Raw genomic sequence first — 54768 nt, forward strand, 5'->3', positions numbered from 1 at the left:
GGCGGCGTGACGGCCGCAATCCGCATGGCCGCGTGCGTCTATCCGAAGGTGGCCGGAGGAGGGGGAGCCGCCGGGCGCTGCGCCGGTGCACGCGGCGCGGGCTCGGGCTGCGGCTGGGGCGGAGCGCTTTCGACCGGCGCCAGCGAGGCGGCTGCAACATCTACGGGCGGCTGCGACGACTGGCGCGGATAGGCCTGGGAGACGGGAACGCCGCGCACGATGTTGCGCTCCACCACGACATCGCTCGGGCCGCCGACCAGCAGGAGATGTTCGACATTGTCGCGACGGATCAGGATCAGGCGCCGTCGGGCATCGAGCGCCGCGGCATCCATCACGGAGACGCGTGGCTGCCGGGAACGTCCTCCCATCACCCGCGTGCCGGCAATGCGGCGCAGCACCCAGACAAACACGGAGATCAGCGCGAGCACCACCACCACGGCGATGAAAAATCCGATGCCCCGGGCCCAGCCCGGTTCCATCTGGAAGGTATCCACCAGCCAACTTGTCATGCCATTGGGCCTTTTCTCCTCGAACCCCGATAAGTCGCGATGTCAGTGCCGGCATGCGCGCGCCCCTTCTTTGCAGGGTCGCAACGGCACCGAATCCCGCGCGTACAAATTTCTGTTTATCCGGTTTGCGCGATTCTCTCAAAGAGTGAAGCCAAAAGTCACCGGGCAAAATTTACCCAAGGCGCGATGCATCCTGCAAAGGTCCGCGATCCTGCCGGTCGAAACGGGCGGAAATGCGAGGGTGGATCTTACCGAAGCGTTAATCGTTAACCAGCCGTTAACCATCTGCCCGGCAGGATCTGCCTAGCAAGCAGAGAGTCGGACACGGAAACGCACCCATGACAATCTCGGACCTGTCGCTGTTCCAGGCGCTGAAATCGAAGATGCACTGGCATCAGACGCGTCAGGGTGTTCTGGCGGAAAATGTGGCCAATGCCGACACGCCGGGATACCGCGGCAAGGATCTGGAGGCCTTCTCCTTCGAAACGGCGCTGAAGGCGCGAACCACGGGGCTGGAGACGAGCCGCACCAGCGCCCGCCATCTGCAGGCCTCCATGGTTCGCGAGAGCGGATCGGCCAAGGCGGATCCGCGCGATGGCTATGAAGTGACACCGGACGCCAACTCGGTCGTGCTGGAGGAGCAGATGATGAAGGTGACCGAGAACCAGATGGACTACCAGACGGTGGCTTCCCTCTACACCAAGGGGCTCGGGCTGATCCGCACCGCCCTGTCGCGCGGCGGCTAGGCCGTGATGCGCGCAGTCGCGCCGAAAGCCCCCGCTGCCATATCCAGTGATCGCACACCTGAAGGAGTGCACCCGTGGACTTCGTGAAATCCATTTTCATCGCCGCATCCGGGCTGAAGGCCCAGAACGGGCGCATGCGCATCATCGCGGAAAACATCGCGAACGCGGACTCCACCGGCCGTACGCCGGAGGAGGAGCCGTATCGGCGCAAGATCCCGACCTTCCGTGCGACGCTTGACCGGGAGTTGAACGCCGAGGTGGTGGAGCTGGGGCGCGTCGAGATCGACAAGACCGCCTACAAGGAGCGCTACGACCCCGGTCATCCCGCGGCCGATGCCAACGGCAACGTGAAGATGCCGAACGTCAGCACCCTGATCGAGATGACGGACATGCGCGAGGCGCAAAGATCCTATGAGGCCAACCTCAATCTCATCCAGTCGACCCGGCGAATGCTGCAGAAGACCATCGACATCCTGCGCGCCTGACCCTGATGCGCTTCCCCGCGCGTATCCATTTGCCCAATCGGAGTAGCCACCATGTCCACCCCGTCGATCGCCGCAGGCGCCTATCGCATGACCTCCGCCCTTGCCGGGGCGAATCAGGATATGAAGGCACAGACGCCGACGACGGGCGGCGCCGACTTTGCCAACATGGTGAAATCGGCGGTCGAGACCGTGGTCGACCAGGGCGCCAAGTCCGATGCGCAGGCGCTCGCCATGACTCAGGGCAAGGCGAATGTCGTCGACGTTGTGACGGCGGTGGCCGAGACGGAAGTGGCGATGGAAACGCTGGTTTCGGTGCGCGACCGGGTGATCTCCGCCTATCAGGAGATCATGCGCATGCCGATCTGATCGTCGGCGGCGGTCTTGCCCTGACCGATCGGGCCGGTGGACTGGATTTGCGCCGGAGGGCGCACGGGAGCAAGATGCGCTTATGACCGGACCGGAGGTTCTCGACATCGCCCGCCAGGGGATCTGGACCCTGATAATCGTCTCGGCACCGCCAATGGTGGTCGGCCTTGGCGTCGGTGTGGTGATCGCGCTGTTTCAGGCGCTGACCCAGATCCAGGAAATGACCCTCGTCTTCGTGCCGAAGATCCTGGCGATCTTCCTGACGCTGCTGGTCACGCTTCCCTTCATGGGACAGGTGCTTGGCTCCTATACCGCCCGGATTGCCGATCTGATCATCAATGGCAGCGGATAGCCTGCCATGACCCTCGACGTCTCGCTGCTGCCGCAGGTCGCGTTGCTCTTCATGCTGCTGTTCGCGCGCATCGGCACGATGATGATGCTGATGCCGGCGCTGGGCGAGGGCTCGATCTCGCCGCGTGTCCGTCTCGCCATCGCCCTGCTTCTGACCCTTGTGTTCTATCCTCTGATGAGCCCGCTCTATTCCGTGGACGCGACCGCGCCGCTGGCACGCGTGATGCTGCTGTTTGCCACGGAGTTCGTGATCGGCTTCTTCGTCGGTCTCGGCGCGCGGCTCATCACCTATACGCTGTCGATCGCCGGCATGGTGATCGCCAGCCAGTCCGGTCTCGCCTTCGCCATGGCAACCGACCCGACCATGGACGGGCAGCAGGGCGCGGTGATCGGGTCCTTCCTGAGCCTGCTCGGAGTCACGCTGATCTTCGCCTTCGACCTGCATTTTCTGGTGATCGCCGCGATGCATGACAGCTTCCAGCTGTTTCCGCCGGGCAGCGGACTTCCGGTCGGCGACCTGGCGGAAATGGCGACCATGCTGGTCGCAGACATCTTTTCCATCGCGATCCGCCTGTCCGCGCCCTTCATCGTGGTCGGCCTCGTATTCTATTTCGGCCTCGGGCTGCTCAACAAGCTGATGCCGCAAATGCAGATCTTCTTCATCGCCATGCCGCTCAATATCGCCATCGGCGGCATGATGCTCTTCGCGCTGCTCGTCACGATGATGATGTGGTACCTCGGACACTTCGAAACGGCGCTCGGCCGGTTCATCGCGGGGTAGGGCATGGCCGAGCAAAACGACGATTCCGAAAAAACAGAAGACCCCACGCAAAAAAAGCTCGATGACGCCCTCAAGAAAGGCGACGTCGCCAAGAGCCAGGAGGTGTCGACCTGGTTCGCGATGCTGGGCACCGGGCTTGTGGTCGCGATCATGGCGCCGGGGGCGGCCGATGCGCTGCAGGACGCGCTGCGCGGATATTTCGTGCATGCGCATGAAATTCCCGTCGACGGAGCCGGTCTGACGGACCTTTGGCGCGGCACGGGCGCGCGCATCGCCGCGATCCTGGCGCTGCCGCTGCTTGTGCTGCTGTTCACCGCGCTTGCCGGCAACATGATCCAGCACAGCCTGGTGTGGTCGGCAGAGCGGATGAAGCCGAAGCTCAACAAGATTTCCCCGGCCGCCGGCTTCAAGCGGCTGTTTTCCTCCGAAAGTCTCGTCAATTTCGCCAAGGGGCTGGTCAAGATCGCGGTGGTCAGCGGGCTGATGGTCGCCGTGCTGTGGCCGCATCGCTCGGAAATCGACACGATGATCTTCCGCGAACCCGGGGTGCTGCTGGAAGAAACGCGGTACCTGATCCTGCAGCTTATTGCCGCGATCCTGGCGGTGATGACGGTGGTCGCCGCCGCCGACTACATGTACCAGCGCAACAAGTGGTTCGAAAAACAGAAGATGACCCAGCATGAGGTCAAGGAGGAATACAAGCAGACCGAGGGCGATCCGCTGGTCAAGGGCAAGATCCGTCAGCTGCGCATGGAGCGCTCGCGCAAGCGCATGATGGCGGCGGTGCCCGATGCGACCGTGGTCGTCACCAACCCGACGCACTATGCCGTGGCGCTCAAATACGAACAGGGCATGCAGGCGCCGATCTGCGTTGCCAAGGGCGTCGACCAGGTCGCGCTTAAGATTCGCGAGATCGCGAAAGACAACAAGGTCCCCGTGATCGAGAACCCGCCCCTGGCCCGCGCGCTTCACGCAATCATCGATATCGATCAGGAAGTGCCGGAAGAGCAATATCGCGCAGTGGCAGAAGTGATCGGATTCGTTTATCGAATGCGGGAACGGGGGTCCTGGCGCGGCTAGCCGCGCCGGCCCGTCCCGGACAGGACGAAAAAGCGGGAGAGCGGGCGGGCAGCGCCTTGCGGGGTTGAAGATGAACGAGACGGATACCAGTTCGAGATCGCCGGCGATTGAACGTCCCGAACGGTCCGGCAATATCGGCCTTCTCATTCTGCTGGCGCTTGCGCTTGTCGCGGCCGCCTCCGGTCTCGCGTTCATGTCGCGCGAACAGGCGGAACCCTATGTGCTGACGCTGCTCGGCTCGCTGTCGGTCGTGGGCGTCTTCTCGCTCTTCGCCGGGGCGATCGGCCTGCTCCGCTTCTCGGTCCGGACAACGCCGAGCCCGGTTCCGGCAGCCTTTCTCAACACGCTCGACGAAGGCGTCCTGGTGACCGAGCGCGACGGCCGCATCGTCTACGCCAATGCCGCCTATGCCGATGTCGTCGGGGCGGAAACCCCCGGCGACGTGCGCAGCGTGGAGCGGGTGTTTTCCTTCGATCCGGCCGCGACGGACGCGATTTTTCATCTTGCCCGCGCCGCGGAGGACAACCGCGGCGGGGAGGAGGAAATCCGCCTTCCCCATCCGCTCGGCCAGGCGGAGGGAAGCCCGCGCTGGTACCGGGTCCGGGTGCGCCCGCTGACGCTCGGCGGCAAGCAGGAAAAGACACGGACCTGCACGGTCTGGCAGGTGGCGGATATCAGCGACCACCGGACGGAACAGGAAACCTCCTTCCAGGAGCTGCAGCGCGTCATCAACTTCCTCGATCACGCACCGGCGGGGTTCTTTTCCTGCGATGGCGCCGGCCGGCTTGTCTATCTCAACGCGACGCTCGCCGACTGGCTCGGCTATGATCTGGTGACCTTCAAGGCCGGGTCGCTGTCGCTGTCGGACTTCATTCGCGGCGATGGCGCGGAATTGTTCCTGACCATGAACGGGCAGGCGGGCGAGGTGAAGACGGAGATCTTCGACCTCGATCTCGTCGCGCGCAGCGGCCGCAGCATTCCGGTGCGGATCCACCACCGTGTGCCCTTCGGTGCCAAGGGCCGTGCCGGTGAAAGCCGCTCGCTGGTGCTCAACCGCTCAAAGGGCGAGGATGCCTCCGAGGCGCTGCGCTCGTCGGAGGTGCGTTTCGCCCGTTTCTTCAACAACACGCCGATCGCCATCGCCTCGGTGGCGCGCGACGGCACCATCCGCAAGACCAATGCCCCCTTCGTGCGCTCCTTCGGCGCGGCGGATGGCGGCAATGGCGCGGCGAAACTGATCGACCTCGTGGCGGAAAGCGCCCGGCCGGCGCTTGCCGTGGCACTTGCCGCAGCCAGCGACGGGCAGAGCGAGATCCCGCCGGTGGATGTGCGCCTCGACGACCGCGAGGACGGCCGTTCCGCGACCTTCTACGTCTCGGCGGTGCGCGACGGCGAGGACGACGGCGATGCCGCCATCGTCTATGTGCTGGAGACGACGGCGCAGCGGGTGCTGGAGGCGCAATTCGCGCAAGGCCAGAAGATGCAGGCCATCGGCCAGCTCGCCGGCGGCGTGGCGCATGACTTCAACAACGTCCTGACCGCGATCATCGGCTTTTCCGACCTTTTGCTCGCCAGCCATCGGCCGAGCGATCCGTCCTTCCAGGACATCATGAACATCAAGCAGAACGCCAACCGGGCCGCCGGCCTGGTGCGCCAGCTGCTTGCCTTCTCGCGCCGCCAGACGCTGCGGCCGAAGGAACTTGCCCTCAACGACGTTCTCGCCGATCTCTCGATCCTGCTCGACAGGCTGCTTGGCGAGAAGGTCGAGCTCAATGTCGTGCACGGACGCGACCTGTGGCCGGTGATGGCCGATCTCAATCAGCTCGAGCAGGTGATCGTCAATCTCGCCGTGAACGCGCGCGATGCCATGCCTGACGGCGGCCGGCTGACAATCCGCACGCTGAATGTCGATGCCAAGCAATCGGAAGCCTACGAGAACACCCGCGGCATGCCGCCGGCGGAATACACACTGATCGAGGTGTCCGACACCGGCACGGGCATGACGCCCGAGGTGATGGAAAAGATCTTCGAGCCGTTCTTTTCCACCAAGGACGTGGGCAAGGGAACGGGGCTCGGCCTGTCGACCGTCTATGGCATCGTCAAGCAGACCGGCGGCTTCATCTTCTGCACCAGCGAGATCGGGGAGGGCACCACCTTCCGGATCTTCTTCCCCCGGCATGTGCGCGACGAGAACGAACAGGTCGAGGTCAAGCCGGTCGAGCAGCAGCAGCTCGCCGATCTCACCGGCTCTGCGACCATTCTTCTCGTCGAGGACGAGGAGGCCGTGCGCGCCTTCGCGGCCCGCGCGCTGTCGTCGCGCGGCTACACCGTGCATGAGGCCGCCAGCGGCGCCGAGGCGCTGGAAATCATGGAGGAGACCGGCGGCGAGGTCGATCTGGTCGTCTCCGACGTGGTCATGCCGGAGATGGACGGGCCGTCGCTCTTGCGCGAATTGCGCAAGACCCAGCCGGACCTGAAGATCATCTTCGTCTCGGGCTATGCGGAAGACGCTTTCGAGAAGAATCTGCCGGAAAACGAGAAGTTCTCCTTCCTGCCAAAACCCTTCACGCTGAAGCAGCTGGCGACCGTCGTGAAGGACGTGCTGGCGAGCTGAGCGCCCGGTCGGCGTCGGGTCATTCCAGCCCGGCGTAATAGGAGGCGTAGAAGACGACCCAGAAGGCTGCGAGCAGGATCCGCCGGGTCCAGAGCGAGACGCCTGACAGCAGCTTGGCGAAGATCAGCCAGCTTGCCAAGGAGGAGAGGGTGAAGCGCAGCAGGCGCGCCGGCAGGCTCGCCAGCAGGAAAAGGGCGAGCGGCGTTCCCGTCTGCGCGGCTTCGACCGCGAAGATCTTGTAGGGCACGCCGGTCAGCGACCCCTCGACAAGGCCGGGGAGAAGTCCGTTTTCCAACAGGGTGCCCGCGCGGGTGATGAGGTCCGGGAAAATTCCGGGAACCGCGAGCAGAAGCGCCTGGGCCGCGTTGGGTCGGTTGAGCGCCAGCGCATAGAGCATCGTTCCGCCGATGCAGGCGGCCAACGCGGTGAACAGGCTGGCCAGCAGCGCGCGGCGCAGCGAGGTCTGCGCGAGAAACGTCAACAGCACGTCCGGAACGGTGAAGAACACCGTGGCCTCTGCGAAGCCCCACAGGCCGGCGGCGGCGAGGCCGCGCCTATTCCCAGGGCGCAAAGTCTTTCTCCGTCGACAGGGCGGCGAAGCGGGCGCCGAGTGTCGTCATGAAGGCGTCGCGGCTCCCCGGCCAGGCAATCGGCTCGCCGACGAAGATATCGCAGAAGAAGGGCACCAGCAGGAACGAGCCCTTGGGCAGCGACTTGCCAAGACCATGGGTGAAGACCGGTATCACAGGAACTTGCGGGTTTTTTTCCGCCAGATGGGCGATGCCCTTCTTTAGCGCCGTCATTTCCTCCGGCGCGCCGCGGCTGCCTTCGGGAAAGAGAATGAGGATCTCTCCCTTATTCAGCGCTTCGTGGCAGGCGGCAAGCGGATCCTCGCGCCGTGTGGCGCGGCTCCGGTCGATCGCGATGATGCGCAGGATGTTGAGCGAGAACCACGCCATGGCGCGGGTTTTCAGGAAATAGTCGGCCGCCGCCACCGGTCGCAGGCTGGAGAGTTTCGACAGGGGCAGAAGGCTCATCATCACCAGCGTGTCGAGGTGGCTGTTGTGATTGGCGACCAGGATCGCCGGACCATCCTCGGGCAAAAGCTCGCGCCGCCGCACGTTCAGCCCGAGGACGAAGGTGACGACGACCCGTACGAAAACGAAGAACAGAAGCTGAAGGGCGCGGGTCATGCGGTCTGCTCAGGTGTAGAGATAGCGCGTGAAATGGAAAAACAGCGGCGCTGTGAAGGTCAGGCTGTCGATCCGGTCCATGATGCCGCCGTGCCCGGGAATGAGCGCGCCCGTGTCCTTGACGCCAAGGTCGCGTTTCACGGCCGACACGGTGACATCGCCGATGAAGCCCGCGCCCGCGATCATCGCGCCGGCAATGCCCGCATGCAGCGCGTCGAAGGGCGTGACCAGCGGCGCGACCAGCACGGCAAGCACCGTGGTCGTCAGCATTCCGCCCAGAAAGCCCTCCCAGGTCTTCTTCGGGCTGACTTGCGGCACGATCTTGTGCCGGCCGAAGAGTTTGCCCCAGGTGTATTGGGCGACGTCGTTGAACTGGGTGAGAAACACCAGGAAGAGCAGCAGTCCCGCGCCGGAAGCCGCGGTCCCGCCAACCGAGCCCGGCCCGTCCACCGGCAGCACAAGCAGGAAGGCGGCATGGCTGATGGAAAAGACGCAGAGCATCAGCCCCCAGTTCAAGGTGCCGACAGCCTTCAGGAAGCCCTCCGTCTGTTGCGACAAGAGCATCACGAAGGGCAGGAACAGGAACATGTAGACCGGGATGAACACGGCAAACATGCCGTACCACTCGCTGGACACCCAGTAGTATTGGACCGGGATCGCCAGATAGGCGAAGAACAGCACCCGCCGGTCGGCCCGGCGCGTCGGGATCATCGACAGGTATTCCTTGAAGGCCAGGAAGCTGACGAGCGCGAAGATCACGATGGAGAAGGTGCGGCTGAGGAGGAAGGCCGCGGTGAAGACCGCGATCATCGCCCACCAGCTGGTCGTGCGCTGGACGAGCTCGGAATGATCAGCCGTCGGCTGCAGCCGGGTGAGGGTGAAGACGATCAGGCTGGCAAGGATCAGGATGCCCCAGATCCCGGCAATCGCGATGTGGATCGGCAGCAGCGTCATGGGCGCGGGCCTTCCTGTGTTTCCGTAAGCGCCTGACGCGCGCGGTTGAAAATGGTCAGGCCCCCGAGCACGGCGGTCGCCGCCAGCACGATGTTGACCACGACGGGACCGATCAGCCCGAAGCCGATGAAGACCCCGAGCGTGCCGAAGACGACGGCCCTGTCGCTCTTGCCCATCGGGCCGTCGTAGCGCCGCGATGCGCCGATCTGGATGCCGACGACGCCCGTCATCTCGCCGATCACGGCCAGCAGGCAGATGGCGACCGGCAGCCAGCCCGCGACACCGGGCAGGAGCGCGAAGGGCAGATAAAGAGCGATATCCGAGACGACGTCGCCAAGCTCGTTGAGCACGGCGCCGAGCCGGGAGCTCTGGTCGTGCTCGCGCGCGAGCATCCCGTCGACGGCGTTGAGCGCCATGCGCAGGAACAGGAGCACGGGCAGCAGGACCAAGGGCAGCGGATGGCCTGGCGCGAGCGCCAACGCCGCGCCGCCGGCAAGCGACAGCCCGACGGCGGCAAGCGTCACCTGGTTGGCGGTGATGCCGGCGCGCGCCAGACGCCCGACGAGCGGACGCAGGAGGCCTTGGAAGCGGCTTTTCAGATCGTAGATCGAGGGCATGAGAGTGCCAATTGCGCAGGGTGAAAATGGTAGCGGGACGAAAATCTGAAGCACTCGCGAGACGAGCGCGGCGCCACTATAGGGCCATTCAGCTTATCGGTTGAGCCCAAATGCGGCTGCAAGCATTTCGTTCAGGTCGAACTGTTCGTTGGGGTCAAAAACCAGCGAATAGAAAATCAGTTCGTCGGAAAAGCGGTGTCTTTCGGAAAGACGCATCGCGCCATAGGGGATGTCGATCTTCACCTCGGGCGCGAAGTTCGGAGGTTTTCCGATTTCGGCTGCTTGTGCACCAACACCCTCGAGCCACTCAGACGGCAATATCGGTATCCGTGAAAGGCAGGCTTCGACCTGCGACACCAGTGGCTTTGCGCTTGCCGAAATCACGAGCTTCGGGCCCGGACGGTCCGAAGCGTCGTCCTGCCATCCGTCGTGAAAGGCGATTTCGCCGAATGCGTCATGCCGTGTCTTTGCAAAAGCTGCATAGGCTTTCGTGGTCAGCCGGGGGTCGGACGAACAGACATAGACAGTTGTGATGTCCTTCGACCAGACCTGTCCTTCCTTCCAGCCGGCCTGCGCCATGTGCAGCGTCACGGAAGACGCGACAAGCACCGCGACAGCAATCAGGTTTGCTTTTGACAGTGCCATCCGCGCGGGCGTCTTCCTTCGGTTCAAGTTCAGGCGCAGCCGCCGGCGCTTTCCGCCTTCGCCTTCAGCCCGATCAGGCTCTGGCGCGGGTTGTACTGGGGCTGGGTGAGGGCGAACACCTGCTCAAGTCCGGTGCCGGCATTGTTGACGACAAAGACGTCCTGCACCACCAGCGTGTCGCAGCGCGTCCCTTGGAAGCGGACGCGGATGCGGAACTTGCGCTCGCCGTTGTCGGAGGGGCCGAACTCGGCGTCGAGGGCGGGATTGGCCTCCGTCACCGTGCGCTCCAGAACAACCATGTTGGGCTGGTTCTGAGCAATTGGCGTGCCGCGTTCGGTTGCGCTTGCCACGATGCTTCGACGGATGGTTTCGGGGTCGGCGCGCACGTTCACCGACTGGGCGCCGGCGGTGACCGTCAGCACCTCGGCCTGGGGGGCGACGGGGGCACTGCTTCTGCGACCCGACTGGCAGGCAGCGAGCGCGAGAGCGGCGGCGAGAAGAACGGTCAGGCGGATCAGCATGTCGGGCGGTCCCTTGCGAAAATGTCCACCCCGGCGTGGCTCGGTCCGGGACGGGTGCCGCGTATAAGCCTTGGCCAAGGATGCAAGGTCAAGGTTAATAAAGCGCATATCAGCCGGTCGCCTCAGATCTCCTCGACCTGTGGCATCCAGGGCAAATCGGTGCTGCCGATGTCAATCCCCAATTGCGACAACAACGTGGTCGCCTGGCCGCGGTGGTGGGTCTGGTGATTGAACAGATGCGAGACCAGAAGCCAGCCCGGCTGGCTGCGGGTCTGTCCGTCCAGTCCGCTCGTCCACGACAGGGGGCGTGCCAGCCAGTCCGGCGTCAGCCCGTCGGCAAAGGCCTCGATTTCCGCATCCATGGCGCGGCGCGCTGAGGCGAGTTCCTCGAAGTCCTCGTAGAGAAGCGTGCCGATGGTGGTGCGCGGATAATCGTTTCCGGTGAAGCGGCTCATCCAGATTCGGTCGCCCAGAAGGATATGGTCGAGCGTGCCGTGCAACGACTTGAAGAAAGCGCCGCGGTCGGCCTTGCGTGCGGCGTCGTCAAGCTCTGCGCAGGCGGCGTAGATCTTGCCGTTCATCCAGCTGTTGTAGCGGGCGAAGGTCTGGCAGGTCCTCGGGGTCGTCATGATTTTCGCTCGTCGCTTGCGCCGCCGAGGTGGGGATCACGGCGCGATTCGAAAACTTGCTAGAAGGTCTCGCCGGTCTTGAAGCCACCGCCGCCGAAGCTGTCGCCGCTGCCGAAGCCGCCACCGCCGAAGCCGCCGGCATCACCGCCGCCGCCGCCTCCGGGAAATGTGCCGCCCATGGAGCCGGGCAGTCCGATGCCGCCGGGAAAGCCGATGTTGCGGCCGTGCCGCTTGCGGCGGCGGCGCGATTTTTCGGCCCGGGTCCAGTAGTCCGCGCCGGACAGGGCGCCCTTGGCAAGCTCGCCGAGGAGCACGCCGGTCAGGCTGTCGTCGTCGAAGGTGGAGTCCCAGGTGTCGTAGCGCTTGGAGCGGAAGCGCCGCGCGACCTTGGCGAGTTCGTCCCGGCGCTCCGCCAGTCCGCGCAGGTCGCGCTGATCCGCCTCGATTTCCTGTGCCTTGCGGGCAATCGTGGCGTCGAGATCCTGCAGACGGCGGACGATGCGCTCGTCCTGCGGCGAGGGCGTGGCGCGCGCCTCCTTCCAAAGGGTCGTGAGTTCCTCCGAGCGCAGCGAGCGCAACAGGGCTTCCTCGGCCGACTTGTAATTCTCGTCCTCGCCGGCGTGAAGACGCTGCTCGCGCGGCGCCAGCTCCTGGAGGTTTGCCTCCATTGCCTCGAGGCGCTGCGTCAGCTCCTCGATGGCGGTCTCCGCCGTCTCGATCGCGGCCGCGAGATCCTCTCCGGCGATATCCGCTGCCGCCTGCCGCGACAGATCGCCGAGTTTTGCCATCTCCGTTTCCACGTCCGCCTCCCGGTCTCCGGCATAGGCATCCAGGCGTTCCGGGATTTCCACCAGCATCGCGTAATTCGGGCGGGCATCGGAGTAGCGCACCAGCCGGGCGACCCAGCGGTCGAGCATGCGCACGATCCCGCGCGAGGCATAGTCCGGCGTCGCAAATCCGCGCTGCCACAGATAGAGGAACAGCGGATCGCTCTCGTAGGCGGTGCCTTTTTCGGCGCGGTCCGCCTTGGCCTGGTCGGCTTTGGCGCGGGCGGCCGTTGCCATGGTGCGCGCGGCCTCGACCGCTTGCTGCTGCGCCTGAAAGGCGGGATCGGCCTCAAGCCGGGCGTCGACATCCTCCAGAATGCCGTCGAGCCGGTCGCTGGCCGCATCCCGTTCCCGGGTCAGGCGCCGGCGCTCCTCGGTCGCATCCGCGATGTCGCGTTCCAGCGCCTCTCGTTCCGCGCGCAATGCGGACAGCGCAAGCTCGCGCTGTTCCAGATGGTGGCGCGCCTTGGCCTCGTCCTTGTCGATGCGCTGGCCGAAGGCCCGGTCGCCGCCGTCGCGCAGGCGGAAGCGGGCAAGCTCGCGGTAGGCTTCCAGTTCCTGCGCGCGCATGTCGTTGAGTTCGCGCATGGACTGTTCGACCCGCCGCGTCAGCCGCGATTCCTCGCCGCGCAAGTCGTTGAGCGTCCGTTCGATGGACCCGAGGGTCTGGCGTCCACTCACCATCTTAGCTGCACCTCAAAGCCTACCATTTCGTGATCGCCCCGGTCTCGACCGCGGCATTCCAGACCGGCTCGAGACGCCCGCTCGTCTTGGTGCCGAGGATCGCGTTCTGGACGATGCCGTCCTCCTCCTTGTCCTGGCGCACGGCATCGAAGGTGCGCTTGGGAACGCGCTGGGCCCAGATCTCGACCGTGGTCGCTTCGCCGTCTTCCTCGGAGATGACCTCGCGCGGGAGCACCTTGCCGTCGGGCGCGACCGCCTCGACGACCAGATAGTAGTTGCGGGTGGCGCGGTTGACGTCGGGAATGCGGGTGACGCCGGTCGGCACACCCGGCCGCGACACGATGCGCACGTCATAGGTCTCGCGCAGCCGCGCCTCGAGCGCGCGCAGATCGGCGATCGCGCCCCGCGCGGCCTCGGCGTCGCCGGCCGCCGCCGCCGATGTCGCGATCGCCGCCAGCGTTTCGGCCTGGGTGCGCGCCGCGTCCACTTCCGCAAGGTCGGAAATCCGCGCGCGAAGCGCGGCCGCGTCCGCCGGAAGCGTTTCGCTCAACTCGATGCGCAGCGCCTCCGCCGCCCGCTCGCGCGGCACGACGACCAGATAGCGCCAGGCCAGCAGGGCGGCCGCCAGAACCAGAAGCGCGATCAGCAGCGCCTTTCCCCAGCGCGCGCGGGTCACGTAGATGAGCGCCAGCGTGCGCTGGAAGCCCGCTGCCGGCGGGGCGTAGACAAAGCGGTTCTGCTTCAGGCTTTCGACGCCTTCCTGCAGGATCCGGTCCGGGACCTCGATGCCCTGGCTGCGATAGAGGTCGCGCAGGCGGGCGATCATCTGGGCGTCGCGCTGGTCGGAGTCGAGCTCCTTGAGCGCGACCCTCTCGTCGTGGCGAAGCGTGTCCACGACGTCCATGGCCATCATCAGTTCGTCGAGTGGCGCCTTCTTGGAGGCGGTGTCGGAGGGCATGCACTCGTTCCCGTTCAACAGCTGTCATGCGATCCCGCCCGGCCGGTGGCCATACCGCCTGCGGGTCGGTCCTCACGGTTGCGGCCGGGCGGTGATCCCGCCGCGGCCGCTGCTTGCCAAGATGCCCGACGCGCGGCTCACGCGCCGATCATGTTGCCCTGCGCGGCGAGCTTGGCGAGCCGGCGCTTGCCGTCCTCGACCGCATCGCGGATTTCCTCGGAATTCTTGGTCGACATCACGCGCATCTCGTTGATGATCTCGCGCGAGTTGACCTGGAAATTGATCACCGAATCCACCAGCTTCTTGACTGCGGCGGCCTGAACCGTGGGGCCGTATCCGGCCTTGAGCGCGGCTTCCTGCACCGCGTCGCCGATCTCGGCGAGCGTCTCCAGCGACTTGGACACGCCGTCCTTCATCGCGTTCAGCGTCTCGGTGGATTCATGCAGGCCCTGAAGCCCCGTGAAGGAGGCGTTCAGCGCGGTCAGCACGGAATCATTGGTGGAGAAGAAGCTCACCGCCTGCGAGTAGACCCGCTCCTTGGCGTTGGTCGTCTGCATCAGGCGCGCCATGATGACTTCCGACGTGTTGTAGCCGATCGTCAGGTTGTCGGAGAGGTCCTTTGCGACCTGGTAGCGCTTCTCCTCGTCCTGCATCACGCGCATCTTCTCGTCGCGGGCAAGCTCCAGACGCGCCTTTCCGGCCGGATCGTCCCCGGCATAGGCCTCGACGGTCTTGTTGGCTTCCTCAAGGCCGGCCTTGGCGGCATCGAGCTTGGCGCTTGCGGTCTGCAGCACCTCCAGTGCCAGGACCTCGGCCTGTTTCAGCGCGCCGCGGAAATCGCGATAGGCTTCGAGGATGCGCTGCTCGCGCTCGATCTGGTCCTTGGTGTCGCGCGCCACGTCCAGATAGGTGTCGCGGATCTTGCCGAAGCGGTCGGAGACCGTGCCCCGCGTCATGTCCCGCCACTTGTTCGACAGGCCTTCCATGAAGGAGATCTTGCCGTCGGAGAGCTGGTCGACCATGGCCTTGGCGTCGTCGCGGATCGAGTTGAACGCCTCGGTGATCGCCTCGTAGCGATCGCCGATGGACATGGCCTGGATCTCGTTGCGCACCACCTCGTTGAAGGTCTGCGCCTGGCCGAGGGTCCGGGTGATCACGGCGATCTTGTCCGGCGACAGGTCGGAAATCTTCTCGAGCAGCGCGTTGATCGGCGCCTCAGCGGTGCTGCCGGGCATCAGGCCCATGTCCCGCAGGGCGCCCATCGCGCGGTCGAGATACTGCATGGGCGACAGGGCGGTTCCCGCCGTTGCCTGCGGGGCCATTTGCGTATCCGACATTGCCGTTGTCTCCGCCATTGTGCGTCCTCTGTCTTCAGTTTTCGCCAGGCCCGGTTGCGGCGCCATGGCGAAAGGGACCCGATATCAAGTTCCGGCCGTGGTGCGCCGGATCGTTCATGCGCCCTTCGCGTCCGGCGTTTCCGGTGCCGCGCGTGGTGCGCGAAGCTGAGTTAAGCACATTCCCTGTGACAGTTACACGCCCCAGGCCGCCGCGATGCGAGATGCGGTCTAAGGTGTTGCGTCCATGCCCGCCCGGGCGTCGCAAACGGCGATCCGCGCGGCCAGACGGGCGTTGTTCCTGACCAGCGCGATGTTGGTGTCCAGACTGCGTCCGCCGGTCATCTCGTAGACAAGGGCAAGCACGAAGGGCGTTACATCCTTGCCGGAAATGCCGCGTTTCGCGGCCTCCGCCACGGCCGCGTCGATGATGCCGGCCATTTCGGCGGCCGGGATCTCGGCGCTTTCGGGAACCGGGTTTGCGACCAGCACGCCGCCATGACCGGGAAAGCTCCGGCGAACGGCCAGAAGCTCGGCGATCTCCTCGGGCGTATCCAGCCGGTAGGGCGCGGGCAGGCCGCTGGAACGCGACCAGAAGGCGGGGAAATCGTCGGTGCCATAGGCAACGACGGGAACGCCGCGGGTCTCCAGCACTTCCAGCGTCTTCGGCAGATCCAGAAGCGCTTTCGCACCGGCGGCGACCACGCAGACCGGCGTGCGGGCCAGTTCCTCCAGGTCGGCGGAAATGTCGAAGCTTTCCTGCGCGCCCCGATGCACGCCGCCGATGCCGCCTGTGGCAAAGACCGAAATGCCGGCGGCATCGGCCGCCATCATCGTCGCCGCGACCGTGGTCGATCCGGTGCGCCGGGTGGCGAGCGCGAAGGCGAGATCGGCGCGCGAGCATTTCATCGCGGTCTTTGCTTCGGCAAGCAGCTCCATCTCGCCGTCCGAAAGCCCGACATGCAGCTTCCCGTCGAGGGCCGCGATGGTCGCCGGTACGGCGCCTTGCGCGCGAATGTCGGCCTCCACCTGACGCGCGGTTTCCGCGTTCTTCGGCCAGGGCATGCCATGGGTGATGATGGTCGATTCCAATGCCACGACGGCCTGGCCGGCGGCGCGGGCGTCCGCCACTTCCGCGCTCAGCACGATCTGCGAATTGGGGAGGGAAGAGAGCCTGGTCGACATGTGTGCCTCGAAGTCCGGTGCGCGGAGCAAAGGGTCGGATCCGCGCGATGCGCGCCGGCGCCCTTATAGGCGCGCGAGCAGCACCGCGTCGAGACGCATGTCGTCGCGGTGCTGCGGTTTTTCCGGCCTGTAACCGGGCGGTTACGCAGTCGGCGAGGCGGCTGCGGCGCTTTCGCCAAGGACGGCGTCCCAGGTGAGCGTTACGGGGGCCGCCCCTTGCGCCTGCACGGTCACGCGTGCCGCAGCGAGGCCGGCGCGGGCGGCGTCGGCAATGTCCCAGCCGCGCGCGCGGGCCGCGAGCGTGCCGGCAATCAGCGCGTCGCCCGCGCCGGTGACATCCCGTACGGCAACGGGCGCCACGGCCAGGCTCAGGCAGGCCCCGGCGGTAGCGAGCGCCAGCGGGGCGGGCCCATCGCTGACGAGGCAGGCGCCGACGCCGAGGGCAACCAACGCGCTGGCGATCGCCAGCGCATCCTCCGGCGCGGGAGCGGGACCTGCATGCCTCTGGCCGAGCAGGGCGGCGCCTTCCAGCCGGTTGCAGAACAGGATGTCCAGCCGGTCGAGAACTTCGGCGAGGCGCGGCGCCTTGGCGATGGAGACGGCGTCGGCTGCCAGCAGACGGTGTCCGGCTGCCGCGGCGATTTGCCCGAGGACCGGCTGCGGCAGGTTCGCCTCGATGAACCAGAGATCCGCTTCGGCGAGCGCTGGATGGGCGATGTCGATGTCGCCCGGTCGCAGCGCATCGGTGATGGCGCCGTCGACGACGGCCGCCGCCAGACCGCCGTCGGGGTCATGCAGGGCAAGATAGCGCCCGGTCGGGTGGTCGGAGCGATGGACAGTCGAGACATCGATGCCCTCCGCGCGAAGGCTTGCAAGCAGCACATCGCCGTCGCTGTCGCGACCCACCGCCCCGGCGAGGGCGCAGGGCGGGGAGAGGCGCGCCAGCGCGCGGGCGACATTCGCGGCAACGCCGCCCGGACGGGTGGTCAGGCGCGCCGGCGTCGAGGTGTCGCGCAGGATGGCGCGCTGCGCGTCGGCGAGCGTGTCGAGATGAATGGCGCCGAAGGCGGCAAGGGTCATGCGCGCGGATCCTGATATCGAAAGACATGCGGGCCCGGGTCGGGCGTGCCGTCCTGCGCCACGGGTCCGCTTCCTCATGCCACAGGACGGCACGCCGGCGAAAGCGCGCTGGGGCGGGCGACCGTGAGCGGAAACCGCCGGGTGATTCTGGCAGCGGAGCGTCCCGGTTTCCCGCTTTGCCATCCAGACCCCGGGTGGTTCATATCGTCCGGTCAGGGAACAAGTCTAGAACATATCGACTATTATCATTTATTTTCAGTTACTTATTTGTCATTGCTCGAAGAGAACAAATAAGGTACAAAAGCTGAGTTTGAATCGCCGGCCCTGGCATGGAATAAGGATCGCACGCATGGCTCAGAATTCACTCCGCTTGGTCGAAGGCATTCAAATGGACAAGACAAAGGCGCTGGACGCCGCCCTTTCTCAGATCGAACGCGCTTTCGGCAAGGGGTCCATCATGAAGATGGGCCAGGGGCAGGTGGTCGAGACCCAGACCGTCTCCACCGGCTCGCTCGGCCTCGACATCGCGCTTGGCATCGGTGGCTTGCCGCGCGGGCGTGTCGTTGAGATCTACGGACCGGAATCTTCCGGCAAGACCACGCTGGCACTGCACACCATCGCCGAGGCGCAGAAAGCCGGCGGCATTTGCGCCTTCATCGATGCCGAGCATGCGCTCGACCCGATCTACGCCCGCAAGCTGGGCGTCAACATCGACGACCTGCTGATCTCGCAGCCGGACGCCGGCGAGCAGGCGCTGGAGATTGCCGACACGCTGGTGCGGTCCGGCGCCATCGACGTTCTGGTGGTCGATTCCGTGGCCGCGCTCACGCCGAAGGCGGAGCTTGAAGGCGAGATGGGCGACAGCCTCCCGGGCATGCAGGCGCGGCTGATGAGCCAGGCGCTGCGCAAGCTCACCGCGTCGATCTCGCGATCCAAGTGCATGGTGATCTTCATCAACCAGATCCGCATGAAGATCGGCGTCATGTTCGGATCGCCGGAAACGACGACGGGCGGCAACGCGCTGAAGTTCTATGCCTCCGTGCGCCTCGACATCCGGCGCATCGGCGCGATCAAGGACCGCGACGAGGTGGTCGGCAACCAGACGCGGGTCAAGGTGGTCAAGAACAAGCTCGCTCCGCCGTTCCGCCAGGTCGAGTTCGACATCATCTACGGTGAGGGCGTGTCCAAGAACGGCGAGCTGCTCGACCTCGGCGTCAAGGGCGGGATCGTCGAGAAGTCCGGCGCCTGGTTCTCCTACAACAGCCAGCGGCTGGGGCAGGGACGCGAGAACTCCAAGCAGTTCCTCAGGGAAAACCCCGAGATCGCCGATGAGATCGAATTGGCGATCCGGCAGAATTCCGGCCTGATCGCGGAGCGGATCACGGATCCCTTTGCCGGCAACGAGGATGGCGAGAGCGCCGAATAAGGGCTTGGTGGCGGAGCCGGCGATCCCGGTTCCCTGCGGCACCAGCGGCCTGACGCAGTTCGACGTTTCGGGGCGCCTTCGGGTGCCCCTTTTCTTATCTGGCGCGCGACGGCGGCGTGCCGTTGCCGCGCTGGACTTGTCGACTGTGCAAAGATAAAAGCGGCGCAAGAACGAACAAGGCGCGCGCCATGGCCGGATCCTGTCCCGGATCGCCCGATCGCGCGCCCGGCGCATTGGATGGCAGCTTCATGAGCGGTGTAAACGAAATCCGGACGGCCTTTCTCGACTATTTTGCCAAGAACGGGCACGAACCCGTGGCATCGGGGCCGCTCGTTCCGCGCAACGACCCGACGCTGATGTTCACCAACGCCGGCATGGTTCCGTTCAAGAACGTCTTCACGGGTCTCGAAAAGCGCGACTACGTGCGGGCGGCCAGCGCGCAGAAATGCGTGCGCGCCGGCGGCAAGCACAACGACCTCGACAACGTCGGCTATACCGCGCGCCATCACACGTTCTTCGAGATGCTGGGCAATTTCTCCTTCGGCGATTATTTCAAGGACCGTGCCATCGAGCTGGCCTGGAACCTGATCACCAAGGAGTTCGGTCTGCCCAAGGACCGGCTGACCGTTACGGTCTATGCCGAGGACGACGAGGCACACGATCTGTGGAAGAAGATCGCCGGCCTGCCTGACGAGCGGATCATCCGCATCGCGACCTCCGACAATTTCTGGGCGATGGGCGATACGGGCCCCTGCGGGCCGTGTTCGGAGATCTTCTACGACCACGGCGACCACATTTGGGGCGGGCCTCCGGGATCCGCCGACGAAGACGGCGACCGGTTCATCGAGATCTGGAATCTCGTCTTCATGCAATACGAACAGCTTGCCGACGAGCGGGTCGACCTGCCGCGTCCGTCCATCGACACCGGCATGGGGCTTGAGCGCATCGCAGCCGTCCTCCAGGGCGTGCATGACAATTACGACATTGATCTGTTCCGCGCGCTGATCTCGGCGTCTGAAAACGCCATTGGCGTCGAGGCGGAAGGCAAGGCGGCGTCGAGCCACCGGGTGATTGCCGATCACCTGCGCTCCGCCAGCTTCCTCATTGCCGACGGCGTGCTGCCATCCAACGAGGGGCGCGGCTATGTGCTTCGCCGCATCATGCGCCGGGCGATGCGCCATGCCCATCTGCTGGGTGCGGAAGATCCGCTGATGTGGCGGCTGGTGCCGACACTGGTGCGCGAGATGGGGCGGGCCTACCCCGAACTGACGCGCGCCGAGGCGCTGATCACCGAGACGCTGCGGCTGGAGGAAAGCCGCTTCCGCAAGACGCTTGCGCGCGGCCTGACCCTGCTGGACGATGCCAGCGGCGATCTCGGCGAGGGTGCGGAGTTCGATGGCGAGACCGCCTTCAAGCTCTACGACACCTATGGCTTTCCGCTGGACCTGACGCAGGATGCGCTGCGCGCGCGCGGCATCACGGTCGACACCGACGGCTTCAAGGCGGCGATGGAGCGTCAGCGCGCCGAGGCCCGAGCCGCGTGGTCCGGCTCGGGAGAGGCCGCCACCGACACCGTCTGGTACACGCTGAAGGACCGCTGCGGCGCGACCGATTTCCTTGGCTATGACACCGAGGCCGCGGAAGGCGTCGTCCAGGCGCTTGTGCGCGACGGTGCGGAAACCATGGAGCTGAAGGCCGGCGACACCGGCGTGGTGATCCTGAACCAGACGCCGTTTTACGGCGAGTCCGGTGGCCAGGTCGGCGACACGGGCACCATGCGCGGCGAGGGCGTCGAGATCGAGGTAACCGGCACGCAGAAGAAGGCCGACGGCCTGTTCCTGCATGAGGTGCGGGTGATCTCCGGCACCGTCGGCCTCACCCAGGCGCTCGAGCTGCAGGTTGATGGCACCCGCCGGTCAACCATTCGCGCCAATCACTCCGCGACCCATCTGGTGCATGAGGCGCTACGAGAGGTGCTTGGAACGCATGTGGCGCAGAAGGGCTCGCTGGTCGGCCCCGACCGGCTGCGCTTCGATTTCTCCCATCCCAAGCCGATGTCGGTGGAGGAGCTGCGGGAGGTCGAGGAGATCGCCAATGCGGTCGTGCTGCAGAACGCCCCGGTCGAAACCCGCCTGATGGGCGTGGACGAGGCGATCGAGCAGGGCGCGATGGCGCTCTTCGGCGAGAAATACGGCGAGGAGGTCCGCGTCGTGTCAATGGGCGTCGCGGATCGCGGCGCGAAAGCGGGCAAGACCTATTCGCTGGAGCTTTGCGGCGGCACCCATGTCGCGCGGACCGGCGACATCGGACTGGTGACGCTCGTATCGGAAGGCGCTGTCGCCTCCGGCGTGCGCCGGGTCGAGGCGCTGACGGGTGCGGCGGCGCGCCGCTACCTGAGCGGCCAGGACGCGCGGGTGCGCGACATTGCCGGGGCGCTGAAGGTCGGCCAGTCGGATGTGACCGACCGGGTTGCCGCGCTGATCGAGGAAAAGCGCCGCCTGGAGCGCGAACTTGCCGAGACCCGCAAAAAGCTCGCGATGGGCGGGAGCGAAGGCGGCGATGCCGGGGTGACCGAGATCGGCGGCATCAAGGTGCTGTCGCGGATCGTCGAGGGCCTCAATCCCAAGGATCTCAAGGGGCTTGCGGATCAGGCCAAGACCCAGGTCGGCTCCGGCGTGGTCGTGCTGATCAATCGCGGCGAGGACAACAAGGCGGCCATCGTGGTTGGCGTCACCGAGGACATGACGGGCACGTTGAGCGCGGTGGATCTGGTACGTGTCGGGTCGGCCGTGCTTGGCGGGCGCGGCGGCGGCGGGCGTCCGGACATGGCGCAGGCCGGCGGATCGGACGCCTCCCAGGCGGGAGCCGCGGTGGAGGCTATCCTCGCCTCGGTCGCGGATGGCGCGCGGTTGACGGAGGCCTGAGGCGATGGGCGCCGACCGCGAAGATCCGGACGACACACCGGGCCCGGAGCGGCAGCGCCAATTTGAACCGGATGTCGCGGACGACGCCGCGAAGCCCCCCGGCGCGGCGGGCGCGGCCGGCAGCACATCCTTCAAGCACCGGGTTTTCCGGCTGCTGGAGCTTGGATCGTCGGGAGACCGGCAGGGGCAGTGGGTCGACCGCATCCTGCTGATCTTCATCGTCGCCACCGTCGTGCTGGTGGTGCTGGAGACGGTCCCCTCCATCCAGCAGGAGTGGTCCGGCCTGCTCGACGCGTTCGAGTTCGTGGTCGGTGCGGTCTTCCTGACGGAGTATCTCCTGCGGCTGTGGGTGGCGGATCTTCATCCGCCGTTTCGCCGGCTGAAACCGCTGCAGGCACGCCTGCGCTATGCCGTGCGCGGCGAGGCGTTGATCGATCTGCTCGCCGTGCTGCCGTTCTTTATCGGGTTTCTGCTTCCCGCCGGCGACTTCAAGGCGCTGGTAGTCCTGCGGCTGTTGCGCTTCTTCAAGCTTGCCCGTTACTCGCCGGCGCTGCGCTCGCTTGCCAATGCGGTTGCCGGAGAACGCCACGCGCTCGGCGCCAGCCTGGTTATCATTTTCGGCGTCATGCTGCTCGCCGCCACCGGCATGTATCTGGTGGAACGCACGGTCCAGCCCGACACGCTCGGCACGATCCCGCACGCCATGTGGTGGGCACTGGCGACCCTGACCACGGTCGGCTACGGTGATGTGGTGCCGGTGACCGTTGCCGGAAAACTCCTCGGCGGCCTCGTCATGCTGATGGGATACGGGCTATTTGCGCTGCCGATCGGCATTGTCGCGACCGCCTTCGCGCGGGAGATCCACGCCCGCGATTTCGTTGTCACCTGGGGCATGGTCGCCAGCGTGCCGCTGTTTGAGGACCTGCGCGCCTCCGAGATCGCTGAAATTTCCAAGCTTCTGCGGGCGCTGTCCGTTGACGGCGGCCAGCCGATCACCCGGGTGGGTGAAGAGGCGACCAGCATGTATTTCATCGCCCGCGGCGCGGTGATCGTCGAACTGGGCAACACGCGCGCGCGGCTGGAGGAGGGCGCCTTCTTCGGCGAGATGGCGATCCTCGGCGGCCGGCGGCGGCTGGCCTCCGTCAGTGCTGCGGAAGCAACCCAGCTAATGGTCCTGGAGGCCAGCGACCTGCAACGGCTGATGAGCGACAAGCCGGAGATCGCCCGCAAGATCCTCGACGAGGTCAAGGCCCGCACGCAGCTCATGACCGCCAGTGGCGACATCGTGCCGGAGGAGCTGATGGAGGCGATGGATGCCGAGGAGAGTCTGACGGAGGAGGAATGCGCGCCGGATACCGACACCGGGCCGGATCTCTTCGCGCCGGAGACCGCGCGGAGCGATGCGGATGACCCCGTCGAACAGACCCCGCCCAAGGGCGGGGGCGACACGTGAAGCGCATTACCCAGCCGGCGCGGTGCTCCCTTAGATCATTAGTGCGCCGATCAGCTCCCAGTAGCGCCCGATCGCCGGGATAATGCCGGCGGTGCACGCCTTTCCTGTCCCGCGGGGCGACCCAAAAGGCTCAGCACGCGGTTCTTGCGACGTCTCAACCAGGTGCCGAGGGCCGGCCGGTCCATCAGCCACAGGCGCAACGACAGGCGGGCGCGCCAGGCCGCGAGATAGAGCGCGCCGATGGCCGTTTCTGCCCTGGTCATTGCCTTGATTGCCCGGTGGCGCCCTCCGAACCTGTCCTTGTAGTCATAGGTTCCGGCGCCGAAATCGTAGATCTCGAAGTCGTTGCGCTGCGCCCACTCGATTTCGAGAATGGTCGCGATCAGGCCGGGAGAGTGCTTCTTGTAGCGGCCCTCATTCAGCGAACACAACGTGCCGGTGATTACACCGTTGTGGCAGAGGCAGTAGCTTGTTGCGATCCAGTCGTCGCCGACGCGCAGGCCGTGCAGCAGGACATTGCCGGTCGCGCAGCCCTCCAGGGCGAGGCGCCGGCAATGGGCGAAAATCGCCGTGTCCTGCATCGAATCGCTCATGCCGTTTTTCGCAAGGCGCTTTTTGCGCTGAGCGGCCATGGCGTTCAGGATGCTGTCGATCTCGCGTGGCGTCTTTGCCTCGACGATCCCGAAGTCCGGGATCTTCTTCAGCTTGGCCAGCTGCTTCGCCATCTTGTTGTAGACGGAGTGCTGGCTGCGGGCGCGCTCAAGGCTTTTTTCGCCGAGATCGATCCGCGAGGCGCCTTCCCGGGTCTCGATCAGGCGGGCGGCCGTCCACAAGGGGTTCGGTACGCCACGGAATTCGCGAATGAGCTTGGAGAAAATCAGCGCATCATGCCGAGGGAGTGCGGCGAGCAAGGCAGCCCGCAGCCGCTCGGCCAGCGACGGATCGTTCGCCACCTCTCGTGTGACAACCGGGAAGTGGTAGTCCGCAACGCCATGGTCGAGAAAGTCGATCCGCCGGACACCGAAAGTTGTCCTGATGGTCAGCGGCACGATCATCAGCGCGCGATCCTCTTGGGAATCGAGGATTGCGACATAGACCGGTTTGCCGTCGCGCTCGCGGACGACCGTGTCTTCCAGCGACTGCAGGAAGGCAAGGCTCTGGAAGACGGTGGAACAGCCGTGCCCCTCAAGGTCGCGCCACAATGCCTCAAGGCGCGGAGCGTGAAGGGTTGCGAATGTCTCGCTGCGGAGTTTTGTCGTGTCCGTCATCGGTTTACCGGCTCCGGTGCGCGACGGGCAGGAGCGTGCCGATCCGCCCTTTGCGCCAGGCATAGGCGAAGGCGGCCTTCGTCCAGAACCCGGGGCCCTCGATGGCGCGCGATTTCGGTGTCAGTCCGAACACCTGACGCATCACGCCATTGGCGTAGTTCATCGCGAAATGCCGGCGGCTTGTGCGTGTGTGATACTCGACCGTTGCCGATACGTTCAGCGACTTGCCATTGACGACGCGGTGCGGCCAGTTGAGCGGCCAGAACAGCCCGTCGCCGGGCGTCAGGTCGATCACCGTCGCGGCCTCGTCGAAGGACGGATCGTAGGCGATCTCCTCGCCGGCTGCGGTGGTGATGATGCGCTCCAGTTCCTCCGGCTTGAGGAAGGGGTCCGCACCCGGATAGAGCCAGATGCGCTTTTCACCGCGAATGTGCAACAGCCCCTGGCCGGGGACATCCGCATGGTAGTAGACGCGGGCGTTGGGCGAGGAGATCAGGATCCCGAGCTGGCGGTTGAAGCAGGAAAACCCCGGCACCGCGGTTTGGAGCGTATCCATCAGTTCGTCCAGCAGCGCCTGGTAACGCGGATCGCGTGCGCCGACATGGCCGATGTTGACCCAAAGCGCACCGCTTGCCACGGCATCGAACAGCGTCGCGGGGTCGGCGGCGGTCAGGCCGCTGTCGCGCCATTCCCGCGCGTCTTCGCGGCCCGGGTCCATCGTCGCGATCTCGCGAACGGCGTCCGGGTTCTTCGCGACCAGGTCAGCAAGCGCTTCATCGCTGAACAGCGAACTTTCGGCAAACCGGTGCCGGATCCTGACGATCTCATTGTCCCAGGCTTCCGCAATGTTCGCGGGCAGGAAGCATGTGTCTTCGGTCATTGATCCCTCGCGTTTTCTCAGAGCATTGCGTGAAACCCTAAAGAAGCGATCAACAACTAATGCGCGAGATTGCGCTGGAGGCGTCAATAGGTTTGTTGGTAAATGCGGAATTTATGTGATTTCAATTTTATGAAAATGGTGATTGCATACGTCCCCTTAACCGGAGACGGCTAGGGCTTGATAAAACTCTTCAGCCCCGGTGCGCAAACGTATGAAGGCTCTCAGGAGACTTGCAGGTTCCGAGCAGGCGCGACGGTTGATCGAGATCCTGTTCAGCCGTGGCCTGAGCACGGTGTCGAGCTTCGTCCTGCTGTTTGTCGCAAGCCGCGTGCTGACGCTGCCGGATTACGGCCTTTATGTTTTCCTGTTTTCGGTCGGAAGCGCGCTTGGCCTGTTCATCGGCCTCGGCCGTCCGATGCTTCTGATCAAGCATCTTCGCGCCGCCCAGACCAGCGGAGGCGCCCACAATCGCTCGTTGCTGCGCGCCAGCCTTTTTTGGGTCGGGATGGCGAGTGCGGCTATTCTCCTGCTTGGCGGCTTTCTCTATATCGCCGCCCCCGTGCTGCCGTCTCCCTACAATGCGCTTTATCTCACGGCCGCATTCGCCGCGATCTATGCGTTGAGCGAGGTTCTGCAGGCCTATTTCCGCGTCCGGCAGAATTTCTGGCTGGCTCTGGTCCCGCGCGAGAACGTCTGGCGCTTGCTGGCGGCCGCCGGTCTTGTCGCCGGCGTTCTGCTGGGTGGCGGCTGGACCGGCCGTTCCGCCTTTGTGGCGGTCACGCTCGCGCTGCTCCTCTCCATTGCGGTTCAGGTCGCGGTGTTCCTGAGGCAGACCAGAGGCGCATGGATATCCTCCAGTGCCCCGGCGCTGCGCGCGCGCAAGCGTCTCTGGCAGCGCGAGGGCGCGTTCTTCTGGGCGCACACCGGGTTTGCGGCGGCGGCCTCCTATCTGGAGACTGTCCTGATCGGCGTGGTCATCGGTCTGGAGGCGGCGGCGTTCTTCTTCCTCGTGACGCGCCTGACGATGCTGCTCAACCTGCCCAGCGTCGCGGTGGAGACGCTCGGCATGCCCAGACTTTCGGAAAAGCTGCGGCGCAACGACCGCGCGGGCGCACAAAACCTGGCGGTCACCTATTCCGCGATTTCCTTCACGCTCGCCTTTCTTGGAAGCGTCGTGCTGCTTGCGATTGCGCCGACAGTGCTGGGCCTGTTCGACCCGTCCTTCACCGAGCATTTCGATGTGGTGGCGGTGATGGCGGCGAGCGTGGTGGCGCATGCCTTCTTCGGGGTCGGAACCGGCATGCTGCTCCTCGCCGGCGGCGAACGCTACTATCTGGTCTATCGCAGCTTGCTGTTCATTCCCTACCTCGGCTCCCTCGTCCTTGCCGGGCAGATCTACGGTTTGATCGGTGTTGCCGTCGTAAGCCTCGCCTTCGTCCTGATCGAGAACGTGATCGCGCTGGAGTGGTGCTTGCGCAAACGCGGCATTGATCTCAGGGCGAGCGTGTTCATGACGCAGCGGCTTCCCGCCTTGCGGCGCGCCGGCCCCTCGCAATGACTGCTAGCGCGGGACGAGGCCGGGCGTAAGCTGATCGTAGAGCGGATCGCCCGACCAGAAGACATCGGTCGGACCGATTGCGTAGTCGACGATGTTCCACCGCCCGTAGGCGCGCACAAGCAGGGCATAGGTGGTGATCCCGTCCATGTATTCCGCCTGCTCGCGCAGCGCTGTTCTCGACAGGTCAATCGGCCTGCCGCCCGGCCGTTGCGGCGAGACGATGGCGAAGGCCCAGTTTCCCGACACGCGCAGCCGGTCGATCACGAATTCGACCGGAGGAGAGACGCGTGCCTCCACCAGCGGACGGATGGCGTTCATCAGGTCCTTGCGCTCCTGTGTGCCCCGTGCCGGTTCGTAGGGCTTTTCGGCTTGCGCGTGAGCGGCCGAGACCAGCAGAAGGAGGGAGACCGCGGCAAGGGCGCGGAACATGCGGACGAACAGGGCTTTCGGCATATCGGGTCTTCCGTTTGGCGAGGCGAGGGGCACGGCCCCCGTGCAGAGCGAGTCTAGCCGGCCACGGTCGCCGGGGCCAGCCGGCAGGATCCCGTCGGTCCCGCAGGACGGCCGGTTCGACACACCAACGGTTCCGCCATTTTATCGCGGGGAGGGAACCGCAAGGCTTGCCCGGACAATCGATTTCGCGGCGCGGCCTGCTTCCTCGGCGTAGTCCGGGTCGCGATGGACCAGCATGGTGGAGAAGGCCCCGTCCATCAGAAGAACGACCTGGCGGGCGATCGCCTCCGGGTTGGCGATCCCGTCTTGCAGAAACCGCGCGGCGAGCCAGGCTTCGAAGGCTTTCTTGTGCGCGGATCCGATCTTCATCGCCGGATGTCCCGGAAGGTTGGCGAGTTCTGCAGCGGTGCGCAGAAAGCCGCAGCCTCTCCATTTCGGATGGCGGGCGGATCTGGCGAGCTGGACAAAAATCGCCTCGACCTTGTCGGCTGCGTCGCCCGGCGCGCTGTCGAACCATTTTTCGAAGAGCTTCAGGTTCGGCTGGTCGCGGGAACTCAGATATTCGGCGACGAGATCGTCCTTGCTCTTGAAGTGGTAGTAGAGCGTCTTCTTGGTGACCCCTGCGTCCGCCGCAACGGCATCGACGCTGACCGCGCGAATGCCCTCCCGGTAGAACAGCCTGTTTGCGGCATCGACCACCCTTTCGCGGGCGGGCTTGTCTGTCTTCGGCTTTGCGTCCATGCGTCACTCGCTGGCAATGTATACTGACTAGTGAGTATGCTAATCCTATGGTCGAGGCTAGCCTTTCTGTCAACGCAAACCGAAAGGCAGACCCATGCAAACCAATGTCCTTTATGAAAAAATCGGCCGCGTCGCGCTTCTGACGCTCAATCGGCCGGAGAAGCTGAACGCGCTCGATTACGCGACCAACGACCGGCTTCTGTCGCTCCTCGACGAGGTCGAGGCGGACGACGAGATCGGCGCGGTGATCCTCACGGGAGCGGGCGAGCGGGCTTTCTCGGCCGGAGGGGACATTCACGAGTTCACGCAGAGCATCCGGCGCGGAACGGAAGAGGCGGTGCGGGAGTTCTGCCGCCGCGGACAGAGGATGACGGCCCGTTTCGAGGCCTTTCCCAAACCGGTGATCGCGGCGGTGAACGGCATCGCCTTTGGCGGCGGATGCGAGATCACCGAATCGGCGCATCTGGCGATCGCCTCCGACACGGCGATTTTCGCAAAGCCCGAAATCAATATCGGCATCCCTCCGACGTTCGGCGGGACGCAGCGCCTGCCGCGGCTGGCCGGACGAAAGCGCGCGCTGGAACTGCTTCTGACCGGCGACACCTTCGGCCCGGAGCGCGCCTATGAGCTGGGTCTGGTGAACAAGGTGGTACCCGGGGAGGAGCTGCTTCCGGCCGCGTTCGACCTGGCGGAGCGCATCTTGCGGCATTCTCCCCTTGCCGCGGCGCGGATCATCACGGCGGTCACGCGCGGCATCAACGCGACCATCGCGGAGGGCCTGCTGATCGAGCGCGAGCAGTTCGCCCGCATGTGTCCGACCGCGGATGTGCTGGAAGGCCTGGATGCCTGGATAGCCCGGCGGACGCCGACGTACCTCGGGCGGTAGCCGGCACGGGTGCCGCCGCCGGGGCGGGCGGGCGCGGTTGAGCCCCGCCGTCGGCCGGGGACCTCATGCCCCTTGGGAAAATTGCGGAAAAGGTGCCACTGAGGGCGGCGGGGGGATCGCCCAATCGCTTCGCGACCTTGCATTGCCGGACAGTCGAACGTCGGTGAACACGGCTCGCGAGACCGATGTGGAGCGGAGAGATGTTCGGGTGGCACAAATAAAGTTTCTCTGAAATATCGGAGATTTAGCAACGCAGGCGGGTATATCGCGCGATGCGTGCACGGCTGGATGGCAGCGGTCTGATGTAACGTGAACGCTTATCGGAAGCCGGCGGCCGGGCCGGACCCGGATTCGCGTATGCCCACAGGGAAACCCCCCACCTTTTCAAGAGCATGAAAGATCAAGAAATGCGAATATAATAATGATATTGATATTTATAACAATGCCATTTTTCGATGGTCCACGACGACTGCTTGTCGTTGCCTTGATTTGAAGGGTGGTTTCGCAGACTTTCGCAGAATTAAGCTTGAATCATCTTACCAAGAAAGTTTCCTTTCTGCAGTATTGACAAACAAAGAGAGAGTTGTGTCGTTGTTTCTGTTAACTGCTTATTAAATGGGCGCAAACTATCAAACGGGCGTGGATCTGAATTGCGGAAGATCGACTTGGAGATCCGCAGTCGCGATTGTTGTTCTCTGGCTGCCGCGTGTGAGGCGAATACGATGCTCAAGAAAATATCCATACCGAAGAAGGTTTTTGGTGGCTTCGGTTTCATCCTGATCCTGTTGCTGACGATCAGCGCCATCGGGGTCAGCGCCCTCGTCAGCAGCAACAGCGATTTCGCCACCTATCGGCAGGCGGCGCGGGAAACCGCCGAGGCCGGGCGAGTTCAGGCCAATCTGCTTGAAGCCCGCATCGCGGTGAAGAATTTCATCATTTCCGGATCGCAGGCCAATATCGATGTCGTGGAAAAGCGGCTCCAGGCAACCCGCAGCCTTCTCGATGATCTGGCAAAGCTCACGAACGGACATGAGGCGGATCAGATGATCGCCGAGGCCGCTCAGGATCTGGAGCGCTATTTTCAGGCGTTCCAGGCGCTTACGGCCTTGAGCGAAGGGCGTGAGGATGCCGCAGCGCGGTCCGTGGATGTGATCGGGCCGAAAATCGCCGCCGATCTTGAGAGCTTCAAGCTGTCGACGAAGACCCTGCAGGATACGCTTGGCCCGCAGGCCACGGCGGAGATGGAGCGTGCCGTCACGTTCGTGCTGATTGTGGCCGCAGCCGGTGTCCTCCTCGGGCTGGCTGCCGCCTGGAGTATCGGAACCGGCATTGCACGACCGATTTCCACCATCACCAACGCCATGCGGACCCTGGCCGGCGGTGACAAGACCACCGACATCCCCGGGCTCGACCATGGCGACGAAATCGGGGCCATGGCCAGGGCCGTCGTGGTGTTCAAGGAAAACATGATCAAGGCCGAGGACCTGGCGGCCAAGGAGATGGAAGCGGCCAAGACGCGTGACGTGCGCGCCCGCCACATCGAGCAACTGACCCAGACCTTCGATGCCAATATCTCGGAACTGCTGGATGTGGTCGCAAGCGCTGCCACGGAAATGCAGAGCACCGCGCAGTCCATGTCCGGCATCGCCAGCGACACCAACCACCGGGCCACCTCCGTCGCCAGTGCTGCGGAACAGGCGTCCGCCAACGTCCAGACGGTGGCAAGCGCCACGGAAGAGCTTTCGTCCTCCATCCAGGAGATTTCGCGGCAGGTGTCCCAGTCCTCCGCGATCGCCAGCCGTGCCGTGACAGAGGCCAGTCGCACCGATGTCCAGGTGCAGGGGCTGGCCGCCTCCGCCCAGAAGATCGGCGAAGTGGTGAATCTGATTTCCGCCATCGCCCAGCAGACCAACCTGCTCGCCCTCAACGCCACTATCGAGGCGGCGCGCGCCGGCGAGGCCGGCAAGGGGTTTGCGGTCGTTGCCTCGGAAGTGAAGGCCCTTGCCACCCAGACCGCACAGGCCACCGAGGAGATCAGCCAGCAGATCGCCAGCATCCAGGTGGAAACGGCCGAAGCGGTGTCGGCGATCCAGATGTTCGGCGTGACCGTCGGCGAGGTGAACGAGATTGCCTCCAGCATCGCCTCGGCGGTCGAGGAGCAGACGGCGGCGACCAGCGAAATCGCCCGCAATGTCGAACAGGCATCCGAGGGCACGCGCGAAGTCACCTCCAACATCATCGAGGTGACGAGTTCGGCGAGCGAAACCGGTGCCGCGGCAACCCAGGTAACCGGTGTGGCGGCGGATCTGAGCCAGCGCGCCGAAACCCTCAAGTCGCGCGTGGAACGCTTCCTCGCCGACGTGCGGGCCGCCTGAGGGCACGCGCCGGCAAGGCCGTCCTTCCCGCGGCGGAATTGTCGCGGACATGGTCTCAAACGAAGAAGGGCGCCACTTGCGGGCGCCCTTCGTCGTTTCGTGCCGTGAAGAGCCTCAGCCCTTCATCGCCGCCTGCAGGTTCTCGTCGATCTTGTCGAGGAAACCGTTGGTGGTGAGCCACTTCTGGTCCGGGCCGACCAGCAGCGCCAGGTCCTTGGTCATGTGACCGGATTCCACCGTGTCGATGCAGACCTTCTCCAGCGTGTCGGCGAACTTGGCCAGTTCGTCGTTGCCGTCGAGCTTGGCGCGGTGGGCAAGGCCACGGGTCCAGGCGAAGATCGATGCGATCGGGTTGGTCGAGGTTTCCTCGCCGCGCTGGTGCTGGCGGTAGTGGCGGGTAACGGTGCCGTGGGCGGCTTCCGCCTCCACCGTCTTTCCGTCCGGGGTCATCAGCACCGAGGTCATCAGGCCGAGCGAGCCGAAGCCCTGGGCGACGATGTCGGACTGGACGTCGCCGTCGTAGTTCTTGCAGGCCCAGACGTAGCCGCCCGACCACTTCAGCGCCGCCGCGACCATGTCGTCGATCAGGCGGTGCTCATAGGTGATCTTCTTGGCTTCGAAGGCGTCCTTGAACTCGGTGTCGAAGATCTCCTGGAACAGGTCCTTGAAGCGCCCGTCATAGGCCTTGAGGATCGTGTTCTTTGTCGACAGGTAGCAGGGAACGCCACGCTGCAGCGCGTAGTTCATCGAGGCGCGGGCGAAGTCGCGGATCGAATCGTCGAGATTGTACATCGCCATGGCGACGCCGGCCGACGGCGCGTCGAACACTTCGTGCTCGATCTCGGTGCCATCCTCGCCGACGAACTTCACCGTGAGCTTGCCCTTGCCGGGGAAGCGGAAGTCGGTTGCGCGATACTGGTCGCCGAAGGCGTGACGGCCGACGATGATCGGCTGGGTCCAGCCCGGCACCAGACGCGGCACGTTGTTCATGATGATCGGCTCGCGGAAGATCACTCCGCCCAGGATGTTGCGGATCGTGCCGTTCGGCGAACGATACATGCGCTTGAGGCCGAATTCCTCAACGCGGGCCTCGTCCGGGGTGATCGTGGCGCATTTCACGCCGACACCGTATTCCTTGATCGCATTGGCCGCGTCGACGGTGATCTGGTCGTCGGTCTCGTCGCGCTTCTCGATACCGAGGTCGAAGTACTTCAGTTCGATGTCGAGATAGGGATGGATCAGCTTGTTCTTGATGAATTCCCAGATGATCCGGGTCATCTCGTCGCCGTCGAGTTCGACAACCGGATTGACAACCTTAATCTTCGCCATGGTGCAGATGACCTCGTGTCTTGGGTGGGCAATGCGCGTCCCGCGCCGGATACCTCAGGCCGATGTCGCCGGCCCGGACGGGCCGGGCGAAACAGCCGCGCGGCCCCTATAGCAAAGGGGCGGCGAAACGCAAAGCTGGCCATTCGTCAATCATGCGAAACGATGACGGCAAAATGCGGGTTGCGGGATGCGCGGGCTGGGCGCACCCTGTCGGAAGTCGCAAGGGTCGCCCGTGTCAGGGGGCCGGGACGGCGGCAGACGGAGCGCAGAGGAGCTTGGCGGTGCAGGGACGCATGGGACATGGAACCGGGATCAAACTTGCGTGGATGCGCGCGCTGTCGCTCGGCCTCCTGGCCGCGACCTTCACCTTCGCGGCGGCGGCGACATTGGCGGCCGACGAGCCCGCCATTCTTCAGATCGACGGCAATATCGCCAGTGCGGAGCCCTTGTCGCTGACCCGGGCCGATCTCGAGGCGATCGGCATGCATGATGTGGTCACGATCACTCCGTGGAACGACGAGCTCACCACCTACACCGGTCCGCTGATCCGGGATGTTCTTGCCCATGTCGGCGCGAAGGGCGACAGCATCGTCGCGGTCGCACTCAACAACTACCGCGTCGTGTTCCCGGTCTCCGATGCCCGCGCCTACGATGTGATTCTGGCGGTCCGGGTGAATGGCGAGCCGATCGGCGTGCGGGAGCGCGGGCCCGTCCGCGTGATGTATCCCTGGTCGGAGCGCGAGGAACTCAGATCTGAGGTCTATTATTCGCGCGCCATCTGGCAGTTGAGCGGACTGACGCTGGTGGGGCAGGCAACGCAGTGACGTTTGCGCTGCTTCCCGCTTTCCCCGACGGCGTGTCGGCTGTAGAATTCCACTGCAGGATGCGCCGTTGGGAAGGACGCAATCGGTAAGAGACCGACGGAAGGCAGCAAGATGGAACTGAGCGCAAGATGGGTGCGCACGCTCTACGCAACGCTGCTTGTCGGCGTCGCGATCATCACCGGGTCGCTGTTCGTCGTCATTTCCACCTTGAGCACCCAGAACAACGAGGACCGGGCCGAATACCGGCAAAGTCTCATCTGGTTCAGCGCCCAGCTGGTCGTCGAGTACAAGGACGTGCTGCATGCGCTCGACACACTGATTCTCAACGAGGGGCGGGAAGACCTTCGCGCACAGGTGGTGTCGCGGTTCGACATCCTGTGGAGCCGGGCGATCCGCCTGGGAGAGGGCGCGGTCGGGCGCGAGTTGGCGCGGGTGGACGGGTCGACCTCTCTCATGCCGGATCTGACCCGGCTCGTGCGCGAGGCGGACACCCATCTGGCGGACATGGCGGATGGCGATCTCGCCGCGGCGGCGATCATGCGCGACCAGCTCGGACAGCTCCAGCCGACGCTCGATGCCTTCCGCTCCAGCGTCTATCGGCTCCAGCGCGAGGCGGCCGCGCGCCAGCGCGATATTCTCAGCAACACCGTGGACACGGTGCTGTTCCTGATCATCGGACTGCTGGTTGCGGGTCTGTCCATGGGCGGGCTGGTGCTGCGCGACCGGAGCCAGCTGATGCGCCTGCGCGGACAGCTGGAGCGTCGGGTGACGGAGCGCACCGAGGAACTGGCCCGCGCCAACGCCGATCTGCGATCCGCAAACGAACGGCTGACCCAGTTCAACAATCTCGCCTCGCACGACCTCAAGGAGCCGGTGCGCAAGATCGGTGTGTTCAGCGATCTCCTGCTCGAAGGCGTGGCCAATCGCGACACGGAGACGATTTCCTACGCCGCGAATGTGATGCGGGCCTCGGCCGGGCGGGCCAAGACGCTGATCTCCAACCTCTTGAACTATTCCGCCGCCTCCGACCGCAAGCTCGACCGCGAACGGTTGTCGCTGGAAACGCTGATTGCGCGGGTAACCGAAAGCCTCTCCGAGGCGATCCGGGAAAGCGACGCGGAAATCATCGTCAACGGCGGCACTGTCGAGCTTGAGGGCGATCCCGTGTTCCTGGAGCAGCTGTTCCAGAACCTGATCGCCAATGCAGTGAAGTTTCAAGCTGCGGGCAACCGTCCGGTGGTGCGTGTCCGCGTGACGCGCGATCCCGACGGGCGGCCGCGGCGGATCCATGTGCGCGACAACGGGATCGGCTTCGACATGAGCCATCAGGCCCAGGTGTTCGAGCCGTTTCGTCGTCTGCACGGACGCGAGAAATATGCCGGAACCGGCATGGGGCTCGCCATCTGCTCGGCGATCGCCCAGCGCCATGGCTGGGTTCTGGGGGCGACGAGCGCGCCGGGCGAGGGCGCCGACTTCTATCTGGATTTCGGACCGGCGGCGAGCGAGGCCGATGAGAGGGTGCCGACGGCCGCCGAATGACGGCCGTCGGAGCAGGCGATCAGACCGAAGATGCCGCGCCTGCCTTGCGTGCGATCAGGGCGATGGCGATGTAGCTCCAGCCGTTCATCAGGACGGCGACGCCGCCGAACAGGCCGAGTGCCCAGAGCGCGGAGGTCGGGAATTCGAACCAGATGCACAGGCCGGCGACGATGGACAGCACGCCGGCGCCGGCAAGCCAGCCCCAGCCGTCGTGCGGACGCACCTTGAAGCCGAGCAGGATCTGCGTGACGCCCTGCGCCAGCAGGATCACGGCGACGACCAGCGTTAGCGCGAAGGTGCCGATGACCGGATTGAAGTAGACGGCGGCTCCGCCGACCAGCGCGATGATCCCGGTCAGGATGTCCCACAGGAAGCCGCTCCAGTTCTTGACGGAGAAGGCGTGCCAGATCTGCAGCACGCCGCCGATGGCGAAGACGATGGCGATGACGAGCGTCACCGCTATGGAGCTTGCCAGGGGGACGGTGATCATGGCGAAACCGCCGATCAGCAGGGCGATTCCCAGTGCAAGGAACCAGCCCCATTTTTCGCGGACCACTTCCGTGATCGGCGGTTTGTGGGATGCGGTTTGCGGTTGCGGCGCACTCATGCCGGTAATCCTTGTATTTGCGGATAGAGAATGATTTTCAACATCCTGACTATAACGCCGGTTTGACGTCGGTGCGATCAGGGATCGCATCCTTGCGGGAGCGTTGCGCGAACGCTGGAAAAGTCGCCGGGAATGGGCTATCTGCGCGCCATGACACGCAATGCATCCATCGATCCGTCGGCCCGAAGCGTCGACCTGACGCCTCCCTGCGTCATCCTGTGCGAGCCGCAGCTGGGCGAAAACATCGGCACGGCCGCGCGCGCCATGGCGAATTTCGGCCTTGTCGACCTGCGGATCGTCAATCCGCGCGACGGCTGGCCGAGCGAGCGGGCGCGGGCGGCGGCAAGCCGCGCTGACCATGTCATCGACGGCGTGCGCGTCTTTGCCAGCGTCGAGGATGCCATCGCGGATCTCAGTTTCGTCTATGCGACGACGGCGCGTTCGCGCGAGGTGCCCAAGCCCGTGCGCGGCCCGGACGAGGCCGCCGAAGCCGCCACCCGCCTTGCCGCGCAGGGCGCGAGCGTCGGCTATCTCTTCGGTCGCGAGCGCTGGGGGCTCAACAACGACGAGGTGGCGCTCGCCGACGAGATCGTCACGCTGCCCGTCGATCCGGATTTCGCGTCGCTGAACATCGCCCAGGCGGTGCTGGTGTGCGCCTATGAATGGCGCGTCAAGGCGAATCGCGGGGCCTTGCCCTTCCGCCTCGACGAGGTGGCCAATCCGCCCGCGCGCAAGGAGGACCTGGTGCGGCTGTTCGAGCATCTGGAAAGCGCGCTCGACGGCGTCACCTTCTTCCGCCCGCCGGAAAAGCGCCCCTCCATGGTGCGCAACCTGCGCAACATCCTGCAAAAGGCCGCCCTGACCGACCAGGAGGTGAAGACGCTGCGCGGCGTGATCGCGGCGCTCGAGCGACGGCCGACCCGTCCGCGCGAGGATCAGCGCGAAGACAAGAGCGACGGTCCGTCCGCCGAAAGCGAAAAATGAGCGCGCCCGCGCCGCTCGGCCCCCCGGTGCTCGTTTTCGACAGCGGCGCCGGCGGCATGAGCGTCGCGCGCCAGATCCGCTCTCTGCTGCCGCAGCTTCCGCTGTGTTACGTCGCCGACGATGCCGGCTTTCCCTATGGCGACTGGCCCGAGGAAGCACTGACCGCCCATTGCGTGGAACTGCTGGTGCGGCTTGTCGACGAGCTGCGCCCCTGCGCCGTCGTCATTGCCTGCAACACCGCTTCCACCCTCGTGCTGGCGCCCTTGCGGGCGCGGTTGTCGATCCCGGTGGTGGGCACCGTGCCGGCGATCAAGCCGGCGGCGGAGATCTCGCGCAGCGGGCTCGTCACGGTTCTGGCGACCCCGGCCACCGTCGTGCGCGACTATACGTTCGACCTGATCCGGCGCTTTGCGCCCGACACGGCGATCACGCTCGTCGGGTCGCGCCGGCTGGCGCGGCTCGCGGAGGCGGCGATTGCCGGCAAGGAGGTCGACCGGGATGTTCTGGCGCAGGAAATTGCCCCCTGCTTCGTGACCAAGAACGGCGCGCGAACCGATGTGGTCGTGCTCGCCTGCACCCATTACCCGCTGCTTCTGCCGCAATTGATGCAAGCCGCGCCCTGGGACGTCGACTGGCTCGACCCGGCACCGGCCATTGCCCGCCGCCTTGCCAATGTGCTGGGCGAGGGGGCGGCGCCGTTGCCGGCGGGTGCCGAGCTGCCGGCTGGGGTCGACCGGGTGATCGCCAGCACGGGGGCGGATCTGTCCCATCTTCTGGCGCTGCTTGCGCCGCCGGTCTGACGGATCCGCGCCGAATGGCGGATTTGCGCGGTTCGGCCCGTGACTTCCGTTTGACAAGCGGGCGGCGGTCGGCTAGGGATCCTGCGACTTGGCGGGTCCCTGTGGCCCGCCTTGTTTTTCACGCACCCGTGGATCTCCGTGCCGGCGCTGTTTGGCCCGGGATCCTGTCGCCTCGCTTTTTTTCGTGACCGTCATGGAGAAGGCAAGGAGAGGAGGGCGTGTTTCCTTGAGATAACAGACGACTGCGAAGGAACCGCGAATGTCGAAGCGCCATAGCGTAAAGCACAAACTCGATCGCCGCATGGGCGAGAACATCTGGGGCCGTCCCAAGTCCCCGGCCAACCGCCGCGAATACGGCCCGGGCCAGCACGGCCAGCGCCGCAAGGGCAAGCTCTCGGACTTCGGTGTCCAGCTTCGCGCCAAGCAGAAGCTCAAGGGCTACTACGGAAACATTTCCGAGAAGCAGTTCCACAAGATTTACGTCGAGGCGTCCCGCCTCAAGGGCGACACCTCGGAGAACCTGATCGGTCTGCTCGAGCGTCGTCTGGACGCGATCGTGTACCGCGCCAAGTTCGTGCCGACGGTTTTCGCCGCGCGCCAGTTCGTCAACCACGGTCACGTCAAGGTCAACGGCCGCCGCGTCAACATCACCAGCTACCGCTGCAAGCCGGGCGATGTCATCGAGGTGCGTGAGAAGTCGCGTCAGCTCGCGACCGTGATCGAGGCGACCCAGCTCGCCGAGCGTGACGTGCCGGACTATGTGACCGCCGACTACAGCAAGATGACCGCGACCTTCACCCGGGTCCCGACGCTTGCCGACGTGCCGTATCCGGTGCAGATGGAACCGAACCTCATCGTCGAGTTCTATTCGCGCTGATCTTCGGATTTCAAGTCCGCCAGGCTTCGAACGGGGCGCGCCGAAAGGCGCGCCCTTTTCGCATCCGGGGCCTGCTTCACCCATGCACCGAGGCTTCCCGTCGTCATATTCGGGTTTTCATATTCGCTCAGTCGAATATGATGCGTGAAAACCGGAGGAGACGACATGTCGGTATCGAGACGATCCATTCTGGCCGGGGGGCTTTCCGCTCCCCTGGTGGCGCGCGGTCTGGTGACGGCTGGTGCCGGCGCGGGTGCGGGACTGCTTGCGGCGCGCACGCCGGCTCGGGCGGCCGAGGCGGCGCATCAGTTCAGCCTGGGCGACAGCGAGATCACCATCCTGACCGATGGCGGGCTGGTGCTGCCGGCCTCCACGCTTGCCTCCAACGTGAGCGACGAGGAGCGCAACGCCTTTCTGACATCCCATGGCCATGACGCCGAAACCCGCGCCAGCGCGCTCAACATCGCGCTGGTTCGCAAGGGCGATGCGCTCGTCCTGATCGACACCGGCGCGGGGCTGAACTTCTTCCAGGATGCCGGGCTTCTGGCCGACAGTTTCGACGCCGCCGGCCTCGACCGCGACAGCGTCACCCATGTGGTGCTGACCCATGGCCACCCGGACCATGTCTGGGGCGTGATCGACGATTTCGACGAGAGCGAGCGCTTCCCCAACGCCAGCTACCTGATGGGGGCTGCGGAATGGGATTTCTGGATGAACCCGGATTTCCTCGCCGACAATCCGGAGGAGCTGCATTCCTTCGCGCTGGGCGCGCAGCGCAATCTGGGCGCGGTCGCTGAAAAGGTGGAGCGGGTCGGCGCCGACCACGCGGTCGTCTCCGGCATCACCATGATCGAGACGCCGGGCCACACGCCGGGGCACATGTCCGTCCTGATCGAGGACGGCGGCCAGCAACTGCTCGTCACCGGCGACGCGCTGACCCATCCGTCGGTCTCCTTCGAGAAGCCGGACTGGCAGCCGACCACCGACCAGAACCCGGAGCTTGCCGCGAAGACACGCCGCACGCTGCTCGACCGCGCGGCGAGCGACGGCCTGCTGCTCGTCGGCTACCACCTTCCGTGGCCGGGTGTTGGCCGCGCCGAGGCGAAGGACGGCGCCTGGCGCTACGTCGCCGAGGGCTGATCCGCCACTGCATGCCGGTCCCGGCGGCCCGCCTTCAGCTTTCAGTCCTCAGCCTCCGGGCGGGGGCGGGACGTCGGTGGGGCGCTGGGTGCCGATGGTCAGCGTCTGCGTGTCGATCGTCGCCGCGCCCCGGCCGTCGGAGGTGAGCACCGCCGAGCCGATGGAGGCGGAGGAGGAGCAGGCCCCGGCAAGGAGCGCAAGGGCGAGCGCCGACAGGCGTTTGATGCGGGCGGGTGCTGGCAAGGGATCGCCTTTCCGGTTGGTGCGGTGTTTTCCAGAGTGCTTTGGCGCAGCCTGCGGGATCGCACGCGTTCGTGCAATGGTCGTCGTCGATGTTGCCATCGGGGCCAAATCTCGGCATTGTCCGCCCCCGATACATCCAATTCCCGGCAGATGACACCATGAGCGATTTCACGCAGCCTGTTGACGCGACCGAGGCGACGGCCTGTCCGCCTCTGTTTCGCGACGCGCCGGCCTCCGTGTCGTTCAAGAAGCTCAGGAAGCGCCTGCTCAGGGAGGTGCGCGACACCATCGCGCGCAATGCCATGGTGGAGGCGTCGGGTGAGCGTCCGCGCTGGCTTGTGTGCCTGTCCGGCGGCAAGGACAGCTATACGCTGCTCGCCGTGCTGCTCGACCTGAAATGGCGGGGCGTGCTGCCGGTCGACCTGCTCGCCTGCAACCTCGACCAGGGCCAGCCGGGTTTTCCCGCGCATATCCTGCCGGAGTTCCTCCAGACCCACGACATCGCGCACCGCATCGTGCGTCAGGACACCTATTCCATCGTCGTGGACAAGGTGCCGGAGGGAAAGACCTATTGTTCGCTCTGCTCGCGGCTCAGGCGCGGGCATCTCTATCGCATCGCCCGCGAGGAGGGCTGTTCGGCCATCGTGCTCGGTCATCACCGCGAGGATGCGCTGGAAACCTTCTTCATGAACCTCTTCTTCGGCGGACGGCTGTCCTCCATGCCGCCGAAACTCCTCAACGACGACGGCGACCTGCTGGTGCTGCGCCCGCTGATCTCCTCCTCGGAAGACGACATTGCCCGCTACGCGAAGGCAATGGAATTTCCGATCATCCCCTGCGACCTGTGCGGCAGCCAGGACGGCCTGCAGCGCGCCCAGGTGAAGGCGATGATGGCGGAGTGGGAGCGGGCGACGCCGGGGCGGCTGTCGGTCATGGCCCGCGCGCTTGCCAACGTGCGGGCGTCGCATCTGCAAGATCCGGCGCTGTTCGATTTCGCCGGCCTGATGGCGTCCTCCCATGCCGGCGCCGATGCGCGTGAGGACAGCGAGCCCTGCGGCGCGGCCCTTGCCATGACCGGGCGGTTGTTCGCCGCCGAATAACCCTTGCATCCAGATCCATCGTTCAAGCCGGGAGGGTCCGCCTGTCCCGGCTTTGTCTTTCCCGTGCCGCATCCGGCGGCCCTGTTTTTCGGACCCTGACAATGACCTCACACATGCCCTGCGGCATCGACTTCGGCACGTCCAACTCCACCGCCGCGATCCTCACATCCGATGGTGCGGCCAGGCTTCTCGCTCTGGAAGGAGACAGCGCGGTGCTGCCGAGCACGCTGTTCTTTTCGTTTGAGGATGCGGAGGTCCGCTTCGGCCGCGCGGCCGTCAATGCCTATGTCGAGGGCGTCGAGGGGCGGCTGATGCGCTCGCTGAAGAGCGTTCTGGGCTCCAGGACCATGGCGGAAAAGACGACGATCAAGGCGCGTCGCTGGACCTTCTCCGAGATCATCGGGCTGTATCTGAAGCAGGTGAAGACGCGCGCGGAAACCGCCGCCGGCCAGGCCTTCGATAGGGTCGTGCTCGGGCGCCCCGTTCATTTCGTCGACGGCGACGCGGAGGCCGACCGCAGGGCGCAGGGCGAGCTTGAGGCCATCGCGCGCGAGGCGGGATTTTCCGAGGTGGCGTTCCAGTTCGAGCCGATTGCCGCGGCGCTGGATCACGAGCGCTCCGTAGAGCGCGAGGAACTGGCCGTTATCGTCGATCTCGGCGGCGGCACGTCGGATTTCGCCATCGTGCGGGTGTCGCCGGAGCGCCGGAAGGCGGTCGACCGGCGCGCGGATATTCTCGCCAGCACCGGCATTCACATCGGCGGAACCGACTTCGACCGTCTGCTCAGCCTGCGGACCGTCATGCCGGAGCTGGGCTACCGGACGCTTGCCCGCGACGGGCGACGCGACCTGCCGAACTGGGCCTATTTCGAGCTGGCCACCTGGCACCGTATCAATTTCCTTTACGCGCCGCAGATCGACACCAAGCTGAAGGATCTCCGGCAGGATGCCGCCCGTCCCGACCTCGTCGACCGGCTGATGGCGGTGATCGCCGAACGCCAGGGCCACGCACTGGCCGGTGAGGTCGAGGCGGCGAAGATCGCGCTGTCGTCGCGGGAGCGTCATCACCTGCGGTTCCCGCTGTCGGATGTGGATCTCGATCTTGAGGTGGCGCGCGCCGATCTTGTGGCGGCAATCGAACAGTCGGTCGCCGGGATCGCGGGGGCGCTTGCCGACTGTCTGGATCAGGCCGGGGTGGGAGCGGAGGCGATCTCCTCGGTTTTCGTCACCGGCGGCTCGGCCTCGATCCCCTTTGTCCGCGACCGTCTCACGGGCCTGTTCCCGCAGGCAGCCGTGGTGCAGGGCGATGTCTTCGGCAGTGTTGGAACCGGACTTGCGCTGGATGCAGCGCGCAAATACGGGCCGGTGAGCGCCTGACGATACGCAAACGGCCCGGGGGAAGGTCCGGGCCGTGGTTCGGGCAGGGCGACGTCTCGCGGGGAAGCAGGCGTCGCGCCGGGAAAAGTCGGACTGGAGCGGTTACGATCCCTTGCCGGGGATCAGGCCGAGAGAGGATCCGGCCGGCTGGTTGCGCACGAGGATGACCAGGGCGGAATTGGCGGCATGGGCACCTTCGGCCGCCAGCCCGCCATGGGCGCGGCAGGTGTCGGCGTCGCTGATGCCGTTGGCAGGGGCAAAGACCATCAGTTCGACACAGGCGATGCGGCGCAGGTTGCTGTCGTTTTCCTGCGCGAACGTCGCGAGGCCGAGACCCAAACTGAGAGCGAGGCCGAGGCCTGCCAGTTTCGCGATACGCATGGTCTGATCCTTCCGGTGCCGATTGAGCCCTAAGACGACCGAGACATGACACGATTCAAGTGATCAAGACCTGAAGCGCGCATTCATCTGACGTTCAGCTTAGGGTGATTCGGCAAAATTTGCCTAGTCTATAAATCTTGACAAAAAAAGGCGGATCAACTTGGATCCGCCTTTTATTAACCATTTATTAACTTTTGAACTACGCGGACTGGCGGGTCGAGATGCCCTTGTCCGTCAGATGCGCCTGAAGTTCCTGGCTCTGGAACATCTCGCGGATGATGTCGCAGCCGCCGACGAACTCGCCCTTCACGTAGAGCTGGGGGATGGTCGGCCAGTCGGAAAACTCCTTGATGCCCTGGCGCAGGTCATCGTCTTCCAGCACGTTGATGCCCTTGTAGGGCGCGCCGATGTAATCGAGGATCTGCACGACCTGACCGGAGAACCCGCACTGGGGAAACGCCGGGGTGCCCTTCATGAAGAGGACGACGTCATTGGTGTCGACCTCGTTCTTGATCCAATCTTGAATGCTCATAGTGCGTCCTTTCGTTCTGCCGGGTTCAAGGTCCAGCGACCGGGGTCGGCTTTGGGGGTTTCAGTCCGGGGCGCTCGTCTGCAGGGCCAGCGCGTGAAGTTCGCCGCCCATGTTGCCCTTCAGCGCCTGATAGACCATCTGGTGCTGCTGCACCCGTGTCTTGCCGCGAAAGGCATCGGCCACCACCACGGCGGCATAGTGGTCGCCATCGCCCGCCAGATCGCGGATTTCCACTTTCGCGTCCGGAAGGGCTTCCTTGATCAGCGCCTCGATCTCGTGCGCCTGCATTGCCATATGTTCGTCCTTTCTGCCGGCCGCCTGCCGCCGTTGCGGACGGGCGGCCTGGAATTCGCACCGCGCGACGCGGTTACGCGCCGGCCATATACGTCGGGAACCAAGTTTCGTGGCTCTCGCCGAGCTTTGCAACGGATATGGTGAGAATGTCCTCAACCGTCAAATCGCTGCCGCCGACCTTGCCGATTTCCGCGACTTCGAGCCCGGCGTCGATCGCATCCTCCAGAACGCCTGCGACCCTGTCGGCTGCGACGGTCAGCACGTAGCGGCCCTGATCCTCGCCGAAGAGCGCTGCATGCGCGGGAGCGGGGACCTTGACCGTACAGCCGCGGTTGCCGGCAATCGCCATTTCGGCAAGCGCCACGGCAAGACCGCCGTCGGAGAGGTCATGGACCGCCGTCACGCGGCCGGCGCGAATGAGGCCGCGCACGAAATCGCCGCGCCGCTTTTCGGCCGCAAGATCGACCGGCGGCGGTGCGCCTTCCTCGCGGCCCAGGATGTCGCGCTGGTAGGCGCTCTGCCCGAGATGCGTGCCATGTCCGCCGATCAGGATGACGATATCGCCGTCATCGGCGAAGGCGAGGCTGGCGCGCGCGTTGATATCGTCCAGCAGGCCGACGCCGCCGATGGCCGGCGTCGGCAGGATCGCCTCGCCGCTGGTCTCGTTGTAGAGCGAGACGTTGCCGGAGACGATCGGCATCTGGAGTTCCTCGCAGGCCGCGCCGATGCCTTTGATCGCCTCGACCAGTTGGCCCATGATTTCCGGGCGTTCCGGATTGCCGAAGTTCAGGTTGTCGGTGGCCGCCAGCGGCTCGGCGCCGACGGCGGTCAGGTTGCGCCAGCATTCCGCCACCGCCTGCTTGCCGCCCTCGAAGGGATCGGCCTGGACATAGCGCGGGGTCACGTCGACGGAGAAGGCGAGCGCCTTGCCGGCGTCGCCGACGCGCACGATGCCGGCGTCACCGCCCGGCGAGGCCACCGTGTTGCCCTGAACGAGCGTGTCATACTGCTCGTAGACCCAGCGGCGCGACGCGCCGTTGGCATTGCCGACAAGCGTCTTCAGAGCGGCGGCATAGTCGTCGGGTTCGGCGATGCGCTCAGCCGGAATCGTTTCCAGCTTCGGGCTCGGCGACCACGGACGGTCGTATTCCGGCGCCTCGTCGCCAAGCTCCTTGATCGGCAGGTCGGCGACGGTCTCGCCCTGATGTTTGACGATGAAACGCAAGGTGTCCGTCGTCACGCCGACGATGGCGAAGTCGAGGCCCCACTTGCGGAAGATTGCCTTGGCCTTGGCTTCCTTGTCGGGGCGCAGCACCATGAGCATGCGCTCCTGGCTTTCCGACAGCATCATCTCGTAGGCGCTCATGCGCTCCTCGCGCACCGGCACCTGGTCGAGCTCCAGCGTGATGCCGAGATTGCCCTTGGCACCCATCTCGACGGCGGAGCAGGTAAGGCCGGCCGCACCCATGTCCTGAATGGCGACGACCGCGCCGGTCTGCATCAGTTCCAGGCAGGCTTCGAGCAGGCACTTCTCGGTGAAGGGATCGCCCACCTGAACGGTCGGACGCTTTTCCTCGATGGTCTCGTCGAACTCCGCCGAGGCCATCGTGGCGCCACCGACACCGTCGCGGCCGGTCTTGGCGCCGAGGTAGACGACCGGAAGCCCGACGCCTTCGGCCTTCGACAGGAAAATACCGTCGGTCCGAAGCAGTCCCGCGGCAAAGGCATTGACCAGGCAGTTGCCGTTATAGCGGGAATGGAACTCGACCTCGCCTCCAACCGTTGGAACACCGAAGGAGTTGCCGTAGCCGCCAACGCCGGCGACGACGCCAGAAACGAGATGGCGGGTGCGCGGATGGTCCGGCTCGCCGAACCGCAGCGCGTTCATCGCGGCGATAGGACGCGCGCCCATTGTGAAGACGTCGCGCAGGATGCCGCCGACGCCGGTCGCCGCGCCCTGATAGGGCTCGATGTAGGAGGGGTGGTTGTGGCTTTCCATCTTGAAGACCACGGCCTCGCCGTCGCCGATGTCGACCACGCCGGCGTTCTCGCCCGGGCCGAGAATGACCCTCGGTCCCGTCGTCGGAAGCGTCTTCAGCCACTTCTTCGACGACTTGTAGGAACAGTGTTCGTTCCACATCGCCGAAAAGATACCGAGCTCGGTGAAGGTCGGCGTCCGGCCGATCAGCGCGAGAATGCGCTCGTATTCGTCGGGCTTGAGGCCGTGCGCCTCGATGAGTTCCGGGGTGATGGCGATGTCGTTGGGAATCATGAGCGCTGCGGACCTTGGAAACGGAAGATTGCCGCCCCTTTAGCAAACCGCGACCGCAAAGGGAATTGTAGACATTGCCCCGCTTGCCGACCATGGTCGCGGCGGATGTGCGAAGGAGACCGATCGCTTGACCGAGACACGCCGGCTGTTCCTGATTCTGAACGGAAAATCCGCCCCGCGCGAGGATGTGCGCAGCGCGATCTCCCGGGTCCGCGACGCCGGGCACGAGGTGGCCGTGCGGGTCACCTACGAGCCGGGCGACGTTGCCCGTTTCGTCGGCGAGGCGCTCGGCGCCGACACGCGCCCCGACGCGATCGTGGCGGGCGGTGGCGACGGGACCCTCAACCAGGTGGTCGCGGCGCTGCTCGATACGCACGGGCAGGCGCAGGCTGCGCCGTCCGGGCAGCCGGCGGTCGGGGTGCTGCCGCTCGGAACGGCAAACGATTTCGCCGTCGGGCTTGAGCTTTCGACCGAAGATCCGGGTGCCGCGCTGACGCTTTGCGCGGAAGGCGAGATCCGCACGATCGACGCCGCGCGTATCAACGAGCGCGTGTTCGTCAACCTGGCAAGCGGCGGCACCGTCACCCAGATCACCCGCGAGGCCGACCCGCGCGCCAAGCGGCTGTTCGGCGGGGCGGCCTATCTGATTGCCGGCGCCAGCCACATCGGCCGGCTGGCCCCCTCCAACGCCCGGTTTTCCGCCGAGGGCTTTTCCTGGGAAGGGGAGTTTCTGGCGATGGCCATCGGCAACGGTCGTCTTGCCGGCGGCGGCGTGCCGCTGTGTCCGGAGGCGCAGCTCGACGATGGCCTGCTCGACCTGACGCTGTTTCCCCAGCCGGACGCGGACCATGTCCTCGGCCTGCTGTCGCGCCTGCTGCATGAAACGGAGGCGCCGGTGGAGGGCTATGCGAAGACGACGCGGTTTTCCTCGCTAACTGTGGAAAGCGATGCGGAGCTGTCGCTCAACCTCGACGGAGAACCGATGCAGGCAAAAAGCCTCAAGGTCGAGGTGCTCCCCGGCGCGGTCCGTTTCGTGACGGGGCCCGCGCCGAAAGGCCTGGTGTCCTGACGCCGGCTGACACCGCCGGCGCGCCGGGAATGGTCGAGTATCAGACCGCGCCGGTGTATTCGCCGCGCGCCGGATAGTCCTTCGCCTTCACGAAGTCGAGCGCGCCGACCATCTCCTTGAAGTGCGGACGCACGAAGGGCATCGTCTGCACCGAGGCGAAATAGAGCGTGCCGTCGGCGCGCACCAGAAAGACGCCCGGCTCGGAAAACAGCTCGGGCTCCTCGATGCCGATGGAGGTCGTGCCGCGTCCCGTCGACGTGTAGAGGCCCCAGTCGCGCGCGACCGACAGCGGCAGGCCGTAGCCGTAGCGCAGGTTTTCTCCGCCGACCGTCTCGGCCATTCCGCGGGCGCGGTCCTCCGGGTCGCTGGAAATCGCGATTGTCGTGACACCGCGCTCCGCAAACTCCGGTGCAAGACGCTCCAGTTCCTTCAGATAGGTCGCGCAGATCGGGCAATGCTGTCCGCGATAGAAGACCACGAGCGTTGCGTACCCGGGGTTTTCGGTCGAGAGATCGAAGGTCCCGTGATCGAGCGTGTCGACGACGAGCTGCGGAACCTGCTGGCGGGGAATGAGCGACATGACATCTGTCCTTTCGTTGCGCGCCGCCGGATCGACCCATCGGGCCAAGAGCGGAGGCGCTGGCGTTCCCCTGTGTGTTAGTGTATGCAAAGAAAATCATCGTCCACAATAATTGATCCATCGTACAAACCATGCTGAAACGCCTCGACCGTCTCTCCGCGCTGATCGACCGCTTCCGCATTGAAGCCACGGTTGTTCCGGCGGTCGAGGCGGGCATTGCTCCTGCGGCCGAGACGCCCGGTGCCAATCTCTTCCTGCTGATGGGACCGGCCGGGCGCCCGGCAAACGACGTGCGCGGCGGCTTTCTGGTGTTTCGTCCGCGCTCCGGCGGCGGGCGTCCGGCCGGGGCGATTGCAGTGGCCGCGCATGTCGATCTCGGCGGCGATGTCGCGCCCTTCGCCCTGGCCTTGCCTGAAGAGGTGCGGATCGCGTTGTGCGACGCGCCGGCGCTGGCCGCCGTGGCCGAGGTCCTGCTCGACGAGGTGATGCGTCCGCGATGCGGCGGACAGGCGATCCTCGACCGGCTGTGCGAGATCGTCGTGGTGCGATTGCTGCGCCACGCCATCGAACAGGGCGGCGCCGACAGCGGGCTGATCGCCGGCCTCGCTCATCCGCAACTGGCCGCGGCGCTTGTGGCGATGCATGAAGCGCCGGGCCGCGCCTGGCGGCTGGAGGATCTGGCCGCCGTCTCCGGCATGTCGCGCACGGCATTTGCGACCGGGTTTCGCGATGTTGTCGGCCGCACGCCCGGAGCCTATCTGCACGACTGGCGGATGAGCGTGGCGCGGCAGGAGATCGCGCGCGGGGTGCCCTTGAAAGCGATCGCGTCACGCGTCGGCTTTTCCAGCGCGGCCGCCTTCAGCCGGGCCTACAGCCGTGCCTACGGCCACGCGCCGCGTTTCGACAAGGCCGAACGGCCGGATGCGATTGGGGATCAGCGGTCCCGGTCGATGGCGGATGTGCGCTCAAGCGCATAAACGACCTCACCGACCTCGTCCATGCGGGCCGAGATCGCCGCACGGGCGTCGTGCAGGCCCTGATTGTAGAAGGCCGCGCCGATGTCGCGCGCCAGCAGGGCGAACAGCGCCTCCGCTTCGAGCGCGCCGATCTCGACATCCAGTTCCTCGCCTAGAAGATCGCGCAGTCGCTCGACGAGAACGGCCGTTTCGGCACTGTCGAAGATCGGCTTGCTCATCGGCGGAAAGCCTCAGGCCGCGACAACCGACAAGGCGCTCTCGAAGAAGGCGCGCCCGTCGGTGCCGCCCTGCAGCGGATCCACGAGATTTTCCGGATGCGGCATCATGCCGAGCACATTGCCGGCCTCGTTGGTGATGCCGGCAATGTCGTTGATCGAGCCGTTCGGGTTGGTGCCGCGTGCGTAGCGGAAGGCGACCCGGTCCTGGTCCTCAAGCGCCTTGATCGTGTCGGCATCGGCGAAGTAATTGCCGTCGTGGTGGGCGACGGGGCAGCGCCACACCGCGCCTTTGGTCATGCCTTGCGTGAAGCGGTTGGCGGTGGAGGCGGTCTCCAGCAGCACCTCGCGGCAGACGAAGGTGAGGCCGGCGTTGCGCATCAGGGCGCCGGGCAGAAGGCCCGCTTCGGTCAGCATCTGGAAGCCGTTGCATACCCCAAGCACCAGCCGGCCCTTTTCGGCGAAGTCGCGCACCGCATCCATGATCGGCGCGCGGGCGGCGATCGCGCCGGAGCGCAGGTAGTCGCCATAGGAAAAGCCGCCCGGCAGGACGACGAGATCGACATCCGGCAGGGTGGTGTCCGCATGCCACACGGACACCGGCGCGACGCCGCTTGTCAGTTCCAGCGCATACATCATGTCGCGCTCGCGGTTCGATCCGGGGAAGGTGATGACAGCGGATTTCATGGGCGTGTGTCCCTTAAGCTCAAACCAGAAAGAGCGCGGCGAGAAGCGCAAGGCCGGCCGGAAGCGCGATGAAGATGGCGGCCTTGATCAGGAGGAAGCGGATGGCCTTTGCACTGTCGTCGTCCATGGGTGCCGCTCCTCAGCCGCGTCGGCGCCGGGTTCAGACGATCTCGATGGCGTAGTTTTCGATCACCGTGTTGGCGAGCAGCTTTTCGCACATGTCGGCGAGCTCCGCCTTTGCCTTGGTCGCGTCGGCGGTGTTCAGTTCCACGTCGAACACCTTGCCCTGGCGCACGCTGTCGACACCGGCGAAGCCGAGCGCGGCGAGACCGCCCTCGATCGCCTTGCCCTGCGGGTCGAGAACGCCGGATTTCAGGGTGACGGTCACGCGTGCTTTCATCGGGGGTCTCCGCAATCGCTGCCAGCGCCGGCGACGGCCGGCTGTCATGACTTCGGGCCGCAGTGCAAAGGCGACCCTGTTGCGCCGCTTCTAGCGCGCCGCCCGCGCGGATGAAAGCCTCTTTTGCGGATTGCAGCGTCCCTGAGGACGCCGCAGCCCTTGCGGGAAACGTCCGCGCGTGCCCGGAGGCGTCGCGCGCGGGTGTGCAGATGTCGTCCGGATCAGTTCACGCGCCGAACGGTCGTTTGCGCCAGGTAGCGGCGCAGGTTGCGCTGGGCGACTCCCCTGTTGAACGAAAAGCTGGCGACGAACACGCCACGATCCTTCTGGACGATATCCCGGATCGCCACATAGAGCCGCCGTCCATTGCGATCCTTGAACGTCATTACATGCTCGAAGCCCGTATAGGTACGGGTCTGGATCTTGCGGTGCGGAGACGACGATACCGCGCGTTTCGATGCGACTTCCAAGAAATTATAGGCGGCGTCGAAAAGCTCCGCGGTCAGGACGTTTCGCCGGATTGCCGTTTCCGCATCGCCGCGGATCTTCAGCGGAACGATGGCGACGCCTTGCCGGGTTTTGCACTTCGTTTTCGGGCAGAGGTAGAAGGTCTTGTTGCCCTTGCGTTCGGTGACCCAGCCCGACGGCGGGAAGCTTGTGTCAATGGCTCCGGGCTTCAGGCCCGTCGTCTGGCAGGCGGCCAGAAAGAGGGCCGCAATCGTAACGGCCAATATTTTCATTCTGCGCGTGTCGATTGTCGAAAACAGCATCACCCCGAAACCCCTGTCTAAAATCCATGATTGCAAACCTGGAATCTTGGTTGCCAAATTCTCGCCCAGATTGCAAGTCGGGTGCGGGCGTTTGCTGCAGCTGCCAACAAAAAACCCCGGCGCCGGGGCGTCGGGGTCTTGGAAGATGCAACGCGCTGTGCGCGCGGGCAGAGGCGGGAGCCGTCCGGTCTCTACTTCACCAGCACCGGACCGCCGCCGATCGGGCGGTCGGTGTCGTTGATGATGCCGAGGCGTCGCGCGACTTCCTGGTAGGCTTCCAGCATTCCGCCGAGGTCGCGGCGGAAGCGGTCCTTGTCCATCTTCTCATTCGACTGGATGTCCCACAGGCGACAGCTGTCGGGGGAGATCTCGTCGGCGACGACGATGCGCATCATGTCACCTTCCCAGAGGCGGCCGCATTCGATCTTGAAATCGACAAGACGAATGCCGGCGCCGAGGAACAGGCCGGACAGGAAGTCGTTGACCCGGATCGCGAGCGCCATGATGTCGTCCATCTCCTGGGGCGCGCACCAGCCGAAGGCGGTGATGTGCTCCTCGGAGACCATGGGATCGTCGAGCGCGTCGTTCTTGTAGTAGAACTCGATGATCGAGCGCGGAAGCGGCGTGCCTTCGTCGAGGCCGAGGCGCTTGGACAGCGAGCCGGCTGCGACGTTGCGGACAACGACTTCCAGCGGGATCATCTCGACCTCGCGGATAAGCTGCTCGCGCATGTTCATCCGGCGCAGGAAATGCGTCGGGATGCCGATTTCGTTGAGATGGTTGAAGATGAACTCGGAGATCCTGTTGTTCAGGACACCCTTGCCATCGACAATCTCATGCTTCTTGTTGTTGAAGGCGGTTGCATCATCCTTGAAGTGCTGGATGAGCGTTCCGGGCTCGGGACCCTCATAGAGGATCTTGCCCTTGCCTTCATAAATGCGCCGGCGGCGGTTCATAGGCACGTACCGTGTTCGTGAGAGAAAATCCATGCTTGCGGAAGCGCTCCGGTAACCTGCGGTCCCGCGCCGTCATCCGGCCCGGCCCGGAGGCGAGACAGCACCCGACGGTCGTTGAGGATTGGCGATGGACCGGCAGTTGGGTGTGGTTCCCCCGCTCGATGGCGCGGAACCTACACGATCACCCGGGAAAGTACAATCGAGCCGACGAAGAGATTTCGGGCCGGATTGGTCCCGTGTCCGGCGGAGGCGGCGCGGTTGCTCGATCTCGCGTTGATTTGGCTTGGCTGCGGGGATATGCAAGGGCGCAACGAATCCCTACATGAGCTGAGGGGTTGACGTCCGGGCGCCAGGCCCGCGGACCCGATGACGAGGCAGGAGACACACGCATGAGCACTTTCGACCGTCGCGAGGACGCGTTTGAAAACAAGTTCGCCCACGACGAGGAGCTGCGGTTCAAGGCCGTTGCCCGCCGCAACAAGCTGCTTGGCCTGTGGGCTGCCGAAAAGCTGGGCCTGGATGCGGACAAGGCACAGGACTATGCCAAGGAAGTCGTGCGTGCCGATTTTGAGGAGCCGGGCGAGGAAGACGTGTTCCGCAAGATCCGCAAGGATTTCGACGACGCCGGCGTCGACCAGTCCGATCACCAGATCCGCCGCACGATGGAAGAGTTGCTCCACACCGCGGCCGCACAGATCCAGACCGAAGGCTGACCGGACCGGTCGGTTCGACGGGCCGGGCGCTTGTGCCGTCGCGCAAGCGACGGGCGGCGGTCTGCCCGGGCTGTTGGTGCTCTCGGTTCGTGCCCTCGGTTCGGGGGTATCTTGCCGCGCCGGCGCGGCGTAGCGGCGGCCATGGGTTTTTCGTTCAGGGGGTTTTTGCATGACTGACACGTCCGTTTCCCTCGCCGCGCGTCTGCGCGCCGACGAGACCATCGTCACGGCATGGTCAACGCTTGCCGTGCCGATGCTGGCGGAACTGCTCGGGCGCGCCGGCTACCCGGCGGTGACGCTGGACATGCAGCATGGCGCCCATGACATCGCCTCGGTCCGCGACGGTATTGCGGCCGCGCGGCTTGGCGGTGCCCATGCGGTCGTGCGCCCTCCGGTCGACGATTTCGCCACGGTGAGCCGTCTGTTCGACCTCGGCGCGGAAGCGGTGATCATGCCCATGGTCAACACCCCGGAAGACGCCCTGGCACTCGTTGCCGCGGCGAAGTATCCGCCGCTCGGCGCGCGCAGCTGGGGGCCGCACCGGGCCGCGATGCTGCAGGGCGTGACGCCAGCGGACTATCTGGAGCGCGCCAACCGCGAGACCATTGCCTTGGCGATGATCGAAACGCCGGCAGCGCTCGAGGCACTCGACGAGATCCTTGCGGTCGACGGGCTCGACGGGGTGTTCGTCGGCCCGGGCGACATGTCGCTGACCCTGTCGGACGGCGCCGAGCTCAATCCGTCCAGCGAGCGGGTTCAGACCATCGCCGCCAATGTCGCCGCAAAGGCGAAGGCCGCCGGCAAGCTCGCCGGCATCTTCACCAACTCGGTGGAAGACGCTAGGCGGGGCAAGGAGATGGGCTTCCGCTTCATCGCGCTCGGCATCGACATGGGGCTGTTCGTGGATGCCGCCTCCGACATGGCCGGCAAGCTGCGCTGACGCCCTTGCGTCCGGCTTCCGGGCGTCCGCAGTTTCCCTGAGCGGGGAAATGCGTTGAGACGGCGTGTCACGGTATTTTCGGGAAAATGAACACTATTTTGAGGACCGTTGAACGATGCGGACCTCGCGCGTCCCTGCGCCGCCCGCATCTGCGTGCCATGTCCTGGAGTGCTCGCCATGTGGAAGCTTACGGCCCTGTTGTTGATCGTTGTCGCCCCGACCTTTGCCGGGATTTTCGCGCTGATGCCAATGACCTTCTTCGGGCTGAATGATTATGATCCGTGGCTCCTGGCAGCCTTCGCCGGCGTCGGGCTGGTGCTGGCAGTGCCGGCGAGTTACTTCGTGGCGCGCCGGATCTCCGGGCTTGTCGAGCGGGATGCACGGTCCGTCTGAGGCCGGGACTACGGCTTCAGACAAGCGGCCCGGCCGGCTTGCCAGATGCGGTCGGAGACGACATCGAGAGGCCGGTTCTTCGGACCCGGCCGTTTTCGCATCGGTCGTGCGTCTGTGCGGGGTCAGGCCCTAAAGCGTCTTCATCAGATAAGCGAAGGACATCAGGCCTTCGGGCCAGGGGCCGTGGCCGCTTTCCAGATTGATGTGGCCCGCGTCGCCCGCGTCCTGGAAGTGGGCGCCCCAGTGGTGCGCCCAGTCCTTCGCCGTCTCGAAGGCGCAATGCGGATCGCTGCGGCTGGCGACGATTCTTGCCGGAAACGGCAGCGGCCCCTTTGGCAGCGGCAGGAAGTCCGCGACCTCGAAGGCGGGCTTCGGCGCGTCACGCGACAGGTCAGTCGGCGCGACGAGGAACGCGGCCTTGACCGTGTCCTTGGGCAGCGCATGGGCCGCGTGCACGACGGTGTTGGTGCCGAGTGAATGCGCGACGAGCACGACCGGACGCTCCGCCGCGCGCACCGCCTGCGTCACGGCCTCCACCCAGGTCTTCCGCACGGGGCGATGGGGGTTGCCCAGATCGACCACCCGGGCGGTCGGCATTTTCTCCGCCCAGCGGTGCATCCAGTGGCCGGCCGGCGTGTCGCCATAGCCGGGGATGAGAAGAATGTCTGCTTCGGAGATTTTCATGTCCGATGTCCCGATGAGGTCCGCGATGCGGCGTGATTGCAGGCCGGTGCCGGAGTGTCAAATCCACTGCCGGTGTCAGGCCGGCGGTGCCCGGTAAAAACCGGTTTCGAGAACGTCGGCCCAGTCCGGCCGATGGTTTTTCCGCGCCTGGGCCGCCGCCGCTGTCCAGTTGTAATCCAGTACCTTCAGATCGACGCGCCACCCGCTCCCGTTGCGCTCGAGGAGAGCGTATCGGGCGTGCGGACTGCCGTTCTGCACCTTGTGGGGCGTCGGCGTGGCGTCGGCATAGGCGGGAAGGCCGACACTGCCCGGATTGACCAGGATCTGTCGCGTTGCGGGCAGTCTCAGGCAGCGCGGAATATGGGTATGTCCAAAGAGGACGACATTGGCGGTCTCGCCGCCAAGCCGTTCCAGGATCTTCGCTTCGTCCGACAGCCGGACGTCCTGCCCCTCGACGTCCTCGGTCAGATAGCGGTCGTCGTCGGCCGGCGTCGCATGGCAGGCGAGGATGTCGCCCTCCAGCCTCGCGGTGAGGGGAAGACCGCTCAGCCAGTCGAGGCTTG

59 protein-coding genes (1 of these 59 only partly in view) are annotated in these 54768 nt (G+C 65.3%); 26 read left to right on the forward strand and 33 right to left on the reverse strand.

All coding sequences use genetic code 11. The annotated features are described in order from the left end of the window. Positions 1–38: 38 nt before the first annotated feature. Positions 39–509, reverse strand: coding sequence for a flagellar biosynthetic protein FliO (locus tag LC092_RS08005; protein ID WP_224805939.1), 471 nt, complete (start codon positions 507–509; stop codon positions 39–41). 338 nt (positions 510–847) lie between these two features. On the opposite strand from LC092_RS08005, the gene flgB reads away from it, so the two are divergent. The 7 genes from flgB (at position 848) to cckA (ending at position 6932) form a co-directional block, all read left to right on the forward strand. After that, the gene (gene flgB, locus LC092_RS08010; RefSeq protein ID WP_224805940.1) at positions 848–1255 is read left to right on the forward strand and encodes a flagellar basal body rod protein FlgB; all 408 of its coding nucleotides are present in this window, start codon (positions 848–850) and stop codon (positions 1253–1255) included. A gap of 74 nt (positions 1256–1329) precedes the next feature. After that, positions 1330–1740 carry a flagellar basal body rod protein FlgC gene (gene flgC, locus LC092_RS08015; RefSeq protein WP_224805941.1) on the forward strand — a complete coding sequence of 137 codons (411 nt, stop codon included), beginning with the start codon at positions 1330–1332 and terminating at the stop codon, positions 1738–1740. Between the two features lie 51 nt (positions 1741–1791). Next, complete coding sequence (gene fliE / locus LC092_RS08020) at positions 1792–2106, forward strand: flagellar hook-basal body complex protein FliE (protein WP_224805942.1); 315 nt, start codon at positions 1792–1794, stop codon at positions 2104–2106. A gap of 82 nt (positions 2107–2188) precedes the next feature. Continuing rightward, positions 2189–2458: a flagellar biosynthesis protein FliQ gene (gene fliQ / locus LC092_RS08025; RefSeq protein WP_224805943.1), complete on the forward strand. Its 270-nt coding sequence runs from the start codon at positions 2189–2191 to the stop codon at positions 2456–2458. Positions 2459–2464: 6 nt separating this feature from the next. Further along, positions 2465–3238 (forward strand): flagellar biosynthetic protein FliR, encoded by a 774-nt coding sequence (gene fliR / locus LC092_RS08030; protein ID WP_224805944.1) that lies wholly within the window; start codon positions 2465–2467, stop codon positions 3236–3238. Positions 3239–3241: 3 nt separating this feature from the next. Further along, complete coding sequence (flhB, locus tag LC092_RS08035) at positions 3242–4318, forward strand: flagellar biosynthesis protein FlhB (protein WP_224805945.1); 1077 nt, start codon at positions 3242–3244, stop codon at positions 4316–4318. A 70-nt stretch (positions 4319–4388) separates the two neighbouring features. Beyond that, the gene (gene cckA, locus LC092_RS08040; protein WP_224805947.1) at positions 4389–6932 is read left to right on the forward strand and encodes a cell cycle histidine kinase CckA; all 2544 of its coding nucleotides are present in this window, start codon (positions 4389–4391) and stop codon (positions 6930–6932) included. A gap of 19 nt (positions 6933–6951) precedes the next feature. Here cckA and LC092_RS08045 read toward each other — a convergent pair whose 3' ends face one another. The 12 genes from LC092_RS08045 to LC092_RS08100 all read right to left on the reverse strand — a co-directional run bounded on the left by LC092_RS08045 (position 6952) and on the right by LC092_RS08100 (position 17559). Next, the gene (locus tag LC092_RS08045) at positions 6952–7503 is read right to left on the reverse strand and encodes a hypothetical protein (RefSeq protein WP_224805948.1); all 552 of its coding nucleotides are present in this window, start codon (positions 7501–7503) and stop codon (positions 6952–6954) included. Beyond that, entirely contained in the window at positions 7487–8125 is a 639-nt protein-coding gene (locus LC092_RS08050; RefSeq protein WP_224805950.1) for a lysophospholipid acyltransferase family protein, read from the reverse strand. The genes LC092_RS08045 and LC092_RS08050 overlap by 17 nt, the downstream gene beginning before the upstream one ends. Before the next feature lie 9 nt (positions 8126–8134). Further along, positions 8135–9079, reverse strand: a complete 945-nt coding sequence (locus tag LC092_RS08055) for a phosphatidate cytidylyltransferase (protein ID WP_224805952.1) — start codon at positions 9077–9079, stop codon at positions 8135–8137. Beyond that, positions 9076–9696 carry a CDP-alcohol phosphatidyltransferase family protein gene (locus tag LC092_RS08060; RefSeq protein ID WP_224805953.1) on the reverse strand — a complete coding sequence of 207 codons (621 nt, stop codon included), beginning with the start codon at positions 9694–9696 and terminating at the stop codon, positions 9076–9078. The genes LC092_RS08055 and LC092_RS08060 overlap by 4 nt, the downstream gene beginning before the upstream one ends. A gap of 93 nt (positions 9697–9789) precedes the next feature. Beyond that, a complete protein-coding gene (locus LC092_RS08065; RefSeq protein ID WP_224805954.1) occupies positions 9790–10341 on the reverse strand; it encodes a hypothetical protein in 552 nt (183 codons plus the stop codon). A gap of 29 nt (positions 10342–10370) precedes the next feature. Further along, on the reverse strand, positions 10371–10862 hold the full coding sequence (locus LC092_RS08070; protein ID WP_224805955.1) for a hypothetical protein: 492 nt from the start codon (positions 10860–10862) through the stop codon (positions 10371–10373). A 122-nt stretch (positions 10863–10984) separates the two neighbouring features. After that, positions 10985–11491, reverse strand: a complete 507-nt coding sequence (locus LC092_RS08075; protein WP_224805956.1) for a DinB family protein — start codon at positions 11489–11491, stop codon at positions 10985–10987. A gap of 59 nt (positions 11492–11550) precedes the next feature. Beyond that, positions 11551–13002, reverse strand: a complete 1452-nt coding sequence (locus LC092_RS08080) for a hypothetical protein (protein WP_224805957.1) — start codon at positions 13000–13002, stop codon at positions 11551–11553. Between the two features lie 19 nt (positions 13003–13021). Further along, positions 13022–13960 (reverse strand): DUF6384 family protein, encoded by a 939-nt coding sequence (locus LC092_RS08085; protein WP_224805959.1) that lies wholly within the window; start codon positions 13958–13960, stop codon positions 13022–13024. A gap of 137 nt (positions 13961–14097) precedes the next feature. Continuing rightward, positions 14098–15297, reverse strand: coding sequence for a cell surface protein (locus tag LC092_RS08090; RefSeq protein ID WP_224805960.1), 1200 nt, complete (start codon positions 15295–15297; stop codon positions 14098–14100). Positions 15298–15525: 228 nt separating this feature from the next. Then, positions 15526–16479 (reverse strand): pseudouridine-5'-phosphate glycosidase, encoded by a 954-nt coding sequence (locus LC092_RS08095; RefSeq protein WP_224805962.1) that lies wholly within the window; start codon positions 16477–16479, stop codon positions 15526–15528. Positions 16480–16620: 141 nt separating this feature from the next. Further along, a complete protein-coding gene (locus LC092_RS08100; RefSeq protein WP_224805963.1) occupies positions 16621–17559 on the reverse strand; it encodes a PfkB family carbohydrate kinase in 939 nt (312 codons plus the stop codon). 349 nt (positions 17560–17908) lie between these two features. Here LC092_RS08100 and recA point away from each other — a divergent pair, with 349 nt between their 5' ends. The 3 genes from recA (at position 17909) to LC092_RS08115 (ending at position 23362) form a co-directional block, all read left to right on the forward strand. Continuing rightward, on the forward strand, positions 17909–18985 hold the full coding sequence (recA, locus tag LC092_RS08105; RefSeq protein WP_224805965.1) for a recombinase RecA: 1077 nt from the start codon (positions 17909–17911) through the stop codon (positions 18983–18985). 248 nt (positions 18986–19233) lie between these two features. After that, positions 19234–21909 carry an alanine--tRNA ligase gene (gene alaS / locus LC092_RS08110; protein WP_224805967.1) on the forward strand — a complete coding sequence of 892 codons (2676 nt, stop codon included), beginning with the start codon at positions 19234–19236 and terminating at the stop codon, positions 21907–21909. Positions 21910–21913: 4 nt separating this feature from the next. Further along, complete coding sequence (locus LC092_RS08115) at positions 21914–23362, forward strand: cyclic nucleotide-gated ion channel (RefSeq protein ID WP_224805969.1); 1449 nt, start codon at positions 21914–21916, stop codon at positions 23360–23362. Between the two features lie 50 nt (positions 23363–23412). On the opposite strand, the gene LC092_RS08120 is transcribed toward LC092_RS08115, so the two are convergent. Together LC092_RS08120 and LC092_RS08125 are read right to left on the reverse strand one after the other, a co-directional pair. Then, on the reverse strand, positions 23413–24630 hold the full coding sequence (locus LC092_RS08120) for a GNAT family N-acetyltransferase (protein WP_224805970.1): 1218 nt from the start codon (positions 24628–24630) through the stop codon (positions 23413–23415). 4 nt (positions 24631–24634) lie between these two features. Next, positions 24635–25510, reverse strand: coding sequence for a cupin-like domain-containing protein (locus LC092_RS08125; RefSeq protein ID WP_224805971.1), 876 nt, complete (start codon positions 25508–25510; stop codon positions 24635–24637). Between the two features lie 211 nt (positions 25511–25721). On the opposite strand from LC092_RS08125, the gene LC092_RS08130 reads away from it, so the two are divergent. Continuing rightward, positions 25722–27068, forward strand: a complete 1347-nt coding sequence (locus LC092_RS08130; protein WP_224805973.1) for a lipopolysaccharide biosynthesis protein — start codon at positions 25722–25724, stop codon at positions 27066–27068. Between the two features lie 3 nt (positions 27069–27071). On the opposite strand, the gene LC092_RS08135 is transcribed toward LC092_RS08130, so the two are convergent. Both LC092_RS08135 and LC092_RS08140 read right to left on the reverse strand, forming a co-directional pair. Next, the gene (locus LC092_RS08135; protein ID WP_224805974.1) at positions 27072–27521 is read right to left on the reverse strand and encodes a hypothetical protein; all 450 of its coding nucleotides are present in this window, start codon (positions 27519–27521) and stop codon (positions 27072–27074) included. A 141-nt stretch (positions 27522–27662) separates the two neighbouring features. Continuing rightward, entirely contained in the window at positions 27663–28262 is a 600-nt protein-coding gene (locus tag LC092_RS08140) for a TetR/AcrR family transcriptional regulator (RefSeq protein ID WP_224805975.1), read from the reverse strand. A gap of 94 nt (positions 28263–28356) precedes the next feature. On the opposite strand from LC092_RS08140, the gene LC092_RS08145 reads away from it, so the two are divergent. Both LC092_RS08145 and LC092_RS08150 read left to right on the forward strand, forming a co-directional pair. Beyond that, the gene (locus LC092_RS08145; protein ID WP_224805977.1) at positions 28357–29148 is read left to right on the forward strand and encodes a crotonase/enoyl-CoA hydratase family protein; all 792 of its coding nucleotides are present in this window, start codon (positions 28357–28359) and stop codon (positions 29146–29148) included. Positions 29149–29870: 722 nt separating this feature from the next. Further along, complete coding sequence (locus LC092_RS08150) at positions 29871–31523, forward strand: methyl-accepting chemotaxis protein (RefSeq protein WP_224805978.1); 1653 nt, start codon at positions 29871–29873, stop codon at positions 31521–31523. A 114-nt stretch (positions 31524–31637) separates the two neighbouring features. Here LC092_RS08150 and LC092_RS08155 read toward each other — a convergent pair whose 3' ends face one another. Then, positions 31638–32852, reverse strand: coding sequence for an NADP-dependent isocitrate dehydrogenase (locus LC092_RS08155; protein ID WP_224805980.1), 1215 nt, complete (start codon positions 32850–32852; stop codon positions 31638–31640). A 281-nt stretch (positions 32853–33133) separates the two neighbouring features. On the opposite strand from LC092_RS08155, the gene LC092_RS21270 reads away from it, so the two are divergent. Next, complete coding sequence (locus tag LC092_RS21270) at positions 33134–33676, forward strand: molybdopterin-dependent oxidoreductase (RefSeq protein ID WP_224805981.1); 543 nt, start codon at positions 33134–33136, stop codon at positions 33674–33676. 111 nt (positions 33677–33787) lie between these two features. Further along, a complete protein-coding gene (locus LC092_RS08165) occupies positions 33788–35215 on the forward strand; it encodes a sensor histidine kinase (protein WP_224805983.1) in 1428 nt (475 codons plus the stop codon). 19 nt (positions 35216–35234) lie between these two features. On the opposite strand, the gene LC092_RS08170 is transcribed toward LC092_RS08165, so the two are convergent. Further along, positions 35235–35822, reverse strand: coding sequence for an HdeD family acid-resistance protein (locus LC092_RS08170; RefSeq protein WP_224805985.1), 588 nt, complete (start codon positions 35820–35822; stop codon positions 35235–35237). Between the two features lie 150 nt (positions 35823–35972). On the opposite strand from LC092_RS08170, the gene LC092_RS08175 reads away from it, so the two are divergent. The 4 genes from LC092_RS08175 (at position 35973) to LC092_RS08190 (ending at position 39623) form a co-directional block, all read left to right on the forward strand. Further along, the gene (locus LC092_RS08175; RefSeq protein WP_224805987.1) at positions 35973–36806 is read left to right on the forward strand and encodes an RNA methyltransferase; all 834 of its coding nucleotides are present in this window, start codon (positions 35973–35975) and stop codon (positions 36804–36806) included. Then, positions 36803–37606, forward strand: coding sequence for a glutamate racemase (murI, locus tag LC092_RS08180; RefSeq protein ID WP_224805988.1), 804 nt, complete (start codon positions 36803–36805; stop codon positions 37604–37606). Before LC092_RS08175 ends, murI begins: the two co-directional genes overlap by 4 nt. A 259-nt stretch (positions 37607–37865) precedes the next feature. Beyond that, positions 37866–38483, forward strand: coding sequence for a 30S ribosomal protein S4 (gene rpsD, locus LC092_RS08185; protein ID WP_224805990.1), 618 nt, complete (start codon positions 37866–37868; stop codon positions 38481–38483). A 165-nt stretch (positions 38484–38648) separates the two neighbouring features. Then, positions 38649–39623, forward strand: a complete 975-nt coding sequence (locus LC092_RS08190) for an MBL fold metallo-hydrolase (RefSeq protein WP_224805992.1) — start codon at positions 38649–38651, stop codon at positions 39621–39623. A 48-nt stretch (positions 39624–39671) separates the two neighbouring features. Here LC092_RS08190 and LC092_RS08195 read toward each other — a convergent pair whose 3' ends face one another. Beyond that, positions 39672–39866, reverse strand: coding sequence for a hypothetical protein (locus LC092_RS08195; protein WP_224805993.1), 195 nt, complete (start codon positions 39864–39866; stop codon positions 39672–39674). A 158-nt stretch (positions 39867–40024) separates the two neighbouring features. On the opposite strand from LC092_RS08195, the gene ttcA reads away from it, so the two are divergent. Both ttcA and LC092_RS08205 read left to right on the forward strand, forming a co-directional pair. After that, on the forward strand, positions 40025–40966 hold the full coding sequence (ttcA, locus tag LC092_RS08200; RefSeq protein WP_224805994.1) for a tRNA 2-thiocytidine(32) synthetase TtcA: 942 nt from the start codon (positions 40025–40027) through the stop codon (positions 40964–40966). Positions 40967–41067: 101 nt separating this feature from the next. Next, complete coding sequence (locus LC092_RS08205; protein WP_224805995.1) at positions 41068–42342, forward strand: Hsp70 family protein; 1275 nt, start codon at positions 41068–41070, stop codon at positions 42340–42342. Positions 42343–42444: 102 nt separating this feature from the next. Here the strand turns inward: LC092_RS08205 and LC092_RS08210 are convergent, their stop codons facing one another. From LC092_RS08210 to purL, 4 genes are all read right to left on the reverse strand, one after another. Then, complete coding sequence (locus LC092_RS08210) at positions 42445–42723, reverse strand: antitermination protein (RefSeq protein ID WP_224805996.1); 279 nt, start codon at positions 42721–42723, stop codon at positions 42445–42447. 199 nt (positions 42724–42922) lie between these two features. Further along, complete coding sequence (gene grxD / locus LC092_RS08215; RefSeq protein WP_224805997.1) at positions 42923–43255, reverse strand: Grx4 family monothiol glutaredoxin; 333 nt, start codon at positions 43253–43255, stop codon at positions 42923–42925. A gap of 60 nt (positions 43256–43315) precedes the next feature. Continuing rightward, complete coding sequence (locus LC092_RS08220) at positions 43316–43549, reverse strand: BolA family protein (RefSeq protein WP_224805998.1); 234 nt, start codon at positions 43547–43549, stop codon at positions 43316–43318. A gap of 73 nt (positions 43550–43622) precedes the next feature. Then, on the reverse strand, positions 43623–45821 hold the full coding sequence (purL, locus tag LC092_RS08225; protein WP_224805999.1) for a phosphoribosylformylglycinamidine synthase subunit PurL: 2199 nt from the start codon (positions 45819–45821) through the stop codon (positions 43623–43625). Positions 45822–45948: 127 nt separating this feature from the next. Here purL and yegS point away from each other — a divergent pair, with 127 nt between their 5' ends. Beyond that, positions 45949–46890: a lipid kinase YegS gene (gene yegS, locus LC092_RS08230; protein WP_224806001.1), complete on the forward strand. Its 942-nt coding sequence runs from the start codon at positions 45949–45951 to the stop codon at positions 46888–46890. A gap of 40 nt (positions 46891–46930) precedes the next feature. On the opposite strand, the gene LC092_RS08235 is transcribed toward yegS, so the two are convergent. Continuing rightward, positions 46931–47470: a peroxiredoxin-like family protein gene (locus LC092_RS08235; protein WP_224806002.1), complete on the reverse strand. Its 540-nt coding sequence runs from the start codon at positions 47468–47470 to the stop codon at positions 46931–46933. A gap of 131 nt (positions 47471–47601) precedes the next feature. Here LC092_RS08235 and LC092_RS08240 point away from each other — a divergent pair, with 131 nt between their 5' ends. Continuing rightward, positions 47602–48447: a helix-turn-helix transcriptional regulator gene (locus tag LC092_RS08240; RefSeq protein WP_224806003.1), complete on the forward strand. Its 846-nt coding sequence runs from the start codon at positions 47602–47604 to the stop codon at positions 48445–48447. On the opposite strand, the gene LC092_RS08245 is transcribed toward LC092_RS08240, so the two are convergent. The 6 genes from LC092_RS08245 to purC all read right to left on the reverse strand — a co-directional run bounded on the left by LC092_RS08245 (position 48405) and on the right by purC (position 51508). Further along, on the reverse strand, positions 48405–48665 hold the full coding sequence (locus LC092_RS08245; protein ID WP_224806005.1) for a DUF2164 domain-containing protein: 261 nt from the start codon (positions 48663–48665) through the stop codon (positions 48405–48407). The two genes, LC092_RS08240 and LC092_RS08245, sit on opposite strands and share 43 nt — an antisense overlap. Before the next feature lie 12 nt (positions 48666–48677). Next, positions 48678–49349, reverse strand: coding sequence for a phosphoribosylformylglycinamidine synthase subunit PurQ (gene purQ, locus LC092_RS08250; protein ID WP_224806007.1), 672 nt, complete (start codon positions 49347–49349; stop codon positions 48678–48680). Positions 49350–49368: 19 nt separating this feature from the next. Next, positions 49369–49476, reverse strand: a complete 108-nt coding sequence (locus tag LC092_RS08255) for a phosphoribosylformylglycinamidine synthase-associated small membrane protein (protein WP_224806008.1) — start codon at positions 49474–49476, stop codon at positions 49369–49371. A gap of 33 nt (positions 49477–49509) precedes the next feature. Continuing rightward, positions 49510–49749: a phosphoribosylformylglycinamidine synthase subunit PurS gene (purS, locus tag LC092_RS08260; protein WP_224806009.1), complete on the reverse strand. Its 240-nt coding sequence runs from the start codon at positions 49747–49749 to the stop codon at positions 49510–49512. A gap of 221 nt (positions 49750–49970) precedes the next feature. Continuing rightward, a complete protein-coding gene (locus tag LC092_RS08265) occupies positions 49971–50576 on the reverse strand; it encodes a hypothetical protein (RefSeq protein WP_224806011.1) in 606 nt (201 codons plus the stop codon). A 134-nt stretch (positions 50577–50710) separates the two neighbouring features. Beyond that, the gene (gene purC / locus LC092_RS08270; RefSeq protein ID WP_224806012.1) at positions 50711–51508 is read right to left on the reverse strand and encodes a phosphoribosylaminoimidazolesuccinocarboxamide synthase; all 798 of its coding nucleotides are present in this window, start codon (positions 51506–51508) and stop codon (positions 50711–50713) included. A gap of 356 nt (positions 51509–51864) precedes the next feature. Here purC and LC092_RS08275 point away from each other — a divergent pair, with 356 nt between their 5' ends. The 3 genes from LC092_RS08275 (at position 51865) to LC092_RS08285 (ending at position 53521) form a co-directional block, all read left to right on the forward strand. Then, entirely contained in the window at positions 51865–52188 is a 324-nt protein-coding gene (locus LC092_RS08275) for a DUF1476 domain-containing protein (protein ID WP_224806013.1), read from the forward strand. Positions 52189–52357: 169 nt separating this feature from the next. Continuing rightward, positions 52358–53128 (forward strand): HpcH/HpaI aldolase family protein, encoded by a 771-nt coding sequence (locus tag LC092_RS08280; RefSeq protein WP_224806014.1) that lies wholly within the window; start codon positions 52358–52360, stop codon positions 53126–53128. Positions 53129–53305: 177 nt separating this feature from the next. Continuing rightward, positions 53306–53521, forward strand: coding sequence for a hypothetical protein (locus LC092_RS08285; RefSeq protein WP_224806016.1), 216 nt, complete (start codon positions 53306–53308; stop codon positions 53519–53521). Positions 53522–53650: 129 nt separating this feature from the next. Here the strand turns inward: LC092_RS08285 and LC092_RS08290 are convergent, their stop codons facing one another. Continuing rightward, complete coding sequence (locus LC092_RS08290) at positions 53651–54205, reverse strand: RBBP9/YdeN family alpha/beta hydrolase (RefSeq protein ID WP_224806017.1); 555 nt, start codon at positions 54203–54205, stop codon at positions 53651–53653. A gap of 75 nt (positions 54206–54280) precedes the next feature. Further along, positions 54281–54768: the 3' portion of a metallophosphoesterase family protein gene (locus LC092_RS08295; protein ID WP_224806018.1), read on the reverse strand. Its footprint extends 265 nt past the window's final position; 488 of the gene's 753 nt are visible here — the last part of the coding sequence; its start codon lies beyond the right edge, outside the window; it ends in the stop codon at positions 54281–54283.

It is taken from the genome of Stappia stellulata (assembly GCF_020176715.1).
Lineage (GTDB): Bacteria > Pseudomonadota > Alphaproteobacteria > Rhizobiales > Stappiaceae > Stappia.

Coding starts and splice junctions, on each gene's coding strand:
- LC092_RS08005 (WP_224805939.1), bottom strand. CDS start 509: ATGACAAGTTGGCTGGTGGATACCTTCCAGATGGAACCGGGCTGGGCC.
- flgB (WP_224805940.1), top strand. CDS start 848: ATGACAATCTCGGACCTGTCGCTGTTCCAGGCGCTGAAATCGAAGATG.
- fliE (WP_224805942.1), top strand. CDS start 1,792: ATGTCCACCCCGTCGATCGCCGCAGGCGCCTATCGCATGACCTCCGCC.
- fliQ (WP_224805943.1), top strand. CDS start 2,189: ATGACCGGACCGGAGGTTCTCGACATCGCCCGCCAGGGGATCTGGACC.
- fliR (WP_224805944.1), top strand. CDS start 2,465: ATGACCCTCGACGTCTCGCTGCTGCCGCAGGTCGCGTTGCTCTTCATG.
- flhB (WP_224805945.1), top strand. CDS start 3,242: ATGGCCGAGCAAAACGACGATTCCGAAAAAACAGAAGACCCCACGCAA.
- cckA (WP_224805947.1), top strand. CDS start 4,389: ATGAACGAGACGGATACCAGTTCGAGATCGCCGGCGATTGAACGTCCC.
- LC092_RS08050 (WP_224805950.1), bottom strand. CDS start 8,125: ATGACCCGCGCCCTTCAGCTTCTGTTCTTCGTTTTCGTACGGGTCGTC.
- LC092_RS08055 (WP_224805952.1), bottom strand. CDS start 9,079: ATGACGCTGCTGCCGATCCACATCGCGATTGCCGGGATCTGGGGCATC.
- LC092_RS08060 (WP_224805953.1), bottom strand. CDS start 9,696: ATGCCCTCGATCTACGATCTGAAAAGCCGCTTCCAAGGCCTCCTGCGT.
- LC092_RS08065 (WP_224805954.1), bottom strand. CDS start 10,341: ATGGCACTGTCAAAAGCAAACCTGATTGCTGTCGCGGTGCTTGTCGCG.
- LC092_RS08070 (WP_224805955.1), bottom strand. CDS start 10,862: ATGCTGATCCGCCTGACCGTTCTTCTCGCCGCCGCTCTCGCGCTCGCT.
- LC092_RS08075 (WP_224805956.1), bottom strand. CDS start 11,491: ATGACGACCCCGAGGACCTGCCAGACCTTCGCCCGCTACAACAGCTGG.
- LC092_RS08080 (WP_224805957.1), bottom strand. CDS start 13,002: ATGGTGAGTGGACGCCAGACCCTCGGGTCCATCGAACGGACGCTCAAC.
- LC092_RS08085 (WP_224805959.1), bottom strand. CDS start 13,960: ATGCCCTCCGACACCGCCTCCAAGAAGGCGCCACTCGACGAACTGATG.
- LC092_RS08090 (WP_224805960.1), bottom strand. CDS start 15,297: ATGTCGGATACGCAAATGGCCCCGCAGGCAACGGCGGGAACCGCCCTG.
- LC092_RS08095 (WP_224805962.1), bottom strand. CDS start 16,479: ATGTCGACCAGGCTCTCTTCCCTCCCCAATTCGCAGATCGTGCTGAGC.
- LC092_RS08100 (WP_224805963.1), bottom strand. CDS start 17,559: ATGACCCTTGCCGCCTTCGGCGCCATTCATCTCGACACGCTCGCCGAC.
- recA (WP_224805965.1), top strand. CDS start 17,909: ATGGCTCAGAATTCACTCCGCTTGGTCGAAGGCATTCAAATGGACAAG.
- alaS (WP_224805967.1), top strand. CDS start 19,234: ATGAGCGGTGTAAACGAAATCCGGACGGCCTTTCTCGACTATTTTGCC.
- LC092_RS08115 (WP_224805969.1), top strand. CDS start 21,914: ATGGGCGCCGACCGCGAAGATCCGGACGACACACCGGGCCCGGAGCGG.
- LC092_RS08120 (WP_224805970.1), bottom strand. CDS start 24,630: ATGACGGACACGACAAAACTCCGCAGCGAGACATTCGCAACCCTTCAC.
- LC092_RS08125 (WP_224805971.1), bottom strand. CDS start 25,510: ATGACCGAAGACACATGCTTCCTGCCCGCGAACATTGCGGAAGCCTGG.
- LC092_RS08130 (WP_224805973.1), top strand. CDS start 25,722: ATGAAGGCTCTCAGGAGACTTGCAGGTTCCGAGCAGGCGCGACGGTTG.
- LC092_RS08135 (WP_224805974.1), bottom strand. CDS start 27,521: ATGCCGAAAGCCCTGTTCGTCCGCATGTTCCGCGCCCTTGCCGCGGTC.
- LC092_RS08140 (WP_224805975.1), bottom strand. CDS start 28,262: ATGGACGCAAAGCCGAAGACAGACAAGCCCGCCCGCGAAAGGGTGGTC.
- LC092_RS08145 (WP_224805977.1), top strand. CDS start 28,357: ATGCAAACCAATGTCCTTTATGAAAAAATCGGCCGCGTCGCGCTTCTG.
- LC092_RS08150 (WP_224805978.1), top strand. CDS start 29,871: ATGCTCAAGAAAATATCCATACCGAAGAAGGTTTTTGGTGGCTTCGGT.
- LC092_RS08155 (WP_224805980.1), bottom strand. CDS start 32,852: ATGGCGAAGATTAAGGTTGTCAATCCGGTTGTCGAACTCGACGGCGAC.
- LC092_RS08165 (WP_224805983.1), top strand. CDS start 33,788: ATGGAACTGAGCGCAAGATGGGTGCGCACGCTCTACGCAACGCTGCTT.
- LC092_RS08170 (WP_224805985.1), bottom strand. CDS start 35,822: ATGAGTGCGCCGCAACCGCAAACCGCATCCCACAAACCGCCGATCACG.
- LC092_RS08175 (WP_224805987.1), top strand. CDS start 35,973: ATGACACGCAATGCATCCATCGATCCGTCGGCCCGAAGCGTCGACCTG.
- murI (WP_224805988.1), top strand. CDS start 36,803: ATGAGCGCGCCCGCGCCGCTCGGCCCCCCGGTGCTCGTTTTCGACAGC.
- rpsD (WP_224805990.1), top strand. CDS start 37,866: ATGTCGAAGCGCCATAGCGTAAAGCACAAACTCGATCGCCGCATGGGC.
- LC092_RS08190 (WP_224805992.1), top strand. CDS start 38,649: ATGTCGGTATCGAGACGATCCATTCTGGCCGGGGGGCTTTCCGCTCCC.
- ttcA (WP_224805994.1), top strand. CDS start 40,025: ATGAGCGATTTCACGCAGCCTGTTGACGCGACCGAGGCGACGGCCTGT.
- LC092_RS08205 (WP_224805995.1), top strand. CDS start 41,068: ATGACCTCACACATGCCCTGCGGCATCGACTTCGGCACGTCCAACTCC.
- LC092_RS08210 (WP_224805996.1), bottom strand. CDS start 42,723: ATGCGTATCGCGAAACTGGCAGGCCTCGGCCTCGCTCTCAGTTTGGGT.
- grxD (WP_224805997.1), bottom strand. CDS start 43,255: ATGAGCATTCAAGATTGGATCAAGAACGAGGTCGACACCAATGACGTC.
- LC092_RS08220 (WP_224805998.1), bottom strand. CDS start 43,549: ATGGCAATGCAGGCGCACGAGATCGAGGCGCTGATCAAGGAAGCCCTT.
- purL (WP_224805999.1), bottom strand. CDS start 45,821: ATGATTCCCAACGACATCGCCATCACCCCGGAACTCATCGAGGCGCAC.
- LC092_RS08235 (WP_224806002.1), bottom strand. CDS start 47,470: ATGTCGCTCATTCCCCGCCAGCAGGTTCCGCAGCTCGTCGTCGACACG.
- LC092_RS08240 (WP_224806003.1), top strand. CDS start 47,602: ATGCTGAAACGCCTCGACCGTCTCTCCGCGCTGATCGACCGCTTCCGC.
- LC092_RS08245 (WP_224806005.1), bottom strand. CDS start 48,665: ATGAGCAAGCCGATCTTCGACAGTGCCGAAACGGCCGTTCTCGTCGAG.
- purQ (WP_224806007.1), bottom strand. CDS start 49,349: ATGAAATCCGCTGTCATCACCTTCCCCGGATCGAACCGCGAGCGCGAC.
- LC092_RS08255 (WP_224806008.1), bottom strand. CDS start 49,476: ATGGACGACGACAGTGCAAAGGCCATCCGCTTCCTCCTGATCAAGGCC.
- purS (WP_224806009.1), bottom strand. CDS start 49,749: ATGAAAGCACGCGTGACCGTCACCCTGAAATCCGGCGTTCTCGACCCG.
- purC (WP_224806012.1), bottom strand. CDS start 51,508: ATGGATTTTCTCTCACGAACACGGTACGTGCCTATGAACCGCCGCCGG.
- LC092_RS08275 (WP_224806013.1), top strand. CDS start 51,865: ATGAGCACTTTCGACCGTCGCGAGGACGCGTTTGAAAACAAGTTCGCC.
- LC092_RS08280 (WP_224806014.1), top strand. CDS start 52,358: ATGACTGACACGTCCGTTTCCCTCGCCGCGCGTCTGCGCGCCGACGAG.
- LC092_RS08285 (WP_224806016.1), top strand. CDS start 53,306: ATGTGGAAGCTTACGGCCCTGTTGTTGATCGTTGTCGCCCCGACCTTT.
- LC092_RS08290 (WP_224806017.1), bottom strand. CDS start 54,205: ATGAAAATCTCCGAAGCAGACATTCTTCTCATCCCCGGCTATGGCGAC.